This window comes from Spirosoma luteolum (genome assembly GCF_054778875.1).
The window spans coordinates 115,344-173,014 of record NZ_BAAGZE010000008.1 but is presented as its reverse complement, the minus strand read 5'-3'; the positions used below and the strand labels follow the sequence as shown (position 1 = coordinate 173,014).

General features: G+C 57.0%; 48 protein-coding genes (2 of these 48 cut by a window edge). 19 read left to right on the top strand and 29 right to left on the bottom strand.

The features are described 5' to 3' along the window. Nucleotides 1–428: the 5' end (the start) of a ThuA domain-containing protein gene (locus tag ACYVAC_RS14740; RefSeq protein ID WP_461098499.1), read on the bottom strand. Its footprint begins 3,001 nt before the window's first position; 428 of the gene's 3,429 nt are visible here — the first part of the coding sequence; it begins with the start codon at nt 426–428; its stop codon lies off the left edge, out of view. Between the two features lie 148 nt (nt 429–576). Then, on the bottom strand, nt 577–1,389 hold the full coding sequence (locus ACYVAC_RS14735) for an META domain-containing protein (protein ID WP_461098497.1): 813 nt from the start codon (nt 1,387–1,389) through the stop codon (nt 577–579). Between the two features lie 143 nt (nt 1,390–1,532). Between ACYVAC_RS14735 and ACYVAC_RS14730 the strand changes: the two genes are divergently transcribed. Next, nucleotides 1,533–2,444, top strand: a complete 912-nt coding sequence (locus tag ACYVAC_RS14730) for an LEA/WHy family protein (RefSeq protein ID WP_461098495.1) — start codon at nt 1,533–1,535, stop codon at nt 2,442–2,444. A 24-nt stretch (nt 2,445–2,468) separates the two neighbouring features. Then, nucleotides 2,469–3,923 carry a dihydrolipoyl dehydrogenase family protein gene (locus ACYVAC_RS14725; protein ID WP_461098493.1) on the top strand — a complete coding sequence of 485 codons (1,455 nt, stop codon included), beginning with the start codon at nt 2,469–2,471 and terminating at the stop codon, nt 3,921–3,923. Here ACYVAC_RS14725 and ACYVAC_RS14720 read toward each other — a convergent pair. Both ACYVAC_RS14720 and ACYVAC_RS14715 read right to left on the bottom strand, forming a co-directional pair. Continuing rightward, nucleotides 3,907–4,644, bottom strand: a complete 738-nt coding sequence (locus ACYVAC_RS14720) for a hypothetical protein (protein WP_461098491.1) — start codon at nt 4,642–4,644, stop codon at nt 3,907–3,909. The two genes, ACYVAC_RS14725 and ACYVAC_RS14720, sit on opposite strands and share 17 nt — an antisense overlap. Before the next feature lie 124 nt (nt 4,645–4,768). Then, nucleotides 4,769–6,010, bottom strand: a complete 1,242-nt coding sequence (locus ACYVAC_RS14715; protein WP_461098489.1) for an MFS transporter — start codon at nt 6,008–6,010, stop codon at nt 4,769–4,771. 296 nt (nt 6,011–6,306) lie between these two features. On the opposite strand from ACYVAC_RS14715, the gene ACYVAC_RS14710 reads away from it, so the two are divergent. The 8 genes from ACYVAC_RS14710 to ACYVAC_RS14675 all read left to right on the top strand — a co-directional run bounded on the left by ACYVAC_RS14710 (nt 6,307) and on the right by ACYVAC_RS14675 (nt 15,899). Continuing rightward, nucleotides 6,307–7,440 (top strand): Gfo/Idh/MocA family protein, encoded by a 1,134-nt coding sequence (locus tag ACYVAC_RS14710; protein WP_461098786.1) that lies wholly within the window; start codon nt 6,307–6,309, stop codon nt 7,438–7,440. Between the two features lie 217 nt (nt 7,441–7,657). Next, nucleotides 7,658–8,803, top strand: a complete 1,146-nt coding sequence (locus ACYVAC_RS14705; protein WP_461098488.1) for a Gfo/Idh/MocA family protein — start codon at nt 7,658–7,660, stop codon at nt 8,801–8,803. Between the two features lie 58 nt (nt 8,804–8,861). Beyond that, the gene (locus ACYVAC_RS14700; protein WP_461098486.1) at nt 8,862–9,242 is read left to right on the top strand and encodes a four helix bundle protein; all 381 of its coding nucleotides are present in this window, start codon (nt 8,862–8,864) and stop codon (nt 9,240–9,242) included. Between the two features lie 42 nt (nt 9,243–9,284). Further along, on the top strand, nt 9,285–10,337 hold the full coding sequence (locus ACYVAC_RS14695; protein WP_461098484.1) for a sugar phosphate isomerase/epimerase family protein: 1,053 nt from the start codon (nt 9,285–9,287) through the stop codon (nt 10,335–10,337). Between the two features lie 83 nt (nt 10,338–10,420). Next, on the top strand, nt 10,421–10,972 hold the full coding sequence (locus ACYVAC_RS14690; protein ID WP_461098482.1) for a hypothetical protein: 552 nt from the start codon (nt 10,421–10,423) through the stop codon (nt 10,970–10,972). Nucleotides 10,973–11,176: 204 nt separating this feature from the next. Next, nucleotides 11,177–12,187, top strand: a complete 1,011-nt coding sequence (locus tag ACYVAC_RS14685) for a phosphotransferase (RefSeq protein ID WP_461098480.1) — start codon at nt 11,177–11,179, stop codon at nt 12,185–12,187. A gap of 131 nt (nt 12,188–12,318) precedes the next feature. After that, nucleotides 12,319–13,734, top strand: coding sequence for a M16 family metallopeptidase (locus ACYVAC_RS14680; protein ID WP_461098478.1), 1,416 nt, complete (start codon nt 12,319–12,321; stop codon nt 13,732–13,734). A gap of 83 nt (nt 13,735–13,817) precedes the next feature. After that, the gene (locus ACYVAC_RS14675; protein WP_461098476.1) at nt 13,818–15,899 is read left to right on the top strand and encodes a M16 family metallopeptidase; all 2,082 of its coding nucleotides are present in this window, start codon (nt 13,818–13,820) and stop codon (nt 15,897–15,899) included. An 84-nt stretch (nt 15,900–15,983) separates the two neighbouring features. Here the strand turns inward: ACYVAC_RS14675 and ACYVAC_RS14670 are convergent, their stop codons facing one another. Next, nucleotides 15,984–17,672: a VRR-NUC domain-containing protein gene (locus tag ACYVAC_RS14670; protein ID WP_461098474.1), complete on the bottom strand. Its 1,689-nt coding sequence runs from the start codon at nt 17,670–17,672 to the stop codon at nt 15,984–15,986. Between the two features lie 110 nt (nt 17,673–17,782). Here ACYVAC_RS14670 and ACYVAC_RS14665 point away from each other — a divergent pair, with 110 nt between their 5' ends. The 3 genes from ACYVAC_RS14665 to ACYVAC_RS14655 all read left to right on the top strand — a co-directional run bounded on the left by ACYVAC_RS14665 (nt 17,783) and on the right by ACYVAC_RS14655 (nt 21,577). Next, nucleotides 17,783–18,787 carry a DUF2157 domain-containing protein gene (locus ACYVAC_RS14665; protein WP_461098472.1) on the top strand — a complete coding sequence of 335 codons (1,005 nt, stop codon included), beginning with the start codon at nt 17,783–17,785 and terminating at the stop codon, nt 18,785–18,787. Next, a complete protein-coding gene (locus tag ACYVAC_RS14660; RefSeq protein ID WP_461098470.1) occupies nt 18,784–19,995 on the top strand; it encodes a hypothetical protein in 1,212 nt (403 codons plus the stop codon). The genes ACYVAC_RS14665 and ACYVAC_RS14660 overlap by 4 nt, the downstream gene beginning before the upstream one ends. A gap of 316 nt (nt 19,996–20,311) precedes the next feature. Further along, nucleotides 20,312–21,577 (top strand): hypothetical protein, encoded by a 1,266-nt coding sequence (locus ACYVAC_RS14655; protein WP_461098468.1) that lies wholly within the window; start codon nt 20,312–20,314, stop codon nt 21,575–21,577. A 3-nt stretch (nt 21,578–21,580) separates the two neighbouring features. Here the strand turns inward: ACYVAC_RS14655 and ACYVAC_RS14650 are convergent, their stop codons facing one another. Together ACYVAC_RS14650 and ACYVAC_RS14645 are read right to left on the bottom strand one after the other, a co-directional pair. Beyond that, the gene (locus ACYVAC_RS14650) at nt 21,581–22,309 is read right to left on the bottom strand and encodes an esterase family protein (RefSeq protein ID WP_461098467.1); all 729 of its coding nucleotides are present in this window, start codon (nt 22,307–22,309) and stop codon (nt 21,581–21,583) included. A gap of 105 nt (nt 22,310–22,414) precedes the next feature. Further along, nucleotides 22,415–23,008, bottom strand: a complete 594-nt coding sequence (locus tag ACYVAC_RS14645) for a GDSL-type esterase/lipase family protein (protein ID WP_461098465.1) — start codon at nt 23,006–23,008, stop codon at nt 22,415–22,417. A gap of 248 nt (nt 23,009–23,256) precedes the next feature. On the opposite strand from ACYVAC_RS14645, the gene ACYVAC_RS14640 reads away from it, so the two are divergent. Next, nucleotides 23,257–24,447, top strand: a complete 1,191-nt coding sequence (locus tag ACYVAC_RS14640) for a phosphoglycerate kinase (protein ID WP_461098463.1) — start codon at nt 23,257–23,259, stop codon at nt 24,445–24,447. A 58-nt stretch (nt 24,448–24,505) separates the two neighbouring features. Here the strand turns inward: ACYVAC_RS14640 and ACYVAC_RS14635 are convergent, their stop codons facing one another. From ACYVAC_RS14635 to ACYVAC_RS14620, 4 genes are all read right to left on the bottom strand, one after another. Beyond that, nucleotides 24,506–26,035 carry a tetratricopeptide repeat protein gene (locus ACYVAC_RS14635; RefSeq protein ID WP_461098461.1) on the bottom strand — a complete coding sequence of 510 codons (1,530 nt, stop codon included), beginning with the start codon at nt 26,033–26,035 and terminating at the stop codon, nt 24,506–24,508. Nucleotides 26,036–26,048: 13 nt separating this feature from the next. Then, entirely contained in the window at nt 26,049–26,804 is a 756-nt protein-coding gene (locus tag ACYVAC_RS14630; RefSeq protein WP_461098459.1) for a zinc ribbon domain-containing protein, read from the bottom strand. Between the two features lie 129 nt (nt 26,805–26,933). Further along, the gene (locus tag ACYVAC_RS14625; RefSeq protein WP_461098457.1) at nt 26,934–28,034 is read right to left on the bottom strand and encodes a Nif3-like dinuclear metal center hexameric protein; all 1,101 of its coding nucleotides are present in this window, start codon (nt 28,032–28,034) and stop codon (nt 26,934–26,936) included. Between the two features lie 44 nt (nt 28,035–28,078). Beyond that, nucleotides 28,079–28,918: a fumarylacetoacetate hydrolase family protein gene (locus tag ACYVAC_RS14620; protein WP_461098455.1), complete on the bottom strand. Its 840-nt coding sequence runs from the start codon at nt 28,916–28,918 to the stop codon at nt 28,079–28,081. A gap of 115 nt (nt 28,919–29,033) precedes the next feature. Here ACYVAC_RS14620 and ACYVAC_RS14615 point away from each other — a divergent pair, with 115 nt between their 5' ends. Together ACYVAC_RS14615 and recO are read left to right on the top strand one after the other, a co-directional pair. Beyond that, the gene (locus ACYVAC_RS14615) at nt 29,034–29,450 is read left to right on the top strand and encodes an arsenate reductase ArsC (RefSeq protein ID WP_461098453.1); all 417 of its coding nucleotides are present in this window, start codon (nt 29,034–29,036) and stop codon (nt 29,448–29,450) included. 122 nt (nt 29,451–29,572) lie between these two features. Then, nucleotides 29,573–30,265 (top strand): DNA repair protein RecO, encoded by a 693-nt coding sequence (gene recO, locus ACYVAC_RS14610; protein WP_461098451.1) that lies wholly within the window; start codon nt 29,573–29,575, stop codon nt 30,263–30,265. A gap of 60 nt (nt 30,266–30,325) precedes the next feature. Here recO and lptB read toward each other — a convergent pair whose 3' ends face one another. Both lptB and recJ read right to left on the bottom strand, forming a co-directional pair. Then, nucleotides 30,326–31,057 carry an LPS export ABC transporter ATP-binding protein gene (gene lptB, locus ACYVAC_RS14605; RefSeq protein ID WP_461098449.1) on the bottom strand — a complete coding sequence of 244 codons (732 nt, stop codon included), beginning with the start codon at nt 31,055–31,057 and terminating at the stop codon, nt 30,326–30,328. Nucleotides 31,058–31,092: 35 nt separating this feature from the next. Then, nucleotides 31,093–32,856 (bottom strand): single-stranded-DNA-specific exonuclease RecJ, encoded by a 1,764-nt coding sequence (gene recJ, locus ACYVAC_RS14600; protein WP_461098448.1) that lies wholly within the window; start codon nt 32,854–32,856, stop codon nt 31,093–31,095. A gap of 39 nt (nt 32,857–32,895) precedes the next feature. On the opposite strand from recJ, the gene ACYVAC_RS14595 reads away from it, so the two are divergent. Continuing rightward, the gene (locus tag ACYVAC_RS14595) at nt 32,896–33,321 is read left to right on the top strand and encodes a DUF2141 domain-containing protein (RefSeq protein WP_461098446.1); all 426 of its coding nucleotides are present in this window, start codon (nt 32,896–32,898) and stop codon (nt 33,319–33,321) included. Between the two features lie 9 nt (nt 33,322–33,330). Here the strand turns inward: ACYVAC_RS14595 and ACYVAC_RS14590 are convergent, their stop codons facing one another. The 5 genes from ACYVAC_RS14590 to ACYVAC_RS14570 all read right to left on the bottom strand — a co-directional run bounded on the left by ACYVAC_RS14590 (nt 33,331) and on the right by ACYVAC_RS14570 (nt 41,474). Next, complete coding sequence (locus ACYVAC_RS14590; protein WP_461098444.1) at nt 33,331–35,406, bottom strand: BatA domain-containing protein; 2,076 nt, start codon at nt 35,404–35,406, stop codon at nt 33,331–33,333. A 75-nt stretch (nt 35,407–35,481) separates the two neighbouring features. Further along, nucleotides 35,482–36,180, bottom strand: coding sequence for a metallophosphoesterase (locus tag ACYVAC_RS14585; protein WP_461098442.1), 699 nt, complete (start codon nt 36,178–36,180; stop codon nt 35,482–35,484). An 87-nt stretch (nt 36,181–36,267) separates the two neighbouring features. Next, nucleotides 36,268–39,471: a translation initiation factor IF-2 gene (gene infB / locus ACYVAC_RS14580; RefSeq protein WP_461098440.1), complete on the bottom strand. Its 3,204-nt coding sequence runs from the start codon at nt 39,469–39,471 to the stop codon at nt 36,268–36,270. A 154-nt stretch (nt 39,472–39,625) separates the two neighbouring features. Beyond that, nucleotides 39,626–40,870, bottom strand: a complete 1,245-nt coding sequence (gene nusA, locus ACYVAC_RS14575; protein WP_461098438.1) for a transcription termination factor NusA — start codon at nt 40,868–40,870, stop codon at nt 39,626–39,628. A 94-nt stretch (nt 40,871–40,964) separates the two neighbouring features. Next, the gene (locus ACYVAC_RS14570; RefSeq protein WP_461098436.1) at nt 40,965–41,474 is read right to left on the bottom strand and encodes a ribosome maturation factor RimP; all 510 of its coding nucleotides are present in this window, start codon (nt 41,472–41,474) and stop codon (nt 40,965–40,967) included. A 191-nt stretch (nt 41,475–41,665) separates the two neighbouring features. On the opposite strand from ACYVAC_RS14570, the gene ACYVAC_RS14565 reads away from it, so the two are divergent. After that, nucleotides 41,666–42,793 (top strand): endonuclease/exonuclease/phosphatase family protein, encoded by a 1,128-nt coding sequence (locus ACYVAC_RS14565; RefSeq protein ID WP_461098434.1) that lies wholly within the window; start codon nt 41,666–41,668, stop codon nt 42,791–42,793. A 4-nt stretch (nt 42,794–42,797) separates the two neighbouring features. Here ACYVAC_RS14565 and ACYVAC_RS14560 read toward each other — a convergent pair whose 3' ends face one another. The 11 genes from ACYVAC_RS14560 to ACYVAC_RS14510 all read right to left on the bottom strand — a co-directional run bounded on the left by ACYVAC_RS14560 (nt 42,798) and on the right by ACYVAC_RS14510 (nt 56,896). After that, nucleotides 42,798–43,208 carry a molybdenum cofactor biosynthesis protein MoaE gene (locus tag ACYVAC_RS14560; RefSeq protein ID WP_461098432.1) on the bottom strand — a complete coding sequence of 137 codons (411 nt, stop codon included), beginning with the start codon at nt 43,206–43,208 and terminating at the stop codon, nt 42,798–42,800. 32 nt (nt 43,209–43,240) lie between these two features. Then, nucleotides 43,241–43,489 (bottom strand): MoaD/ThiS family protein, encoded by a 249-nt coding sequence (locus ACYVAC_RS14555; RefSeq protein WP_461098430.1) that lies wholly within the window; start codon nt 43,487–43,489, stop codon nt 43,241–43,243. 122 nt (nt 43,490–43,611) lie between these two features. Further along, nucleotides 43,612–43,959, bottom strand: coding sequence for a hypothetical protein (locus tag ACYVAC_RS14550; RefSeq protein WP_461098429.1), 348 nt, complete (start codon nt 43,957–43,959; stop codon nt 43,612–43,614). Between the two features lie 79 nt (nt 43,960–44,038). Further along, nucleotides 44,039–45,052 carry a S1C family serine protease gene (locus ACYVAC_RS14545; RefSeq protein ID WP_461098428.1) on the bottom strand — a complete coding sequence of 338 codons (1,014 nt, stop codon included), beginning with the start codon at nt 45,050–45,052 and terminating at the stop codon, nt 44,039–44,041. A gap of 16 nt (nt 45,053–45,068) precedes the next feature. Continuing rightward, nucleotides 45,069–45,635, bottom strand: a complete 567-nt coding sequence (locus tag ACYVAC_RS14540; protein ID WP_461098426.1) for an RNA polymerase sigma factor — start codon at nt 45,633–45,635, stop codon at nt 45,069–45,071. A 115-nt stretch (nt 45,636–45,750) separates the two neighbouring features. Further along, complete coding sequence (locus ACYVAC_RS14535) at nt 45,751–46,041, bottom strand: hypothetical protein (protein WP_461098424.1); 291 nt, start codon at nt 46,039–46,041, stop codon at nt 45,751–45,753. A 44-nt stretch (nt 46,042–46,085) separates the two neighbouring features. Beyond that, the gene (locus ACYVAC_RS14530; protein ID WP_461098422.1) at nt 46,086–46,268 is read right to left on the bottom strand and encodes a hypothetical protein; all 183 of its coding nucleotides are present in this window, start codon (nt 46,266–46,268) and stop codon (nt 46,086–46,088) included. A gap of 111 nt (nt 46,269–46,379) precedes the next feature. Continuing rightward, nucleotides 46,380–48,131 carry a RagB/SusD family nutrient uptake outer membrane protein gene (locus ACYVAC_RS14525; protein WP_461098421.1) on the bottom strand — a complete coding sequence of 584 codons (1,752 nt, stop codon included), beginning with the start codon at nt 48,129–48,131 and terminating at the stop codon, nt 46,380–46,382. Between the two features lie 76 nt (nt 48,132–48,207). Next, nucleotides 48,208–51,498: a SusC/RagA family TonB-linked outer membrane protein gene (locus tag ACYVAC_RS14520; RefSeq protein WP_461098419.1), complete on the bottom strand. Its 3,291-nt coding sequence runs from the start codon at nt 51,496–51,498 to the stop codon at nt 48,208–48,210. A gap of 351 nt (nt 51,499–51,849) precedes the next feature. Then, a complete protein-coding gene (locus ACYVAC_RS14515) occupies nt 51,850–53,544 on the bottom strand; it encodes a RagB/SusD family nutrient uptake outer membrane protein (RefSeq protein WP_461098785.1) in 1,695 nt (564 codons plus the stop codon). 106 nt (nt 53,545–53,650) lie between these two features. Further along, entirely contained in the window at nt 53,651–56,896 is a 3,246-nt protein-coding gene (locus ACYVAC_RS14510; protein WP_461098418.1) for a SusC/RagA family TonB-linked outer membrane protein, read from the bottom strand. 351 nt (nt 56,897–57,247) lie between these two features. Here ACYVAC_RS14510 and ACYVAC_RS14505 point away from each other — a divergent pair, with 351 nt between their 5' ends. Then, a protein-coding gene (locus ACYVAC_RS14505; protein WP_461098417.1) for an NFACT RNA binding domain-containing protein crosses the window boundary here: on the top strand, nt 57,248–57,671 show its 5' end (the start). 1,139 nt of this gene lie beyond the right edge of the window; 424 of the gene's 1,563 nt are visible here — the first part of the coding sequence; its start codon is at nt 57,248–57,250; its stop codon lies off the right edge, out of view.

The following is a 57,671-nucleotide window of genomic DNA, read 5'->3' as shown; positions in this document are numbered from 1 at the left end:
TATTCGGTGTCGGTAGCCGCGTGGATGCCTACGAAGCCACCGCCCGCCTGAATGTAGCGTTCGAAAGCGGCCTGCTGGGCATTGTCGAGCACATTGCCCGTGGTGCTGAGCCAGATCACAGCGCCGTATCGTTTCAGATTGGCTTCGGTAAACTGGCTTGCATCTTCGGTAGTGTCGACGGCAAACCCGTTTTCGGCACCCAGTTTCATGATGGCCCGCTTGCCGGCCGGGATAGACGCATGGCGGAAGCCCTTCGTTTTGGCAAAAACCAGCACTCGGTTCAACGAGACCGGGGCAGTGGCTTTGACCGTTTTGCTGGGGGCGGCCGGCTTTCTGGCCGACTGCGCCAGGGCCGTAGAGCCTACGACCGACGCTGACAGGAAGCCCGCCACCAGCATCATGCGGGAGGGGAGCAGAAGGTTTTTCATAAAGAACGCGGATTAAGGAAATAGATCAGAGGGTGCTTGACGGCCTGATGCGCCGGTTACAACAATCGGTTGCAATACCGTACAAAAGTAGGGAAAAACGGGTTTTTATTGATACAATTCTTTTAGACAGTCGGGCCATTCCATCACATTAGTCGACTTTTCTGAACGTGAGTATGGGGCGGCCCGACCGGCTCAGCGTCAGGGTGTTATTGGCGACGGTATGGGCCAGTGTGCCCGATAGCGCCTGCAGGAATCGATGCTCCAGGTTGGTAGTGTCGCCCAGGCAGGCCATGCGGGTGGTAATGATAGGCCCCAAACGCAAAAAGTTTGGGTCGGCCTGCAGCGGAGCGCTCAGGCGGTTGCACCCCGTGCTGCCCACAACAAGGCCGTCGCTCAGGTTGATTTCGATACGGGGGCGGTTGCTGCCGGGGCCACCACCGCCCTGCCGGACAGGCTCGCCATTCAGGCTGGTCAACACCCAGTTATCATGCAGCCGCAATAACGGCCGAAGTGACAGGCCCCGCCCGCGATAGGTCGTACCGTCCAGGCTGACCTGAACGATGTAGTCGAACGGTTGGCCAGTTACCGAGTCGGCGGTAAGGCTGGGCAGTAACTGAATCTGGTAAGGCGTAGTACCCGCCGGAGCGGCATACCGAATGGTGCCGTCGGCTGCCGTAGTGGGCGCTACCAGCGGCAGCTGGAGACTGTCGCCGGTAGCGGGGCGAAAGGTGAGCCGGTTGCGCTCCTGATTGAGCGTAAGGGTCCACCGGCCGGCGGGGTTGCTTTCGGCATATAGATCGTCGCCGGCCCGGACGGCCAGTCTGTAGTCGCCGAATGTGTTGGGTTCAGGCATCGAGTCGCGTTTAGTGATAGGCGTGAGGGTGGCCGCCAGCTGGCGGGATGGCCGATGGCAGCTCAGGAGCAGTGTCAGCGCGGTAAGCAACAACAGGGGTGATTTCATGGAGTCAGCGGGTTTGGGAACGAAGGGGCAGCGCGTGGTAATGTAGCTGTGCAGTGACAAAATCCGGGCGATTGGTGTATACCGGTAAACACTCCTGATTAGCCGTGGGTTATACCCGCTACGACACTACACAAAGCAATCGGATGAAAAAAGGGGTAATAATCGCGCTGGCGATCGCACTGATCGGCGCAGCGGGGGCACTGGTCTGGTACCTGCGGCTGAAAAACGAGCGGGCATCGACCGGCAAACCATACGACAATACGCTCAGCCCCCGGCTCGAGTTAAGTCGGTTCGATATTACCGATATCGACGAAGAGGCCATAAACCTGAATATGTGCCTGCTCATAGACAACCCGTTGCCGGTAGGGTTTAAAGCGCACCAGGTCGATTATACGGTTTACATTGCCAATACCCCCATTGTGGTCGATTCGTATAAAAAACCGATCGAAGTGCGCTCGGGCGACAGTACGGTTGTAGCGCTGCCCGCCAAACTGCTCTCGAAAAAACTCAACCGTGTGCTTGATTCGCTTTATGCCAAGCATGTCGATACAACGACCTACACCCTGCGCACCACGTTTGCGCTCGACCTGCCCATTCTGGGCAAGGAAACGTTTGCCGTCACTTCGTCGAAACGGGCCCCAACGTACTATGTCCCAACGTTCAAGGTGACCGATATTGATTTTGGTCCCCTCAACCTGAAAAGTCAGGATATTGCGGCCAGGGTGGCCATCACGAACCGAAATAAATTCCCCTACAACATCGTCGATACGCACTACTCGGTGACGATCAACGGCAAGCAGATTGCCGAGGGCGATCAGCCGGAACCCATTCTGGTGAAAGCCGATGCTACCACGCCGGTCGTGTTTCCGGTAACGGGCAAGCTCGGCAAAACGCTGAGCGTGCTGCCCAAAATGCTGTTCGATAAGAAAGACACGCCCTACGAAGTTGCGTTCCGCTGCAAGATTATCGATAAGAAGGGTAATCTGGCGTTTAAAAACAGCAAGGTTGTGACCACGATTCGGGGTACGCTCGACGATTTCAAAAAGAAAAAATAAGTTTGGCGCTGCCCCTACGACACTATGAAAGCACAGTACGATTTGATTGCGGTTGGAGCCGGTTCGGCCGGGCTGGGCGTAGCCATCGCCATGAAGCGCATCGGCTTCGACGTGCTGCTGATCGACCGAACCGATGCGCGTATCGGGGGCGATTGCCTGAACGATGGCTGTGTGCCGAGCAAGGCGCTGCTGCACGTAAGCCGGCTGGTGCAGAACGGCCGGCGGGCGAGTCCGTTCGGCTGGACCATGACGGGCCAAACCGATCTGAAAGCGGTGATGGACTACGTTCGGCAGCAGCAGGATGTGATTCGGTCGCATGAGAACGCGGCTTACCTGCGCGATACCGAGGGGCTCGATGTGGAGCTGGGCACGGCGCGTTTTGTTGATAAACAAACCATCGAGATCAACGGGCAGCGTACTACAGCCCGCAACATCGTCCTCTGTACGGGTTCCAGACCGCAGCCACTGAAAGCCGACGGGGCCGACCAGGTGCGGCTCTACACCCACCAGGATATTTTCTCGCTCGATGTGCTGCCCGAACGCCTGCTGGTGGTAGGGGCGGGGCCGATCGGCATCGAGCTGGGGCAGGCTTTCCAGCGGCTGGGTAGCCAGGTAACGGTGGTGGGGGGCGAAGGCCGCATTCTGAGCAAGGAACTCCCGGAGGTGTCGGACCTGCTGCAAAAGCGGCTGACCGATGAGGGAATGACCTTTAAGCTGAACCGGGAGGTAACGGCCTTTCGCGATGCGCATACCGCCGAGCTGAAAACGCCCGACGGGCTGCTGGAAGTTGTGTCGTTCGATACGGTGCTGGTCGCCATTGGCCGCACGTTCAACTACGACGACCTGAACCTGCCCGCGGCTGATATCGAACTCGACGAGAAAGGTCGGATCAGGCTGAACGACTACCTGCAAACGACCAACTCCCGGGTGTTTGCCGCCGGCGACGCGGCCGCGGGTGCACCGGCCGGGCAACGGTTTTTTTCACACGCGGCCGAGCTGCACGTGTCGATGCTGGTGACCAATTTTCTGACGCCGGGGCAGGTGCTCGACAAAAAGCTCAGTTACGACCATTTCTCGTGGGTTACTTTTACCGACCCCGAAGTCGCTACGTTCGGTTTGTCGGAAGAGCAGTTGAAAAAGCGAGGTACCAACTATGAGCGCATCGACTACGATTTTGTGCACGACGATCGGGCGGTGTCTGACGACTATACGTACGCCCGCATGATTCTCTTTACAGAACCAAAAGGGGTCAATCCATTCAGCACCAAATTGCTGGGGGGTACAGTCATTGCGCCCGGGGCGGGCGAGATTGCCCAGGAACTGATTCTGGCCATTCAACAGGGCCTCACCTCGGGCGACTTCTTCAACAAAATTTATCCGTACCCAACGGCCAGCCGGGTCAATAAGTCGGTTTGGGTCGATCAGGTGTCTGATAACCTGCCGGCCGTTCTTAAAAAAGCCGTCAAGTGGTTGTATTAGGCTTGGGGGCCAGGCCGCGCAGGAGTTGCCGCAGGGCGGCCAGATGACTCAGTAGCACCACGGGCACCACAAAACCGGGTAGCCAGACCAGCGGCCACTTCAGAACAGCCACGTTGGGCTGCCCGAATGCAAGCTGTTGTTGCGGCCCCGGTGCCGCGAAGATGGCTGTCAGCACGATGTTAGCCAGCAGTACCAGACAAAGCAGGTTCCAGCCAATAAGCCACCGTCGGTTGGCGATTGGGCCTTTTGTTAGATAATACCCGGCCAGGGGCGCCGTGAGACCCGCCAGTATATCGAAATTTCGACCCTCGAACGTCATGGCCAACGGAAGCTGGTGATGGGTATATAAACCAAAAAGCACCAGTTCGACAGGTATCCGCAGGGTGTGCAAGTAGGTAATCGGTGCCAGCGGGAGCGCATCGAGAAGCCGGCGCCCCGTCCGGGTCGGCCACAGGCCCATGATAGTGCCAATTGGTGGGAGCAGTAGCAGCGGCAGTCGGGGCGGAATAGCCCGCACATCCAGAAAAAAGCCGCTGGCCGCCAGGCCACTCAGTAAACCCAGCCAGCCTGCCAGTATAGCACACACCAGGGCAACGCGTTTAGGAACAGCTTTGCGCACGGCCCACAGCCAGATTGCCAGCGTGAACGCCGTCGTGAGCGCAAAGGCCAGCGCCAGTCCGAAGGGGATGGGCGTACAGAGATAACGGAGATTGGGCGTCATGAGCAATTGGTCGTTAGCCAAAACAAGTCATGTTCGAAGAATCGCGTATGGAACTACCAACAAAACAGGCCCGGCCATCGTCTTCGATAGCCGGGCCTGTCGACGAACCCAAAATTAGGAAGCCTTACAGTTGTGGCTGCTCGGTAGCCAGGATGTCGTTGGCGTGGTCGGGCTTGCGGTTACGCATCACAAAGAACAGCGCACCGAACGCAACGATCAGAATCAGCGGGAAAATAACCATGTGGCCCAGCGTAGCCTGCCCGGTGGCAAGGTCGGCTGTTTCGGCCGTCAGCCCCCGTTTGGCGGCTTCAGCATCGAGCCAGCCCCCAATCACGGGCTGGAAGATCGAGGTGGCGAACATACCCATGCCGCCCATGATCGATAGCCCGAATGCGCCCGAACGGGGAATGTATTCGGCCACAAAACCCAGCATGGTGGGCCAGAAGTAGCACACGCCAATGGCGAAGATGATGGCTGAGAAATAAACCATGCCGCCGGTGGCGTTGCTCATCAGGTAGATACCAATAGCCGCCATGATCGACGAGCCCCAGATAACCCCCGTTGGGTTCAGGCGGTGAACGATGGGGCCGGCAAAGTAGCGGCCAACGGCCATCAGACCCGTTACCAGTGCCAGAATAATCATGGGGTTGGCACCGGCATTCCGCATGATGGGGTCGATCCACTGTTCGGGACCGAACTCCGAAATAGCCGTCAGGGCCATGCAGGCGAGCATAAACAGGTACAGGGGCGACATCATCGCTTTCAGGTTCTCGCCCGTCGAGGCTGCCCCTTCGACCTTGCTGCTGGGGAACTCCTGACCCAAGAACAGACCGGCGTAGATAACGGCCGGAATCAGGATGGCCCCGATCTGGAGCTGCCAGCCCAGCCCGGCATCGGTCATGAATTTGGAGAGCAGGCTACCGATAACGATCCCGCCCGGAAACCACATGTGCAGCCGGTTGAGCATCTTGGTGGTCTGGTTGCCGCTGTAGAGCCCCGTAACCATAGGGTTGCAGGCCGCTTCGACCGTACCGTTGCCAAAGCCAACAAAAAAGGTCGAGAGCAGCAGCGACCAGAAGCCGGTGGCGAAAATCGTCATGACTAGCCCCAGCACGTGGGTAACGAAAGCGACCCAGGCAATGCGCTTCGGACCGAGAATGTTGTAGAGGGGGCCGCCGAAAATCATGGCAATCGGGAAGCCCAGAAATGCCATCTGGTTGACATAGCCCAGCTCTTTGGCCGACAGGTTAAATTCTTTACCCAACTGGGTCAGAACGCCTGCCCGGATGGCAAACGCCATAGCCGTGGTGATGATCGCAAAGCAACTGGCGTTGAACAGCCGCGAACGATTGATTGTCATGTTCATTTGGTCAGGAATAAGGGGTTTTTGGATGACGGAACTGCTGTTGAAACTAAAGGCGGTCGGCGGGGCAAACTCCCGTCGTTAAGGAGGTATTTAGGTAAATTTTCCGAAAAATAAGCTAAAACCGCTAATTTCCGGCGCTGGAAAGGGGCTTGCGTTTCCGCAATGCTGATTTGGTAACGGTGTTTGCCGGGCGTGGCCAGGCCCCCGTCCGGCCCCGCAGCCAGGCCAACCGGGCCAGGCCAGCTCCTTAACCCTCTTACTTTCAACGCTACATAGTGATGCAACGAAAATTGCGCATGGGTCAGATCGGGGGCAGCCTCGATGCTTTTATCGGCGCTGTTCACCGCCGGGCCGCCGTACTGGATAACGAAATTGAACTGGTGTGTGGTGTTTTCAGTCAGTCGGCCGAGAAATCGAAAGCCACCGGCAAAGCCCTGTATCTGCCCGACGACCGGGTTTATACGAGCTTCGAAGACATGATCCGGCGGGAGAAAGAACTACCCGAAGGCGAACGCATGGATTTTGTGTCGATCGTGACGCCAAACCACATGCACTTCCCGCCCGCCAAACTGGCGCTCGAAAATGGATTTCACGTCATCTGCGACAAGCCCATGACGCTGAACCTCCAACAGGCCAAAGAACTGGCCGAGATTGTAGCACAGACAGGGCTCGTTTTTGGCCTGACCCATAACTATACGGGCTACCCCATGGTGAAGGAAGCCCGGGATATGGTGCGTAACGGTAAACTTGGCAAGCTTCGGAAAGTAGTAGTCGAGTACCCGCAGGGCTGGCTGTCTCGTGCCGAAGAGCACAACGACTACAAACAGGCTATCTGGCGCACCGATCCCACCAAGTCGGGGGCGGCCGGTGCCATGGGCGACATTGGTACCCACGCCGAGAATCTAGCCGAATACGTAACGGGTCTCAAAATTACCGAGCTCTGTGCCGACCTAAGCACCTTCGTACCCGGCCGCCAGCTCGACGACGATGGCAACGTGCTCCTGCGGTTCGACGGGGGCGCCAAGGGCGTGCTGCACGCCAGCCAGGTCAGCAACGGCGAGGAAAACGCCCTTAAAATTTACGTGTATGGCGAACTGGGCGGTCTGGAATGGCACCAGATGGAACCCAATACGCTGATTCACAAAACGCAGGAGAGCCAACGGATCATCCGGCCCAACGTGGGCGAAATGTCGGCATCGGCCAAGGCACACATCCGCCTGCCGGCTGGCCACCCCGAAGGCTTCTTTGAAGCCTTTGCCAACGTGTATCGCAACTTTGCCTTTGCCGTGAAGGCGCACATGGCCGGGCAACCCGCCGATCCGCTGTACGACTTCCCCGGTGTAACCGATGGCGTACGCGGGCTGGCCTTCATCGACACCGTTATCGCGTCCAACCAGTCGTTGGAGAAGTGGACGGCCTTTATTGAGTGATCGGGCGGCATCGGGCATCGGCTCCGATCCGTTGTGTTCACGCTGTTGACCGGCCTTACCTGCCCCGGCGTAGGTAAGGCCGGTTCCTGACTGCCTTTATCAACAGCTAAAGACAAACGTTTGCCAGGCTGTCGGCTTCCTCACAGGGGGTCAGGCTGCACCGGGCAGGCTGCTGTCAGAACCAACCTCTCAATCTCAATTCGCTAATAAACCCCTTATGCAAAAGATCAACATCGGTGTCGTCGGCACCGGATTCATTGGCCCTGCCCACATCGAAGCTCTGCGTCGGCTGCCTAATACCAACGTGCTGGCGCTGTGTGAAGTAACCACCGAACTGGCCCGCCAGAAAGCCGATCAGCTGGGCATTGAGCGCGCCTGTACGTTCGACGAACTGCTGGCCATGGATGATATCCAGGCGGTCCATATCTGCACGCCCAACTTTCTGCACTATCAGCAGTCGAAGGCGGCTCTGCTGGCGGGCAAGCACGTCGTGTGCGAAAAACCCCTGGCCAAAGACCTGCACGAAGCCGAAGAACTGGTGCAGCTGGCGAAAGAAACCGGCCTGGTCAACGCGGTGCATTTCAACCTGCGCTATTACCCGCTCGTGCGGCAGATGAAAACCATGCGCGAAAAGGGCGATCTGGGCGATGTCTACAGCATCATTGGCTCGTACCTGCAGGACTGGCTGTTCTACGATACCGACTACAACTGGCGGCTCGAACCCGATAAGTCGGGCGATTCGCGGGCCATTGCCGACATCGGGTCGCATCTGATGGATAGCCTTGAGTATATCACGGGTCTGAAAACGGTGGCCGTTATGGCCGATTTCAACACGGTCCACAAGGTGCGCAAGAAGCCGCTCAAACCCGTTGAGACGTATTCGGGCAAGATGCTGCAGCCGGAAGATTACGCCGATGTGGCCATCAATACCGAAGACCATGCCAATGTGCTGCTGCGGTTCGACAACGGCAATCGGGGGGTTATTACGGTATCGCAGGTATCGGCGGGCCGCAAAAACCAGATGAAACTGGAGATTGCCGGCTCGAAGAAAACGTTTGCCTGGAACTCCGAAGCGCCCAACGAGATGTGGATTGGTAACCGTGATGGCTACAATGAAAGCCTCATGCGCGACCCCTCACTCGTGCACGCCGAAGCCCGGTCGGTCATCAGTTTCCCCGGTGGTCACAACGAAGGATTCCCCGACACGTCGAAACAGCTTTTCAAGGAGGTGTACGAAGCTGTTGCGGCCGGCAAAATGCCCGACAAGCCAACCTTCCCGACCTTCGCCGACGGCTACCGCGAACTCCTCATCTGCGAGCGCATCCTCGACAGCAACCGCCAGCAGGCCTGGGTGGAGGTATAAGGTATTCTTGAGCGATTGTGTGCATGTGTGATTGAGTGTATCCTGCGTCTTAAAAACTATGGAGCCAGTCAGATTGGATAAAGGCGATTTTGCCGATGGGGTGGAGCAGCGTCTGCGTACGTTTATGCTACGGTGCATTCAGGTATTCCGGGCCCTGCCTGCGACTTACGAAGCACAGCACTTTGGTAAACAACTGGTCCGGTCATCATCGTCGGCAGCCGCTAACTATCGGGCTGTTCGCCGGGCACGCAGTCAGAGCGAGTTTTTTGCCAAACTGAGCATAGTTGTCGAAGAACTCGACGAGTCGCTCTTTTGGCTGGAGATGTTGATTTTTACCGATATTCTATCAGAAACCCGATTGAGTGAGTTGATTGCCGAAGGATATCAACTCCTGAAGCTGCTGGCCAAAGCACGATCTACAACGAACCGGCACCCATAGTCACGCACACAATCGCTCAATCGCTAAATCACTCAATAGATAATGAAAACAATGAAAGGTCCGGCCATATTTCTGGCCCAATTTCTGGGCGATACCGCCCCCTTCAATTCGCTCGAGTCGATCGCCAGATACATGGCCGACCTGGGCTACAAAGGTGTGCAGATCCCGACCTGGGACCCGCGCATGATCGATCTGAAGCAAGCGTCGGAAAGCAAAACCTACTGCGACGAGTACAAGGGCAAGCTGGCCGAGATCGGCGTAGAAGTAACCGAACTGGCCACCCACCTGCAGGGACAGCTGGTAGCCGTGCACCCCGCCTATGGCCCCATGTTCGATGGCTTCGGCCCGGCCGAACTGGCGGGCAAGCCCAAAGACCAGCAGGCCTGGGCGGTCGATCAGCTGCTAATGACCGCCAAAGCCAGCCAGAATCTGGGGCTTAAAGCCAGCCCAACGTTCTCGGGCGCGTTGCTGTGGCCGTTTATCTATCCCTGGCCACAGCGGCCCGCCGGCTTGGTCGAAACGGGTTTTAAAGAGCTGGGCGAGCGCTGGTTGCCGATTCTGAACGCCTATGAAGACGCGGGTGTCGACCTAGCCTACGAATTGCACCCCGGCGAAGACCTGCACGATGGCGTTACGTTTGAGATGTTTCTGGAGCAGGTAGGCAACCACCCCCGCGCCGGTATCAACTACGATCCCAGCCACTTTGTGCTGCAGCAGCTCGACTACCTGCAGTTTATCGATTTCTACCACGAGCGGATTTTTGCCTACCACGTGAAAGATGCCGAGTTCAACCCGACGGGTAAACAGGGCGTATACGGTGGCTACCAGGGCTGGGTAGAGCGGGCTGGTCGTTTCCGATCGCTCGGCGACGGGCAGGTCGATTTCTCGGGCATCTTCTCCAAACTGGCGCAGTACGACTACGACCGGTGGGCGGTGCTGGAGTGGGAGTGTGCGCTGAAGCACCCCGAACAGGGGGCTGCCGAAGGAGCGCCTTTCATTGCCGACCACATTATCCGCGTTACCGAACGGGCTTTCGACGATTTCGCCGGCACCGGCTCCGACGAAGCCTTCAACAAAAAAGTGCTGGGGCTGTAGTAAATCTGAACATCAGTAATGCATTGCCCGGGTGTTGAGCATTTACTCAACACCCTTCTTTATGCCCTTTAAATTTGACACCGATGACAATCAATTTAATAGACATACAAAAAAGATTAATTAGCCATTTGCAGGACGCGATTGAGCAGGTTCGGTCAGCAGAATTGCCAATAAACGCTAAAACGTTCAGTCTTACCAGTGCCCAAATCAAAGACAAAGAGTCTGTGAAGAACCTTGCTCGGGAATTAATGGGTGAGGGTAGCCACATCTATTGGTTTGAAGTCGATAAACCAAAAGAATTAGTAGAGCGGTTTAATGCCCAACGCTCCGAAAAGCCTGCTGCGTACAAGATGGCGCGCGATAACAAGGGCACTGATAGTCGATTCATTTACGTGGGAAGTTGTACTCGAACGAAGCTGGGTGAGCGTTTTAAACAGCATTGTGGTTTCGGTAATGCACATACTTATTCGCTACAACTGGCAAGATGGATTGACGATAGTGACTTGACTATCACATTTTCACACATTAAGCTGGACGATAAAGACCTGGTGTCTCTGCTCGAAGAGCAACTACACCGGGAGCTTAAGCCGCTGTTTGGAAAGCCCGGGGCCAACAACAAATTGACAAAAAAATGATCGCATACTTCTCGCATAGTTACTGACCCTGCTTTAGCAACCTCCTGAAAAATCATGTCATCCTGTCGATAGCTAATTACACTGATGATCCTGGCAGGGCCGGTGAGAAAGACGGGTTGTGGTTTCCTGGCCAGCCACCTTAACGTGAATAGACGGCTCCTCCCCAAAAGCAAGTATATTTCGTGCCACCAACGAATCTGAACCTTGCCTGTCCCCGTCACCTCCTCCATTATCGCGCCCGATTTCCTGGCTCAATTCCTGCAACAGCGTTATGCACTGGGCGATGGCGTAACGTGCCGGCTGCTGAAAGCGGGCGTAAATCACTCCTACCGCGTGCAGGCCGGGGCCCAGGCCTACGTGTTCCGTATCTACAGCCTCAACTGGCGCATGGAAGTTGAGATCAGCGAAGAGATTCGGCTGCTCGACCACGTGCGGGCGGGGGGCATCCCGGTCTCGTATGCATTGCCCGACCCAACTGGCCAGTATCTGCAACCAATCGATGCGCCCGAGGGGTTGCGCTACGGCGTACTGTTTTCGTTTGCGCCCGGTCAAAAGATACTGACCTTCCCCGCCGAACAGCATGAGCAGCTGGGCCGCACGATGGCCCGTTTCCACCAGCTGACGGCGGGGTACACCCTCGAGCGAATTATGTACACGGCTGAACCACTGCTGGTTGAGTCACTCAACGTGGCACGCCCGTTTTTTGCCGGCGACTCGGCCGAGTGGCGCTTTCTGAACGGTGCCCAGACAACCCTGCTCGCGGCCTGGGCCACGGCCGACTGGTCTCAGCTGCCGGTAGGGGCCGTTCATCTCGATATCTGGTTCGATAACATGAGTTTCGATGCAGCCGGTCAGGCTACGCTATTCGACTTTGATTTCTGCGGCAATGGCCCGCTGGCGCTCGATGTGGGGTATTACCTCATGCAACTTCACAGCACCGAGGGTATAGAGGCCGATTTTCTGGCCAAGCGGGCGCGCTTTCTGGCGGGCTACGAGTCGGTACGACCGCTCACCGAGGAGGAGAAACGGCTGTTGCCGGTATTCAGCATGAGTATTTACCTGTACTACTTGGGCGTGCAGTGCCAGCGCTTTGACAATTGGTCCAACGTCTTTATCAATGAGGTATATCTGCAGCGGTTTGTGGAAATGCGTATCAAACGCTGGTTCGATTACAACGAGCTGAGAACCGCCGAACCAGCTGCCGAGGGGCAGTAAACCTTCCAGCCTGCCCATGCCCCGCTCGTGTATTTCCACTGTTTCGGGGCGCAGCGTATGGGGCGGGGCTGAGTATATTTGGCTACGCACGAATTGTGTATCCCAATTACTAACATCCCTTTCGTAAACCTATGAACAAACGACTCCTTTGGCTGGCCCTGGGTATGGGGGTGGTGCTGCAGGCACCGGCTCAGACCAAAAAGCCAGCGGTTAAACCTGCGTCGGCCAAAACATCCGCTCCGGCAACGTCTGCCGGGCAGGGGGCCATCAAATTCACCGAATACGACCTGCCCAACGGGCTGCACGTGATTCTGCACCAGGACAACAGCACCCCGCTGGTAGCGGTTACGATGATGTATCACGTGGGGTCGAAAAACGAGCAGCCCTCCCGGACGGGCTTCGCCCACTTCTTCGAGCACCTGCTGTTCGAAGGCTCCGACAACATCAAGCGGGGCGAGTACATGAAAATCGTGAAGGGCAACGGCGGACAGCTGAATGCCAACACCAGCCAGGACCGCACCTTCTACTACGAAGTGATGCCGGCCAACAAGCTCGAACTGGGACTCTATCTGGAATCGGAGCGGCTGCTGCACGCCAAAATCGACGAAACGGGCGTGGCTACTCAGCGCGAAGTGGTGAAGGAAGAGAAGCGGCAGCGCTACGACAACCAGCCCTACGGGACCATTCTGATCGAAGTGCTGAAGCGGGCTTACACCAAACACCCGTATCAGTGGGCGCCCATCGGCTCGCTCGACGACCTGAACGCGGCTAAAATCGACGAGTTCCGGCAGTTCTACAAGGATTTCTACGTGCCCAACAACGCCATTCTGTGCCTGGCCGGCGATCTGAACGTCGAGCAGGCCAAGCAACTGGTCGACAAATATTTCAGCGAGATTCCGAAAGGAACCAAGCCCATTTACCGGCCTACGGTGAAGGAGCCGGCGCAGACCAAAGAAATCCGCGACGTGGTGTATGATAACATTACCCTGCCCGCCGTGGTCCAGGCTTACCATACGGCCGCGCAGGGTACGCCCGACGCCTACGCGCTGGAGGTGCTGCAAACCCTGATGGCGGGGGGCGAGAGCTCACGGTTCAGCAAGGAGATTGTGGATAAGCAGCAGAAAGCGCTGCAGGCTGCGGCTTTCCCGTTTGCCAACGAAGACGCCGGGCTGCTGATTACCTACGCCATTGCCAATCAGGGCGTGAAGGCCGAAGACCTCGAATCGTCGGTCAACACCGAGGTTGAGCGGATGAAAACGGAACTGGTCTCGGAGGCCGAACTGACCAAGGTTAAAAACCAGATCGAAACGCAGTTCGTCAACCAGAATGCCCGCATCTTCGGCATCGCCGAAAACCTGGCTAACTACAAGATGTATTTCGGCGATGCGAACCTGATCAATACCGAGCTGGACCGCTACACGAAAGTAACCCGGGAAGATGTTCGTCGGGTGGCCCAGCAGTACCTCAAACCAGAAAACCGGGTGGTGCTGTATTACCTGCCCAAAGCGGCTGACACCAAAAAGGAAGGCGAGTCGAAAGGAAAGTAAGCCACGGATCTGGTAGCTGTCGTCCCATACGTCGGTATCGACGGGGAACCGCTGCCTGAACCCCAAAAAAACTAGCGAATAAAATGACTGTCAAACATATACTGCTTGGTACGGCGCTGCTCGGTATGACCACCGCTGGCCTGGCACAAACAAAACTCGACCGGAGCAAACTGCCTGCCGATGCGCCGGCTCCGCAAATCAAGATCGGCAAGCCCGAAACCTTCACGCTGCCCAACGGCCTGAAAGTGTTCGTCGTCGAAAACCACAAGCTGCCCCGCGTGGCGTTCAGCCTGGTGCTCGATCGCGAGCCCATTCTGGAGGGCGACAAAGCGGGGTACGTCGACCTGACGGGGCAACTGCTGCGGGCCGGCACCAAGACCCGCACCAAGGAACAGCTCGATCAGGAAATCGATTTCATTGGCGCTACGCTCAGCACCTCGCCGACGGGCCTATACGCCCTGTCGCTCAAAAAGCACACGCCCAAGCTGCTCGAGCTGATGTCGGACGTGCTGCTGAACCCTGCGTTTCCGCAGGCCGAACTCGACAAGCTGAAAAAACAAACCAAATCCGGTCTGGCCTCGTCGAAAGACAACCCCAACGCCATCTCGAGCCGGGTAGCCAACCTGGTGATGTTCGGCAAAGATCATCCCTATGGTGAGCTGACCACCGAAGCCACCGTCGACCGCGTTACCGTGGCCGACTGCCAGGCCATGTACAACACCTACTTCCGGCCAAACATCGGCTACCTGGCCGTAGTGGGCGACATTACACCGGCTGCCGCCAGAACCATGATCGAAAAGGCGCTGGGCAGCTGGCAGCGCGCCGACGTGCCAAAGCCGACCTTTCCGGTTCCGCAACCACCGGCCAAGACTAAAATCGCGCTGGTCGACCGGCCGAGCGCCGTTCAGTCGGTGATCAGCATCGTGTATCCAGTGGTGCTCAAACCCGGTACGGTCGAAACCATTCAGGCGGCCATTACCAACGATATTCTGGGTGGGTCGGAAGCGCGGCTGTTCAATAACCTGCGCGAGAAGCGGGGCTTTACCTATGGCGCCTACTCGAACCTGCAGAGCGACCGGCTGATGGGGCGTTTCCGGGCGTCGGCCAGCGTGCGCAATGCCGTCACCGACAGCGCCGTGGCTGAATTCATGAACGAACTGAAAGGCATCAGCGCCAGCCGCGTAACGGCCGATGAGCTGAACCGTACCCGTAACGCCCTGTCGGGCAACTTCGTATTTTCGCTCGAAGATCCGCAGACGGTGGCCAACTTCGCCATCAACACGGCCCGGTACAATCTGGCGCCTGATTTCTACAGCAACTACCTCAAATACGTGGCGGCCGTAACGGATGCTGAAGTGGAAAGCACCGCGAAGAAGTTTGTACAGCCCGACCACGCCTACATTGTGGTGGTGGGCAAAGCAAGCGAGATTGCCGAGAAGCTGAAGAAATACGGCGACATCGAGTATTACGATGCAAACGGCAACAAAGTCGAAGCACCCACGCCGGCCAAAGCCGTGCCGGCGGGCGTAACGGCCGAGCAGGTCATGGATAAATACGTGACGGCCATCGGCGGAAAAGACGCCCTGTCGAAAGTAAACGACGTGACCATGCAGATGAGCACCGAAGTACAGGGAACAACGATGATGATGACCCGGCGCCAGAAAGCCCCCAACAAGTTTTCGATGAGCATGAACGCCATGGGTATGGAAGTGTTCAAGCAAACGAGCGATGGCCAGAAAGTAAGCCGCACCGCCCGGGGCCAGTCGACCATGGTGGAGGGTAAGGAAGCCCGGCAGGCACTGCTTACGGGGGCTATGTTTCCCGAACTGCGGATGGCCGATATGGGCGTGAAAAGCACCCTGTCCGGTATCGAGAAGGTAGATGGTAAAGACGCCTATAAGGTGGTGCATACCAGCAGCGATGGCATCAGCTGGAGCGATTTCTACGATACGCAGACGGGGCTGAAAGTCCAGACGGTGAGCACAACAAAAGGGCCGCAGGGCGATGTGCAGAGCGCCGTTAGCTACGCCGATTACAAAGACGTGAACGGCATCAAATACCCCATGACCATCAGTCAGAACATGGGCCCCATGGTGCTGAAGTTAACGGTCGATAAGGTCGAAATAAACAAAGGGCTGAAAGACGCTGACTTCTCCGTGCAGTAAAGCCCGCTCTCGTTGCCATAAAAAAAGCCCACTGGTGTCAGTGGGCTTTTTTTGTGAATCGTTTGGTCGGCCGCCGGTCCGGCATCAGGCTTCCCAGACCACCCGCATGACCTTACCCTGCACGCCAATACCCTGAAAAAACTCCAGCCAGTGCAGCTGCTGGGGGCCGAGGTGGTCGGTGGGTGATTTTACTTCTACAAACGAATACTGCCCGTCGGGTGTCCAGACCAGCAGATCGGGAAAGCCGCGCGTGTGCTCCCGCACGTTGCGGGCCATTTCGAGCAGGATGAGCCGCAACTGGTCGATATCCAGCAGGTCGATCAGGCGCTGGCTCAGCGCAAGCAGCTCGTCTGACCAGTCGACCAACCGGTTGGCAATGCCGTATTTGGCGTTGAACGTACGCCCGACATGCCGGCGCCAGGCCTCCCTGGTATCCAGCTCGGCCAGCCGTTTCTTCAGCAGCTCTTCGCGCCGGCGGTAAAACTCCGGCAAATAGAAGTCGGAGGGGGCGCGTTGCAGCGGGTTATGAATGGCCGACACGGTGGTGTCGTGGATAATGTCCCAGAACACCAGGCCGAACAGCCCCCGCCAGGGGTAGTTTTCGGTAAAGGCTGCGTCGTGCCCCCGCTCGAGGTAATAGTTCATCACCCCCGCTTCTACGTGGTGCCGGTAAGCCACCGGAATAGCAAGGCTTTCGGCATCCGACAAGAAGCGGGTTGTCGCCTTTCGGGTACGCTTCTTCTCGCTCAGGCCCAGAATTTTTTCGCGAAAATCGTTGGCGAAGTACCGCTCGTCGGCGTTGAGTGGAGCCAGGGCAATCTCGTCGCAGAGGGCCAGTGCCTCCTCGGTCGAGCCGTTTTTGAACAGCAGCCGCACCCGGCGCTCGCGGGCCGGCACCTGATCCGACAGTTCATAAACCGCCAGCGCCTGTTCGGGGCATTTCTGCCGTTCGAGATAAGCCCCCACCCGGCACACCAGTTTCTGATAGCCCGGCACAGCAATGGCCGACAGTTCCGGGCGGGTTTCATTCCAGTTCAGAAACCAGTTGTAGATATCGTCGGCCGGCAGTTCGGCTTCTTTCTGTTCGTAGAAAGCCTCCGCCGTAAGCGAGATCAGCAACTTGTCTTCCACTTCCTTGCGGGTATGGAAACGAGCCGTCATTTTGCTCTCGTCATACTGTTCGAAGTTCACCATGCCCAGGTCGCGTATCACAAACTCGGTCATGTTGCCGCCCCGGTTGCCGAAAAAGAGGTATTTGATAAGCTGGTCCTCGGCTTCGAACTGCACCCGGACCACCGATTCGCGCGTGGTCAGCGACGTTACGATTTCGCCAAAGTCGAGTTCATCGAGGGCATACTGCACCACGGTTTCTTTCTTTTCCTTGCTCAGTTGCCGGCGCTCGTCGGGCTCCAGCGGCAGCAGATCGAGCAGTTCGGGTTTGGTGAAAACGCTCAGCGCCTGCACGCCATCGTCGAGATGCCGGGCCGACAGGCGGGTGATGAAACCGGCCGCCAACAGGTCGTCGATAGCCGCCGGTAAGTCGGTTATTTCGGTATAGTTTAGTTTATTGAGCCGGAAAAAGAAACCTTTGCGGTTGCTGAACCGCACGTAGAGACACTGGGCATCGAGGCTCAGCTGCTCAAACCGATGGATAAAATCCCACTCGGATTCGGTCAGCAGGCCCCCGTACAACCGCTTCACGAACGCCAGTAGGTAGCGGAAATTGTCGAGGTAATACCGGGGGCTCAGGATAACGTTCGGACGTCCGACCATGCAGGGCAAAGAAACCGGTTACCCACCCCCGGATTTGGCTAAATAGCGTGCGTTGAGCGGGCCAGACGTGGGTGTTTGGCCTTATCTATAGAACACTAAAACCGCTGAATATGTCCCCAGACAGCATTGTGAGTGAATTGGGTCGGCAGGGCATTCTCACGCCTGAGCAGCAGTCGGTTATTACCACAGCCGAACGGCAGAAACCGGTGTCGCTCCATGGAGAGCTGCGGTCGCTGCTGTACCTCGGTATCACGGCGCTGAGCGCGGGGCTGGGACTGCTGATCTACGACAATTTCGAGCAGATCGGGCACCTGTCGCTGCTGGGTGGTATGGCCGTTGGCTGCGGGGCGTGTCTGCTCTATGCCTGGCTCCACCGCCCCGCCTGGTCGACGGGGCCGGTCAGCGAACGGAGTGCCTTTACCGATTATGCCCTGCTGCTGTTCTGTCTGCTGTTTCTGACCCTCGAAGGCTACGCGCAGTACCAGTACACGGTATTCGGCACCCGCTATGGCCTGGCAACGTTGCTGCCCGCGCTGCTGTTTCTGCCATTGGCGTATCGCTTCGACCACCGTGGGGTGCTGGGCATGGCCCTGGCGGCACTGGTATCGTGGGTCGGCGTTACGGTGCGACCACTGCAGCTATACCTGAAAACAAACTTTTTTGCCCAGTCAATCGTCCTGTCGTCGATTGCGCTGGCGCTGGTGCTGATCGGGGGGGCACTGCTGCTCGAGCGTCGGGCTGTCAAACCCCATTTTACGTATACCTACCTGACCATCGCCGGCAACCTGTTGCTGATTGCCCTGCTGGGGGGGCTGTTCAATTTCACGGAGCAGCGGCTGCTTTATGCGCTGGCGCTGGGCGTTGGCTGTGTCGCGTTCGACCTGTATGCCCGGCGCGAACGGCGCATCAGCGCGGGCCGGGCCGGGGGCTCGTTTCTGTTTCTGCTGATGAGCGCCGTTTACGGTTACATCGGCCTGACCTACCTGTTTTTTACGTACCTGCATCCAACCCGCTGGGGCGACGGGGTATACTACTGGTACTTTATCCTGACGGGTATCGGACTGGTATACTACCTGATGAGTCAGCTGCCCCGCGGAAACCGCACTACCGCATGAGGGCCTACAACCAAACCTGGATCCACAACCGCGCCATTGTCCGGCAGGCTGTTAGCTGGCAGCGACAGGGGTTGCTCAGTCCGGCGCAGCTAACGGCGGTCGAAGCGGCCTATCCGGTAGGCTTTCGGCAAACCAACGGTTTTGTCGAGGTCGGTTTGTTTCTGTTTACCACCATCGTGATTCTGGCTGTTTACCTGTTGCTGCTGCCACTTTCTTCGCAACTCGAAGACGACCGGGTCGCTTACGGACTCATCAATGCCGGGTTTGGCCTCGGTGCCGGGCTGGTGGGCAACTGGCTTATTCGCCGGCGGCTGCTCTACCGAAACGGCATCGACAACGCCTTCGTTGTGCTGGCCACGGGCTTCCTGGCCTTCGGTGTCAACCAGTTTATTCCTGAGCAGGTATCGCTCAGTACCCACTGCCTGCTCACCCTGCCGCTGTTGCTGCTGGCTTTCTGGTATTACGGCGACACACTCATCGCGTTTTTGACGGTGTCGGTCTTTTACGCCATGCTCTTCGACTGGCTGATTCGGTTCAGCTGGGGGCGCGATGCGCTGCCGTTTGCGCTGATGGGCGTATCGACGGGGCTGTATAGTCTGAGCCGGACACCCGGCCGCCTGTTTCGCGATACACCGTATTATGCCGACGGTATCAACCTGGTGCAGTGGTTTACACTGATCGTGCTGCTGCTGTGCAGCAACTATTACGTGGTCGAAGAGCTAAACGGAATTCTGGCCGATTCGGCCCGGGCGCTCAACGAGGTGCCGGGCCAGGGCGAGCCGATTCAGGCCCCGTCGACGCTGGGGCTGCCGGCGCTGTTCTGGCTGCTGACGTTTGCCCTGCCCCTGGTGTTGCTCTGGCAGGGCGTTGCCAAGCGTGATCGCATGTTTCTGATTCTGGGCATGCTGGGCGTGATCGGCACGGTGGCCACGCTGCACCATTACCTGCACTGGGTGCCGGGCAACGTGGCCCTGACCATAGGGGGCGCCCTGCTGACGGGACTGGCCGTGATCGGTATCCGCTACCTGCGTATAAACCGAAGCGGCTTTACCGACACGCCCGACGATGATACACCGGCCAGCCTGCTCGATAACGCAGCCGTTGTTGCTGCCATGCAGGCCAGCGCATCGGCCAGTACGCCCCACCGCCCCGGTATGCGCTTCGGCGATGGTTCATTTGGCGGGGGCGGTAGCGGTGACAGCTATTAGACGAAGCCCCGGAAGGCCTTCAGCCCGATGCCTGGTCCAGCGGAGCAGGGCAGTCTGGAAGCCAGGTAGCGCAAAAGCAGAATCTTAGCCAGCGGCTAGGAACGAACCGAAACAGGGGTTTGTTATTTTTTTGCACGTCCGCCTGAACGATACCGGAAAAGCCAGAATAAACGCTTAATTTTCGTACCGGATTCACGCCATGTGCCCCCTGAGGTGGGTGTCTCAGCCTCATTGTTACCTCCCAATTCTGTATCGTCAAACACCCCCGGCCGCTTCGCCGTGGGTATTCATCAACCTGTAGCCGTACGTCTGCCCAATGCCGGACAGTGCCTTCGCCGTTTATGTTACCCTGGCTCAGCAGCTGAGCCTCAGTTTACTGACTCCGGTCGGAACCGATATACTGCCTGCCACCATCAGCCCCCAACTCGAACGGATGGGCTGTTCGCGCGAGCAGGCCGAAACGGCCAATCAGGCATTCGACGAAGTGGTGCGGCAGTTTCTGCGGCACTGGATCGAGCAGGGCACCGGTGCGCCGGTCGATCGGCAGCACGAAAACGAGCTTGAAACCGACCTGTTTGTTGAGCAGGGCGCTCTGCGGAGCTTCGTCAAACACCACGACGATGCCTTCGAGCAGCTCCTGCAGGAGCCCGCCATTGCGCGGCATCTGCTGCGGCCTGGCAGTGAGGTGTTTTTTCAGCCCGATGCCTACGAGCCCCTGCTGGCTAAATTCGAACGCCGGATTTATAATCTGGCCGCTCACCGCGAACACCGCGAAGTGCCGTTTCGCTACAGCCCCGCCAGCCGGCAGGGCGACTATGGCGATTCGGTAATGCCGTCGGACTTACCCCCCGGTGAGGGTCGCGAAGATATTGGTGTGTACTTCGGTACCCGGCGTTCCGACCCTACAGCCCTCGGTATCATGGGGCAGCAACTTAGCAGCCAGGCTGCGCTGGGTGGTGGTCTGCCCGTACAGGTGCTGACCGGGCGTTACATGACGGAGGCCCTGCTGGACATCCGGACGCAAACCGAAGCCCTCGCCCAGGCGGGTGTAACGGGCCTCCACGCCTTCATCATTCAGGGGCGCCATGCGGCCGACGATCGGCACCTTGGGGCTGCGCTGCTCCTGATGGACCCGGCTCAACCCGATCGCCCGTACCGGATTGTATTCTGCGATACGCTCAACCCCAACGGTACTCCGCCGTGGTGGCACTCGTTTCAGCACAAAGTCGATCAGGTGTTTCCGCAGCCCGAAGGTGCAGCGCCGGTATCGGCGGGTCTGGAAGACGGCGGGGTGAAATTGCAGCGGCTGCACGATGGGGTGCCCGTACGACATCAGGATATCGACTGTGCGTTCTATTCACACGGCATGGCCAGCGCCCTGATCGAACTGGCCCAGCAACAGCCCGACCTGCTTACCCACGGGGCCATTGCCGAGCTGGTGAGCGCCATGACCGCCCGGATGCCCGATTATTTCCTACAGGCCGATCTGGCGCGTTCGCCCGAAGTGGTGCGCGAAGTCAATGTCATTCGTCGCTGGAATACGGGCCGCGACGCACTGCTGGCCCTGGTGCGGTCGGTGTAGCCGCTACAGATACAGCTTTACCATTTTCTGCCAGTCCTCGGCCCGGTGGGCGCGGCCGTCCCAGTAATGCAGTTCGTGCTCGACCTGTTTGGCGCTCAGGGCTTTGCTCAGCGCCTTGTTACTGCCAATAAACGGGTCGTCGGTGCCCACGGTCAACACCAGCTGAAGTCGACGCAGGGCGGCCAGCAGTTCGCCTTCGGGCAAATTGGGCAGGAAGTGGTTGGGCGTGTGGAAGTAAATGGTTTCGTCGTAGTAGCCATCGAACAGGCCGCGAAACTCAGCTACCGGCGCCGACAGATCGTACCGGCCACTCAGCGCCACCACTTTGTTGAATCGGTTGGGGTGACGCAGGGCGATGTTGACCGCGTGAAAGGCCCCGAAGCTGCACCCATGCACCATGCGGTAGGGGGCCGGATTCTTAGCCGCCATCAGCGGAATCACTTCCGCCAGAATATATCGCTCATACTGACCATGCCGCTGAATGCGCTCCTGGGGCGGAATATGACGGCTGTAGAGGCCATGCGCATCGATACTGTCGACGCAGAAGAGCTGGAGCCAGCCCTGCTCGATCTTGTCGGCTACGGCATCCACCAGCCCCCAGTCTTCGTAATCGTAAAAGCGGCCGCGCCGGGCCGGAAACACCAGTACCGGTGTGCCGCCATGCCCAAAGATCAACAGCTCCATGTCGCGCTGGAGGTGAGGGCTAAACCACTTCTGGTACTCGCGTAGCATATCCGTTCGGGGAAAGATGTAGCGAAAATGCGCATTTTCCCGACCCGGAAGGTTACCACAGTGTAAAGAAATGGAAACTGGCTGTTGCCCGAAGGCCCCTGTTGGTCAGCGAATCAGCGCCGGTACCCGTGTCGACAGTTCACGCTGCCAGATCAGATAGCCCTGCCGGTTCATGTGCAGGCCATCGGCTTCGTATAGTTCCCGGCGGGGGCCGCCATCGGGCGCCAGCATCACCGGCGTCAGGTCGATAAACGAAAACCGGGGCAGCCGCTCGATTTCCCGTTCGATGAGGGCGTTGGTGGTGCGTATCTGATTGATCAGATTCCAGCGGGCCGGGCTGGGCTTGATCGATACGAACGAGACATCGGTGTCGGGCAGGGTACGCCCGATTTTATCGGCCAGCGCGCAGAAAAACAGGTATACCTCTTCGGGGTGCCGGTTATCGCCCAGATCGTTGTCGCCGGCGTACAGAATCAGGTGAGCGGGGCGGGCCGGCGCTACCAGCCGATCGAAAAACCAGGCGCAGGCCGCCAGGGTAGAACCGCCAAAACCGGCATTGACCGTGTTAACCGTTGGGAAATCGGCAGCCAGGTCGGTCCAGAGTCGTATGGATGAACTGCCGTAAAAAAAAGTGCTGTCGGGCTGGGCTGCGTTGGTTTTCTGTTCAAGCTGCCTGACCTCGTCTTCGTACCAAGTCATGCGTAAAAATACGGCCAAATGCCCAGATTTGAGCAGTATTTGCCCAGTTTAAGGGGGTGTATTCGTGAACGCTTAACCCAGGCGGGCCGCTTACCCGACAGCCTCAGCCGCGATGCTGTGTAGATCGCCACCCATACATCCGGACAACGACACCGGCAGCCGGGCCCGTGAATCGAAACCCTACCGCATGGGTCTGCCGAAAAACCGCTAAGTTTGACCCGCAAATCAACCTGACGATACGTCCTCGCATGAAAACCGTAGATACCTACAATTTTGCGGGCAAAAAAGCCCTGGTTCGGGTCGACTTCAACGTCCCCCTCGACAAAGCGTACAACATCACCGACGATACGCGCATTAAAGCCACGATTCCAACGGTTATGAAAATCGTGAACGACGGTGGATCGGCCATTCTGATGTCGCACCTGGGTCGGCCCAAGGGTGGTCCCGAAGAAAAATATTCGCTTAAACACCTGCTGCCGGCGTTGAAAGAAGCGTTTGGCCGGGAGGTAAAATTTGCGGACGACTGCATCGGTGCGTCGGCGGCCGAGCAGGCAGCTGCCCTGCAACCCGGCGAAATTCTGTTGCTCGAAAACCTTCGTTTCTACAAGGAAGAAGAAAAAGGCGATAAAGACTTCGCCGAAAAGCTCGCTAAACTGGGCGATGTATGGGTAAACGATGCCTTCGGTACGGCCCACCGTGCCCACGCCAGCACGGCTGTTATGGGGCAGTTTTTCACCGACCGCGTGAGCGGCTACGTGATGCAGGCCGAACTCGAGAACGCCAAAAAAGTACTTGGCGAAGGCGAACGGCCGTTTACGGCGATCATGGGCGGGGCCAAAATCTCCGATAAAATCCTGATTATCGAAAAACTGCTCGACCGGGTCGACAACCTCATTATCGGGGGCGGTATGACCTATACCTTCACCAAGGCGCAGGGCGGCAAGATCGGTAAGTCGCTGCTCGAAGCCGACAAGCAGGAGCTGGCCCTCGAGCTGCTCGAGAAAGCCAAGGCCAAGGGTGTAACAATCTACATGCCCGTCGACAACGTTTGCGCCGACGATTTCTCGAATGACGCCAACCGGCAGACGGTGGCTACGGGCGAAATTCCTGATGGCTGGGAAGGCCTCGATATCGGACCTGAAACGGCGAAACTGTTTACCGATGTTATTCTGAAGTCGAAAACCATTCTGTGGAATGGCCCCATGGGTGTATTCGAATTCGAAAACTTCGCCCACGGTACCAACGCCATTGCCGAAGCTGTGGTGAAAGCGACCGAAGAAAACGGCGCGTTTTCGCTTATCGGCGGAGGTGACTCGGCCTCGGCTGTCAACCAGGCGGGTTACGGCGACCGCGTCAGCTACGTCTCGACCGGTGGTGGTGCCCTCCTCGAATACATGGAAGGTAAAACGCTCCCCGGCGTTGCCGCCCTGGAAGCCTAAGGAGCAGCTCGTGGTTTGTCGCGACTGACTGTGACAACAAACCACAAACCACGAACAGCTATAGCCCGCTCAGGCCCGCCCGGGCTTTGTTGTCGATGCTGTTTTTGTATTCGTGATTTTTCTGGGCGAGTGCCCGCTCAAAGAACGACCGCGCCCGGGTGCGGTCGTTCTTTTGTTTATAGATATACCCCAGTTGCAGCGCCGATGTGGCTCCGAACGACAGGGGGGCACCGTCGTAGGCATCGCTCAGAGCCAGTGCCCGCACAAAGTAGGGAATAGCGGCATCGGGGGCGTTCCGGCGCTGCTGAATGCGGCCCATGCGGTAGTTGAATTCTGCCTGTTCGGGTAAGCCGCTGAACCGGGCCTCGCTGTAGGGGCGCAGGTAGCCCAGCGCCTGGTCGGTAAAACCGCCGTCGCAGGCCAGCCGGGCCCGCATCAGCAGCGCCTGATTGGGGGTGGGCCCCCGTTTCAGGTAGCCTTCGGCAAAGCGCTGAGCCGCCTTGTCCGATTCGACCGTGGTACGCCCGGTCTGCAGCACCCGCGCCAGCAACGGCCGGCCCGCACTGTCGGGCTGACCCGCCAGCCAGTGACACAAAAACCGCTTGTAGTACGAATCTTTCAGGAAATTCTGCCCCCGGTAGTTGGCCAGAAATCGCCCGAAACAGGCGTCGGCGGTGGCGTACTGCCCTTTCTGCAGGTAAATGTCGCCCAGAATATTGTCGACGATAGGAAGCGGGCGGTAGGCCGGGCCCGTGGGGCGCCTGCTGAGGTAAGCCAGCGCCTGTTCGCCATGCCCGTTTTTCTGCGCAATCGTGGCCCCGAAGAAATGCAGCAGCAGGTTATCGGGGTGGTCGGCAACAAGTTGCTGCAGCGCCCGTTCGTCGCTTTCGCCGAACGACAGCACATAGGCCCGTATCATCAGGTCGATCAGCCGGGCTTCGAGGCCAAAAACGGGGTCTTGCCGGGCACGCAGGAGCAACTGCTGTCCCTGCGCTATGCTGCCGCGCAGCCCCAGCAGCCGGGCCACCCATGCGTAGGCATCGGGTACCGAGCCAATCATGATCTGCAGCGTACCCAGCGATTTATACGTGGGCGTAAACGCCGGAAACAATTGCTGATTTTCCGTCAGCAGCCGGTATGCCCGGATCACATCCCAGCTGGCACTTAGTTCCTTGCCGAACTTAAGCTTGCAGAAGGCCCAGTGCAGGCGCACCTCGGCCTGGAGCACGCGCTGCCAGGGCGAGCGTTCGTCCAGCGCGCTGAGTTGCCGGATGCGGTCGTCTTCGCGTCGGCTAAGGCTGGCAAACAGCCGGTCGTCGTCCGAGGTGGTCAGCATCAGCATATCGGCATAATCGGCAAGAAAGATCGCCACGCCGTTGCTCGGTTCGCCTGGGGGGGTAGGGGCCGGCAGCCGCAGCGTCTGGAGGTCGGCGTAGGTGCGCAGCTGGGATGCCGACCAGACAATGTCCTGCGCCGGCGCCAGGCCCGGATGCAGCCAGCCTAACAGCCCCAGCAACAGCAGAGCCATCCGAAACGGCAGAAGGTCGCCCACCGGGGCGACCTTCTGTTTGTTGTCTGGGGCAGCCATGAAAGCAGGCAGCCTACCGGCCACGGCCCGTGGGCGCTGGCTCGGGAACACCTTCGACATCGGCGAAAATCCGGCCGCAGTGTTCGCAGACGATGATTTTCTTTTTGTCTTTGATGTCGGCCTGCCGCTGGGGCGGCACCACGTTGAAGCAGCCACCGCAGGCACCCCGCTTCACCATAACCACGGCCAGGCCGTTGAGGGCGTTGCCGCGGATTTTTTTGTACGAGTTAAGCAGACGGGGTTCGATGGTCGTAGCCTGCTCGTCGCGCTGCCGGATGATTTCTTTCTCCTCGTCCTGGCTCTCCGACGTGATCTGATCGAGTTCCTGTTTTTTGGCTTTCAGGTCTTCTTTCCGTTCGTTGAGGGCAGCCTGCGTCGTTTTGATTTCTTCGTCTTTGCCGCGCACCCGGAACTGCGCTTCGTTGATGCGTTTGTCGGCCAGTTCGATTTCCAGCGACTGCAGTTCGATTTCTTTCGAGATGGCGTCAAACTCGCGGTTATTGCGGACGTTCATCTGCTGATCCTTGTATTTAACGATCAGCTTTTCGGCGTCTTTTTTAGCCACGCGATTGCGCTCAATCTCCTCCTCCAGCGTCTTGATCTCGCTCTGGAACTTGCCAATCCGGGTTTCGAAGCCAGCGATGTCATCTTCAAGGTCGCGTACTTCTTCGGGCAGGCCACCCCGGATTTTGATCAGTTCGTCAAGTTGAGAATCAAGAGATTGCAGGTGCAGCAGAGCGTCTAGTTTTTGCGCAATCGTAAGTTCCATTCGGAGATTGTGTTAGATTGTATGTTGACTAATGCCGTACGTGACCAGCAACAAAAAAACTGGCGGTTTAACGCCCGAAGACGGTAGGCCGGATAGGTTTTGTTGGTTCTACACGGGTTTCGTACCGCATCACTTAAAGTACCGTACGGGGTTTGTGTCCGTTTCGGAAAAAATTACCGCAAAAGTAGTGAATTTTTCGGCTAAATGCCGGACAATTAAGTCTTTCGTAAAGACCTCACTCTCATAGTGGCCAATGTCACAGATGATGATTCGACCATCGGCGTCGAAATACTCGTGGTATTTATAATCGGCGGTAACAAAAACAGCCGCGGCTGCCCGAATGGCGTCGTTGAGCAGAAAGCCGCCGGCACCACCACATACGGCCACCCGGTGTACGGGCCGACCCAGCAGGGGGGTATGCCGTATCAGAGGCAGGTTCATGCGGTTTTTGAGGTAATGCAGCCAGTCGGTTTCGCTGATGGGTTCGGGCAACTCGCCCACAATGCCCGACCCAACGGTGTGGTTGGTAGTTTCGAGGGCAAAAATATCGTAGGCAATCTCTTCGTAGGGGTGGGCCCGGCGCAGGGCTGCCAGCACCGGGGCCTGCAGATGCTTCGGAAACACCACCTCAATGCGGTGTTCGGGTTCCTGGTGGTACTCGCCAATGCTACCCATCGCCGGGTTAGCGTGCTCGTTGGCCATATATGATCCCATCCCTTCATTCCGGTAGCTGACCCGGCTGTAGTTGCCGATGTTGCCCGCGCCGGCATCGTGCAGGGCATCGAGAACGGTTTGGGTATAACTGAGCGGCACAAACGTGACGAGCTTGGCCGTTGTCTGGGATTTGAGGGTCAGGATGCGGACGTTTTGCAGACCCAGCTGCTCGGCAATGCGAAAATTGACGCCACCCGTCACACTGTCGAGGTTCGTATGCGATGCGTAGATCGCTACATCGTGTCTGATGGCACTGATCACCGTTCGCTCGATGTAGGTACTGCCCGTCAGTTTCTTCAGGCCCCGGAACACGATCGGGTGATGGGCCACGATAAGGTTACACCCGTTGGCGACGGCCTCGGCCACTACGGCTTCGGTACAGTCGAGGGTCACCAGCACGCCCGTGATCGGGGTATCGGGATTGCCCACAAGGAGCCCGGCATTATCGTACGATTCCTGGTAGGCCAGAGGGGCCAGTGTTTCGAGGTAGGCCGTAAGCTGACGGATGGTCTGCATGCGTAAATGAGTTGGTAGGCTGCAAAAATGCGAAATAGGCGTGGTTACTGCCCTACCGGATTGCTGAGCGTACCGATTCCGCCGATGCTGATGTGTATCACATCGCCGGGTGCCAGCGTAAACGAGTCGGGGGGCACCAGGCCCGTACCAGTCATCAGAAAGCAGCCATCGGGAAATGAGCACTCGCGGAACAGGAACCCAACCAGTTCGGTATGCTGCCGCTTCATCTGATCGATCGACAGGCTGCCCGCAAATACCGTTTCGCCTGCCCGGTCAATAGTGAGCTGCATGGTGGTGTCGGGCGCGATCGGGCTGGCGGGTACGTAGAGACAGGGACCCAGGGCACAGGCGCCGTCGTAGGTTTTGGCCTGGGGCAGGTAGAGCGGGTTTTCGCCCTCGATGCTCCGCGAACTCATGTCGTTGCCGCAGGTATAGCCAATGATGCGGCCACTGGTCGTGACGAACAGGGTCAGTTCGGGTTCGGGCACATTCCAGGTGGAGTCGCGCCGAATCCGGACGCTGGCATCCGGGCCCACCACCCGGCCCGGTGTCGATTTAAAGAACAGTTCGGGCCGTTCGGCATCATACACCCGGTCGTAGAAATCACCGCCCCCCGCTTTTTTCGACTCTTCCATGCGGGCATTGCGGCTGCGCAGATACGTTACCCCGGCGGCCCATACTTCCTGCCGGCCAATGGGTGCCAGCAGGGATGCCGAGTCCACCGCATTGGTGTCGGCGAGCGGTTCAAGGGTGTCGATCAGGGCCTGAAGCCGGGCAGGCAAATCGTCCTGATTGATAAGCCCGTCCCAGTCGGTCGTTGGGAGCTGATAGGTGCGGTCTTCGGTCTGAAGCAGAATGCCGGTAGGAGTTTTGTAGAGTTTCATGAGCGCGGGATACGTGCAGGGTAAAAAGAAAATTTGCAGACGCTTATACTTCATCGTATTATTGCGATGAATATCAGGGCGGCTAGCTGGCCGACTGTTTCAACGCGCAAAACACATGAAGCGAATTCTGGTACTGTGTACCGGCAACTCAACCCGCAGCCAGATGGCCCACGGGTATCTGCAACAGTTTGCCGGCGATCGAGCCGAAGTGCTCAGCGCCGGGGTCGAAACCCACGGACTCAATCCCAAAGCGGTGCAGGTCATGGCCGAAGATGGCGTCGATATAGGCCATCATACCTCTGATCTGGTCGATACCTACGCCCATCTGCCCATCGATCACGTCATTACGGTCTGCGACAGTGCCAGCGAGCGCTGCCCGGTCTGGATTGGCCGTACGCACCGGCTGCACCACAACTTTGAAGATCCGTCGAAGGGGACGGGCACACCCGAGGAGGTGATGGCGAACTACCGCCGTATCCGCGATCAAATCCGGCAGTTCAGCCAGGAATTCGTGGAAAAATACGTATCTTAGTGAATAGACAGAGCCTGGGATTGGGCAGGCCGGTCCGGCTTTGAATACGGGTCCGGCCGGGCTGCAGGGCGCTCCTGAGGGGCCCGATACACCCATCCGTTGTGTAGGTCTGTTGCCTTCTGATGCTGCAAAAAACCCGGGGTATTGCCCTTAGTTACATTCGTTATCGCGAAACGTCGATTATCGCCCGCGTTTATACCGAGGAGTTCGGGCTGCAAAGCTACATTGTCAACAGCGTTCGGACGGCGCGGAGCAGGAACAACCGCATTGCGCTGTTTCAGCCCCTGACGCTGCTCGATATGGTGGTTTACTACAAGGAAGACCGTGACCTGAGCCGCCTGTCGGAAGTGAAAACGAGCCAGCCGTTTCAGAGTCTGCCTTTCGAGGTGGCCAAATCGACCATTGCCCTCTTTGTGACCGAGATACTCAACAAGGTGCTGAAGGAGGAAGCGAGCAGTCCGATGCTGTTTCGGTTTCTGGTCGATTCGGTGCTGTTCCTGGAAGAGGCCCGCACCAATTACGAAAACTTCCACCTGATTTTCCTGCTCAAGCTGTCGTTTTTTCTGGGTTTTGGGCCTGAGTCGGCCCGTGAGTTCGAAGCCCAGCTCCGTGAAAATTCGGTGCCGTTTCTGCCCGATGAAGCCATGGATGCCGCCCTCAACGCCATGCTGCGCCAGCCCTACGGTACGCCCATTCCGCTTGCGCGGGGCGCCCGCAACGAACTGCTCGATGCCCTGGTGGCCTATTACCAGATTCACATCGACTCGCTGGGGGAGGTAAAGTCGCTGCCCGTACTGCGCGAAGTACTGGGGTAGGCTCCTGCTAAAAAGAGAAAGCCTGTTAACCGAAAAGGCCCCGTCCGGGGCCTTTTCAAATTAGATCTTACGTTTCAGTTCGAAGTGCTGACCCAGGTACAGCCGACGGACCTGTTCGTCGCTGGCGAGCTCTTCGGCCGTTCCCTGTTTCAGGATTTTGCCTTCGAAGAGCAGGTAAGCCCGGTCGGTAATGGAGAGGGTTTCGTTTACGTTGTGGTCGGTGATCAGAATACCGATGTTGCGGTGTTTGAGCTTGGCCACAATGCTCTGGATATCTTCGACGGCAATTGGGTCGACCCCGGCAAAGGGTTCATCGAGCAGAATAAATTTGGGATCGACCGCCAGGGCACGGGCAATTTCGGTACGTCGTCGCTCACCCCCCGACAGCACTTTGCCCTTGTTTTTCCGGACGTGCGTCAGACTGAATTCTTCCAGCAGCTCTTCGACTTTGGCGCGCTGATCGCGTTTGGGCAGGTCGGTCATCTGCAATACTGCCAGTACGTTTTCCTCAACGGTCAGATCGCGGAAAACCGATGCTTCCTGTGCCAGGTAGCCGAGCCCAAGCCGGGCCCGCTTATACATGGGCAGGTCGGTTACATCGGTAGTGTCGATAAACACTTTACCCGAATTCGGTTTCACCAGCCCCACCGCCATGTAGAACGACGTGGTTTTGCCGGCCCCGTTGGGCCCCAGAAGGCCAACGATTTCGCCCTGCGCTACCTGATACGATACGTCGTTGTTGACCAGGCGGGAGCCGTATTTTTTAACAAGATGTTCGGTTCTGAGAATCATGAGTGAGCCCTGCGGGCAGTGTATCGGCGCAGCCGTCAGGCTTTCACGTCTTTCAGCATCAACTGCAGCGTGGTCTGGCCGTTAAAATGATTTTGGTCGATCTGGTAACAGACCGAAACGGGTTTGCGGGTGGTAAGGCTCGAGGCCAGGTGTCCCAGGCCGAAGCCAATAGCCGTGAGCATCTGTCCCGTACCGCGGTGTTTCAGAAATAGTTTCAGGTGTTTTTCCTTCATCACAATCGGTTCATAGGCCAGATACACATCGTCGGTCATAAACGTAGGCTGCGGATTCTGCGGTCCGAATGGTCCCATCTGCCGGATAATCCGAAACAGCTTATCGTTGATCTCGCTGAAATCGAGCGGCAGATCGATATCGACCAATGGCGTCAGATGTTCATCCCGAATTCGGGCGGCCACCACCGACTCGAATTTCTGCCGGAACGCATCGACTTTATCGACCGACAGCGTCATGCCGGCCGCAAAGGTATGACCGCCAAACTGCTCGAGTAGTTCGGCACATTCTTCAATGGCCTCGTACACGTCGAAACCCGGCACCGACCGCGCCGAACCAGCTGCCTTTCCGTTCGACTCGGTCAGGATAATGGTGGGGCGGTGAAACTGCTCGATGCACCGCGACGCCACAATGCCGATCACGCCTTTATGCCAGCCCGCATCGAACAGCACCGTCGACTTGGCCTGCAGCAGCGTATCGTTGCTGCGGATCATAGACAGTGCCTGATCGGTAATCGAGCTATCGAACGCGCGCCGGTCTTCGTTGTGCTTGTTGATCACCGCAGCAAAGGCATTGGCCTCGGCCTCGGCTTCGGCCAGCAGCAGCTGCACGGCGGCTTTCGCATGTTTGATTCGACCGGCCGCGTTGATGCGTGGCCCGAGCCCGAACACCACGTTGGTAATGTCGAGATCCGTTTCAGCACCAACCGCGTTGGGCGCAGGTTTGAAGCCAGCCCCCCTGATTAACGCTTTCAGACCCGTTCTGGGTTGGTGATTAAGATATTTTAACCCATAATAGGCCAGTACCCGGTTTTCGCCCGTAATCGGCACGATGTCGGAGGCAATACTGACCACCACCAGATCGAGGTATGGGTAAAGCTGGTCGAGGTCGATACTTTTATGGCAGCAGAAGGCCTGCAGCAGTTTAAAGCCGACCCCACAGCCGCTCAGCTCTTTGTAGGGGTAGCCACAGTCGGTGCGTTTCGGGTCGAGTACAGCAGCGGCTGCGGGCAGTTCGTCGCCGGGGCGGTGGTGGTCGCAAATAATGAAATCGACACCTAGGGCACTGGCTTCGGCCACCCGATCGACCGATTTGATGCCACAGTCGAGGGCAATGATAAGCGAAAAGCCCTGTTCGGCAGCCCACTCGATTCCCTGCTTCGAAATGCCGTAGCCCTCCTTGTAGCGGTCGGGTATGTAATAATCGATGTGGGGGTGGTACTGCTTCAGAAAGCTGTAGACCAGGGCCACCGAGGTTGTTCCGTCGACATCGTAGTCGCCGTAAACCAGGATTTTTTCCTGCCGCACGAGCGCCATTTCGAGCCGCATAATGGCGCGATCCATATCTTTCATCAGAAAGGGATCGTGCAGGTGATCGATGGCCGGGCGGAAGAAGATGCGGGCATCGTCATACGTGAAAATGCCGCGCTGTACCAGCAGACTGGCCAGAAAAGGGCTTACTCCCAGCGAGGCAGTCAACGAAGCAATGGCCGACTGCTGCGCCGGCGACTGGGGCTGCGGCTGGACAATCCATCGTTTGACGGGTGGGGGAGGAAGCTGGCTTATCATAATTGCAAGATAAATCCGTTTTGATAAAAAAAGTTGCTCATGGTTCGATTGATTCCCCTGCTCCACTGGCTAGGTGCCAGCCTGATCACACCCCCGGATGCCCCCGCCAAAATCAACCTCAAAGTTGAAGTGCAGAATATTCAGGCCCAGCAGGGCGATATCTACGTGGCCCTGTTCAAACCAGGTAAAGAATTTCCGGAGGGGCGGCCTTATGAGGGCCGTAAGGTGTACGTAACCGGGCGAACCATGCTCATCACCTTTGCCGTTGAGCCCGGCGACTATGCCGTTGCCATATACCACGATGAAAACAGCAATGGCAAAATGGACAAGCGGCTGTTTGGTATTCCCAAAGAACCCTACGGATTCAGTAATAATTTCCGCCCGGTTGTTTCGGTGCCCAAATTTCAGGATTGCCGCTTTAGTATCGGCGAAAGCGGTAAAACAATCAGTATTAAACTGATTTGATGGCTGCGGTCAGCTTTTCATAAACCGTACCAGCAGAATTTCGAGCAATAACCAGCCCAGTGCTGCCAGCAGAAAATATTTCCAGAGGCTGGTGCCCAGGTTTTCCTGTTCCAGCACCTGCACAAAATCGCCGTCCTGTATGCTGTCGAATACGTCGATATTCGGCTGGCTGGCAAACGTAGCGCGCAGCTGGGCCGGCGTATAGAAGTCGAGCGACGACTCGTCGGCACCGGGGTTAAAGGCCAGCAATTGCTCGGTTTGCCCCTGGGCGTTCTGAAGTTCATAGTACCCCGCTTCGATCGTCTGTCCTGCCGAGAGGTCGTTACTGCGGGGTAGTTCGAGCTGGAGCTGACTACCCACCAGCCGCTGTACCGGAATGAACACAAACTTGTCGTGTTTCAGCTTGTAAACGGCCCGTTCTCCCGTCGCTCGTACCGGCACCGAGATCAAACCTTCGTCGAACGAATAGGCCGTGCGCTGTCCGCGTACGCTCAGGGCGGCCATCTTGTACATGACCGGTACAAACAGGGCGTGTTCGGCCAGATTGCCGTAACCACCCGTCAGCGGGGCAGCCAGCACGTACACCTGCCCGGCACCCACCCGCGACTGGGTCAGCATAGGACTTCCATCGCGCAGACTCAGCAGCCGGTTGCCTGCACTCCAGCGCCAGACGGGAGCGGCCGATGGCATGTTGAGTGGTTCAGACTGGTAGCTTTGCTGGAATACATCACGGAAGAAGGGGCTCTGCCGGTTGGGTTCGGCAATGGGAATGCTTACCGGCGGTGCCGTTGCGGGGGCACTGGCCGTTTGCAGGCCACCTACGCCCAGGCTGCTCAGGAAAGGGCCGTAGACGGCTCCGTTGGGTGTGGCCGGCGGAATGATGGCCAGACTGCCACCCTGCCGGACAAAGCGCTCCAGTTCGGTGCGCAGTGTGCCGCTTACATCATCGACACCTTCCAGAACAATCAGGTCGGTCTGCTTAAACTGTCCTACATCGACATTCTGGGCACCAACGCTGCGTCTGACAAACAGGCTGTCGTTGCTATAAACCGCGTCGACGTAGTCGCGCCCGGCCGCCGTACCCGACAGGTGCAGTACCCGCACCGCTGGTGAGGCTTCGAGCACGAAGAAATACTGATTATCGAAAGTGATCGGGTAGTCTTCAAACACAATCCGGCCCCGGTGGTAGCCTTTGGTGGCCACGTTGAAGTTGAGCGAGATGGTTGCCGACCCACCCGGGGGAAGGGTAGCCGATGCCGTTGAGGTTTGGGTATTGTCGAGGTAAAGCCGCACCGGCAGGTTTTTAACGGCCTCGCGTCCGCCGTTACGCAACGTCACGTTGAGGCTGTTGTTCTGCATTTCGCGGATGAAGGGTGTACTGAGCCACACCGAATCGACGTACACATTCCGGGTTGGCTGGGCGTCGAGCGGCACAATGAAGAGCCGGTCGGCGGTATCGATTTTCAGACGGGTCAGATCGCCGGCGGTGCTTTTCTGAAAATCGGAAAACCAGAACAGCTGATTGCGCCCGCTGGGGTTGAGACTGCTGAGCAGGTTGCGCTGCCGCCGGTACACGGCCTCGAGGGTACGGGGCGTATGGGCAAACCGGATGGCCGTAACCCGATCGCGAACCGATTCGGCCGACCCTGCCTGTTGCTCAGCGGCCGAAAAGTCGTTGGTCAGCAATTGCAGAGAGGTCGCGTTGCGGAACAGCGTCAGCAGTTCGTCGAGCTTGCCAATGGCAATGTCGAGGTAACGCTTTTCGCTGCGCTCGTTCTGCATGCTGTAGGAGTTGTCGATGTAAAGGCTCGTAACGCCCTGCCGCGACAGGCCCAGCTTATTTTTGCTCGGGATAAAAGGCTGGGCAAAAGCCAGCACCAGGCAACTGATGAACAGACAGCGGCAGGCCAGAATGAGCCAGTGCTTGAGCCGCCGAAACGACTTGGTTTCAGTCTGAACGGTTTGCAGCAGCGCTACATTGGTGAAGAATACCCGGCGGGTCCGGCGAAAATTGAACAGGTGGATGGCGATGGGAATAGCCACCGCCAGCAGACCAGCCAGGAAAGTAGGATACAGGAAATTCATTCAGGATGTTGGCGGCAGAGGGACACTCCAATACTAACGACGCAGGTCGCAACTTTGGTTTCTCCAACGGGTAAGTTAGGCCGGAATCGTCAGTTCATAAAATTCAGTTTGGGTCCGTAGCACATCGGTATACGTAATCGAACCCGACTCATCGCCCACAGTCGTAAATGAACTGACGGGCGTATGTGCCACTACCTGATGAAAGCCGGGCAGGAAGTCGGCGCTGGTTTCCTGCTGGTCGGCCCATACGGGGCCACCACCGGGCGCGTACCCCCCACGGGCTGGCCCCACGTCGAACAGAATCGACCGGCGTTGTGGCTGAATATGGACTAGGTTCAGTCGTTGGGCAACGTCGTGCCGGGGCAGCAGCATATTGAGATGGCTGGTCTGGAGCAGCAGGCGGCTAAACCAGGCAGTGGTTACGCCCGCATGGGAAAACAGATAGGCCCCGCGCTGGTGGGCAATATTGAACAAACTGTCGTACCGCCGGAATAACCGGGTCAGCTGGGGCTGGGCAGTGGCGTTGAAACCCGTGCAGATATAGTTGGGGTAGTGCAGATACTGCACGTCATGATTACCAAGCAGCAGACGGATGGTGTCGGGTTTGCGCTGCTTGAGCTGGATGATGGCGTAGAGGTTGTCGTAGATCGTGTCGTCGTCGACGCTGGGACTGTCGACGTAATCACCCAGAAAAACAATTTCGTCGAAGCGGGATAGAGGAGCATCGCGCCACACGGTTTTACCGTGCAGGTCGCTGATAAAAAGAATTTTCATGTGCGTATAGCTGACCCCTAAGTAACAAAAAAAGCCCCGACTGTAAACACAGTCGGGGCGAAAGGAGCCTATTGTTTATCCGGCGGACTAAAGGGTCCGTTTTACTTCCTTGAGTTCGAAGCTTTCGATCACGTCGCCCACTTCGATGTCGTTGAAGTTTTTGATGCTCAGACCACATTCGTAGCCAAACTTCACTTCGTTTACATCGTCTTTGAAGCGTTTCAGCGCACTGATTTCGCCCGTATGGATAACGATGAAGTCGCGGATGATCCGGATTTTATTGTTCCGCTTGATGTTGCCTTCCGTAACATAACAGCCGGCAACCGTACCGATCTTGCTGATCTTGAAGACATCGCGTACTTCGATGTTCCCCACGATCACTTCTTCCACGGTTGGAGCCAGCAGGCCTTCCATGGCGTCTTTTACCTCGTTGATCGCGTCGTAAATAATCGAGTAAAGACGGATTTCGATTTGTTCCTGTTCGGCCAGTTTCCGGGCGCTGGCCGATGGCCGTACCTGGAAGCCCACAATGACAGCGTCGGATGCCGAAGCCAGCAGAATGTCGGATTCTGAAATCTGACCAACCGCTTTGTGGATAATGTTGACCTGAACTTCTTCCGTCGAGAGTTGCAGCAGCGAATCCGAAAGGGCTTCGACCGAACCATCTACGTCACCTTTCACAATCACGTTCAGCTCTTTGAAGGTACCGATTGCTTTCCGGCGACCGATTTCTTCGAGCGTAATGTGTTTGCGGGTACGCAGCGTCTGTTCGCGCAGGAGTTGCTCACGTTTGTTCGCGATTTCACGGGCTTCGCGCTCCGTTTCCATCACATTGAACTTATCGCCCGCCTGCGGTGCACCGGGCAGACCCAGAATCTGAACCGGTTTGGCCGGGCCAGCTTCCTTTATCCGTTCGCCCCGGTCGTTGGTCATGGCCCGGATGCGGCCGTAGTGAGCTCCTACCAGCATAATATCGCCCTGGCGGAGTGTACCGTTTTCGACCAGTACAGTCGAGACATAACCCCGGCCTTTGTCGAGCGAGGCTTCGATAACCGTACCAAACGCCCGACGTTCGGGGTTGGCTTTCAGTTCGAGCAGTTCGGCTTCGAGCAGGACTTTTTCGAGCAGTTCGTCGACACCCATACCCGATTTCGACGAAATCTCCTGGGCCTGGTATTTACCGCCCCACTCTTCAACGAGCAGGTTCATCGACGCCAGTTCGGTCCGGATTTTCTCCGCATCGGCACCGGGCTTGTCAACTTTCGAGAAGGCAAACACGATGGGAACACCAGCCACCTGAGCGTGGTTGATCGCTTCCCGCGTCTGCGGCATCACGCTATCGTCGGCCGCAATCACAATGATAACGACGTCGGTTACTTTCGCACCCCGTGCCCGCATGGCCGTAAAGGCTTCGTGACCCGGTGTATCGAGGAAAGTGATCATCCGGTCATCGGCGGTCTTCACGCTGTAGGCACCAATGTGCTGCGTGATACCACCGGCTTCACCAGCGGCCACTTTGGCGCGCCGGATATAATCCAGCAGCGACGTTTTACCGTGGTCGACGTGACCCATGATCGTGACGATCGGCGCACGAGGCTGCAGATCTTCGGGGGCATCGGCTTCTACGTCGACACCGGCCTCTGTTTCATCTTCGGCCGATATAAACTGAACGTCGAACCCAAACTCATCGGCGATAACTGTGATCGCTTCGGCATCCAAGCGCTGGTTGATCGAAACGAACATACCCAGGCTGAGGCAGACCGAAATTACCTCGTTGATCGACACGTCCATGAGCGATGCCAGGTCGTTGGCCGATACAAACTCAGTTACTTTGAGTGTTTTTGCTTCCAGCTCCTCCTGTTCGGTCATCAGACGGCGATCTTCCTCGCGCTGGCTCCGACGGTCGCGCCGGCGATCGGCACCCCGGTTAGGCTGGTTGCCCTGCATCCGGGCGTTCGTTTGCTGAATCGACTTCCGAACGTCGGCCTGGGTAGGGGCTTCCCGGCGACCACCGCGGTTGGCATTGTTACCGCCACCCGCCCGGTTGCCGCCCCGGTTCGCATTGTTGCCCGTGTTGCCACCGGGTCGATTGGTGTTGTTGCCACCCTGACCACCGCGGTTGGCGTTAGGACCGCTCTGACCGGCAGCCGGCGCCGTTGTCGACGTGCCGTTTTGCTGGCCCGGCCGGTTACCGTCGCGGGGTGGCCGATCGCCACCCTGCCCATCCCGGGCAGGACGATCGGTACGGGCGGTTACGCTGCCCGCGCCTGTCGACTGACCGCCCGTTGCCGGCGCACTGCCACCAACGACGCCATCCCGACCGCGGATTCGTTTCCGTTTCTTTTTATCGGCATTACTGCCACCGCCCTGCCGGGGGTTGTTGACCGGCAGTTCGATTTTACCCAGAATTTTAAGACCACCCAGCTGGTGACTACCGGCTGCCCGGATCGTTTCCGTTTCGCCGGTGGCAGCTGGTTCTGTCGTTTCAGCCGCGGGTGCAGCGGCAGGCCTTGGTGCTTCGACCGCCGGTATTGCTGGCTTCTCAGCAACAGGAGCGGCTGGTTTCGGCGCTGCCGCCGGCTGGGCCGGAGCTGCCTGCGCTGCTACCGATTGGGGAGCAGGCGCCGGGGCCGGTTTTGCCGGTTCGGCTGCCTGGGGCTGAGCCGGAGCCGCCTGAACGGGGGCTGGTTTAGCTTCGACAGGCGCCGGTTTGGGCACGTCCACAACGGGCTTGGGCGCTTCAACAGCCGGGGTCGGCTGAACGGGCGCTGCTTTCGGCGTTTCGACAGCCAGTTTAGGGGCTTCAGGGGCCGGTTGTGGTGTGGCTACTGGTTCGACCGGGGCTTTAGCGGCAGGTGCCGGCTGAGGAGCCGTCGGACGGGGAGCATTCAGGTCAATCTTACCCAGCACCGTCAGACCAGGTAGGCCGGTGGGCGCTACTTCAGGCGTGGCTGGCTTGGGTTGGGGTGCCGGAGCCGCGGTAGGGGCTTCGACTTTGGTGTCCGTTGCCGGACGGCGCACGTCATCACGACGGTACAAAACGACATCTTCCTCCTGACGACGGGGCGCATCGGCTACCGGAGCAGGGGCTTCGGTACGACGGGCTCCGTTCAGGAGTTCCGTAGATTTATACTCTTTCGCTAACACCTCCAACTGTTCCATGTTGATTTTGGTGTTAGGATTACTATCAACCTTAAACCCTTTGGCAGACAGACGTTCTACAACTCGGGCGGCTGCCTGGTTGAGAACTTTTGCCACTTGGCTTAGGCGCATTGACTTATCTTCTGCCATGTTATCGGTCTATATTCGGCAAATTTAATGGTTGCTGGTATGGTATGAACACGAGTTAGTGGAATAAAAATCCCATACGTTCAATAATGAGCGCTGATCCGACCAGTTTAATCGGTCTGACCAACCGATCGGATCAACTTTTGCGCTGGAGCGACTATTCAAATTCCTGCTTCAGGATATTCAGAATTTCCGTGACGGTATCTTCTTCCAGATCAGTTCGGCGGATGAGCTCTTCGGGGCTCAGGGCCAGCACACTCTTGGCTGTATCGAGCCCTACTTTCCGCAGTTCCTGGATCATCCAGTCGTCGATCTCGTCGGAGAATTCCATCAGGTCAACGTCTTCGTCATCTTCCTGCCCTTCATTCTCGCGGAATACATCGATCTCCATGTCGACCAGCCGGCCGGCCAGCTTGATGTTTTGCCCCCCTTTGCCGATAGCAAGCGACACCTGGTCGGGCTTCAGGAACACTGATACCCGTTTGTTGTCGCGGTCGATGGTCATGGAGCTGACCTTGGCCGGGCTCAACGCCCGGGTAATGAGCAGTTCGAGGTTTTCGGTGTAGTTGATTACGTCGATATTCTCGTTGCCCAGTTCACGCACAATGCCATGGATACGTGAGCCTTTCATGCCGACGCAGGCGCCAACCGGATCGATGCGATCGTCGTACGACTCAACGGCTACCTTAGCCCGTTCGCCCGGCTCCCGTACGATCTTGCGGATCGAGATGAGACCGTCGTAAATTTCGGGTACTTCGATTTCGAAGAGCCGCTCGAGAAAGACAGGTGAGGTGCGCGACAAAACAATTTTAGGCGTACCGTTGAGCATATCGACCCGGCTGATAACCGCTTTGACGGCATCGCCCTTGCGGTAGCGATCTTTCGGGATCTGCTCGGTACGGGGTAAACTCAGTTCGTTGCCTTCCGGGTCGACCAGAATAATTTCGTGTTTCAGCATCTGATACACTTCGGCCCCCACCAGGTCGCCCACCTGATCTTTGTATTTCTGATACAGGAGTTCTTTCTCCATGTCCTTGATCCGCTGGATCAGGGTCTGGCGCGCGGTCTGCACCACCCGACGACCAAAGTCTTCGAGCTTTACTTCTTCGGCCACCTGCTCACCGACCTCAAAGTCGTCCTGAATTTTGCGGGCTTCGGCGAGCGGAATTTTATCGTAATCCCAGATATCTTCCGACTCATCATCGACAATCTCCCGGGTACGCCACATCTCGAGGTCACCGCTCTCGGCGTTGATGATAACGTCGAAATTTTCATCGGTGCCGTACTTCTTGCGAATCATCGTCCGGAAGACTTCTTCCAGGATGGCAATCATAGTTGGCCGGTCAATATTTTTCGACCGGGCGAAATCGGCAAACGATTCGATCAATAATCCACTGGTCATCGCTCTTGTTGGCAGTTTATGGTTTGCGTCGGTGCGCTGGCGGGCAGCCAACCTTAGGGTCGCTGCCGGCTATCGGAAACCGGAACGGGCAAACTTACTTGAATACTATTTCTACGTGCGCTTTCTTGATTTGTCCGTACGCGAACGGAGTAGGGCCGCTCAGCGGAACGATACCCGCTTCGGCATCTTTCTTCTGACGGGTTTTCGACCGGACTTCGGGCACAATGTCGAGCACGATGCCGGCATCGTCGGCCGAGACCAGCGTTCCGCGCTGCAGACTGTCGTCGGTCAGGGTCACCGCCAGCTGTCGTCCCACATTACGAACGTACTGGCGGGCAAACGTGAGCGGGAAATCGACGCCCGGAGACGATACTTCGAGCGTAAAGGGAGCGTCGCCAAAGAAGTTTTGCTCATCCATCTGGGTACCCAGCCGGCGGCTGATGTCGGCACATTCGTCGATGCTGATGCCTTCGTCGCTGTCGAGCAGTAACGTTACTTTTAGTCGGCCACCCCGGCGGCCAGCTACCTGAATATCAACGATGTAGAATTGATCGTTGTTCAGGTAAGGGTGCAATAATTCGGTGATGCGTGCTTTGTCGTCCATAATGTAGGGCTAACAAAAAAGGGAGTCCGACTCCCTTTTTTTACTCATTGCCATACGGTATTTGCGTGGCAAAGATACGTTGCTTTTCAGCGATCTGCAAGTGCTGTTTTCAGACGCCTGAGCGGGTATGTGGGCCCGAAGCCTTATTTTTGGCCTCGTGCGCAGGGGCGCACAGTCTGCTGGTTGCTATCATGTCGAAGGGTTTCGGGATTGTTCAGTTTTTTGCCTTCTGGGTTCGGTCGCTGTTTTGGTCGGTCAACATGCTGCTGGCGTTCTACACGCTGCTGGCCTACTGGCTGCTGCGCTCGCTCTTCATCGAGCACTGGCTGGCTGGTATGATTATGATTTCGATTCCGGTCGTATGGGTGTTCAACCTGCTGTGCAGCATCGTCTGGTTGTTTTACCGGCCCTGGCGTGCCCTGCTGTCGGGACTGGTCGTGCTGGTCGGGGTGGTGATGCTCCAGAACCGGACCTTTGTCTGGCATACGCCAACGGTAGCCGCCGGCCCAACGGTTAAACTGTTTAGTTATAATGTACAGTCGTTCAACGTCGATTCGCGTTACGACGATGCCACCCGCCTGCCCCTGGTAAAAGACGCCGTCGATTATGTGATCGGCTACGACGCGCCCATCAAATGCCTGCAGGAAGTGGTCAATATTACCGACGGGCCGGGAAATGACTTTGTGGGTCGTATGAAGGCCGCAGGCTATACCTACTCCATTGTTTTATTTCCGGAAGGCACCCGGAAACCCAACGGGAATGTGGGCATGGCTATTTACTCCCGATACCCGATCATTAACTCCGATCACGCCCATTTCTCGGGCGACAACGGCATACTCTGGGCCAACATCAAGGTAGGGAACGATACCATTCGGGTCATTAATGTGCACCTGCACTCGATGGGTATCCGGGTAGGGAAGGTGCTGAAACAGCAGGAAATAACGGGCGTAAAGCATGAAACCCGGGGCGTGTTGAGTGCGCTGCGGCAGGGCTTCATTATGCGGGCTGAGCAGGTACGCCAGGTAGAACGGCACGTAATGGAAAGCGAGTTTCCGGTGCTGGTAACCGGCGATCATAACGATACGCCCTACAGTGTCGTCTACGAGCACATGCGTCGGCTGCTTCCCAACAGTTTCGAAGGTGAAGGGCGGGGCTTTGGTTTTACCTATAACCGGGCGCCGGGCTTTATTCGGATCGACCACCAGTTTCACGATCCCCGCCTGCCGGTACTCAATTTCGAGACGCTGAATACGGTCCGCTATTCCGACCATTACCCAATTGCTGGCACCTATCAACTGCCCGGCAAGCGTGTCCGGTAAGCCCTCACGGATGGGCGTTCACCCAGACTTCGCCATCGGTAAAGATTTCTTTTTTCCAGATCGGCACCGTTTGCTTGATGGTATCGATAATATACCGGCAGGCATCGAACGAATCGGCGCGGTGAGCTGTGGCAACGCCAATCAGGACGGCAATGTCGCCAATGGCCAGGGTACCCTTGCGGTGGATAATGGTGTATTTCAGCACTGGCCAGCGGGTACAGGCCTCATCGGCAATTTTCTGCATTTCGCTGATCGCCATGCGGTCGTAGGCTTCGTATTCGAGGTGGTCGACAGCGCGGGTCTGGGTATTGTCGCGCACGACGCCCAGAAAAAAATCAAGGGCACCTGCCTGGCCGGTTTGCAGATGCGTAAGGGCCGAGGCCACATCAATGGGCTCGTCGGTGAGGGTAATCATACAAAAGCGGATAAGACGGTAAGAAAAGCAGATTAGCCCCCACTGACGGGCGGGATGAGCGCGATTTCGTCGGTCTGATTCAATACCTGATCGGCTTCGGCATAGGCACCATTGACGGCTACCATCATGGCGCGGATGCGGCCCAAGTCGGGGTACTGCTGGTTGACCAGCTGCAGCAGATCGCTCACGCGGGCCCCGGCCGGCAGTGGTACCGTCAGAACCGACTGTCCCGTCAGATCGCGGGCAATACCAAACAGCAGGATGGAAGCGGGTAGATTCATCTGTCAAAAATAAGCGATTGCCGCTTGCTATACCAGCCAGAGCCGGCGTGGGGAAGGGGTACTAACAGCAAAGCCACCATCGGTCGATTGTGGCTTTACCTGAAAGGGGTATCTAAAAACGACTACCGCGAGTTGTCCAGCTTACGTTCGGCCTTTTTCATACCGCGATCGGCTTTGTTAAGGGCCCTGTTCGTGCCGTCTTTTACGTCTTCCTTGGTGTTTTTAGCGGCCGTCGATACCTTGCGGGCTGCTTTTTTCGAGCCAGCTTTAACGTCATCAGCGGTGTTTTCGGCGGCATTGGCCACTTTACGACCGGCTTTCTTGGTTTCGCGACCGGCCTTATCGACGGCAGCACCGGCCGTGCGGCCTGCCTGTTTGGCGGTTTCTTTGGCGTTCTGTCCGGTACTCTGAGCCGAAGCACCGGCTACAGTAGCGGCCACCAGCATGGCCAGCATCATTAACTTTTTCATTGCGTCTGTGATTTCAGGGATTATCTACTCCAGAAACCACCGTCCGCCCAGAATGTTTACCCACTATACGCAATGGGCGTTACCGATGCTTGAACACGCTGACCTGATACACGCAGGCCATGGTTTTTTTGATCTGTTGCTTGCGGGGCAAATTCGACAGCGTACTCCGGCGATTGAGTCGCAGGGGCTGGCCTTTCAACGAATCAGTCGGGATCGCACCAACGGCCTGCAGCAGGTAGTTTGTCTTAATGGCAAAGGTCACGCCCTCGGCCGTTGTCTGCTTACCGCTGATGATGCCGATGATGTTGCCTTTCTCATCCAGCAGCGGACCGCCTGAGTTGCCGGGATTTACTCCAATGGCCACCTGGTAGGCTGTCGAATCGCCCTGATAGCCCGTTGCCGAACTCAGATAGCCTTCGCCATACACGATTTCGTCGCGGGGGTACCCCAGGGTGTATACTCGCTCGCCCAGGTCGGATGCCCTGACATCGAAACTATAGGGAATCGTAGCCGATGGCCGAAACGAACTGTCATCGCACAGTTGCAGGATTGCCAGGTCATGTGCCTGATCGTTGTGTACCACCCGCGCTTTATAGACGTTGCCCCGCTGACTCTGTACGTAGACCGAATCGGCATCGCGCACGATGTGGTTGCTGGTTACGAGGTAGCCATCGTTGGTGAGCAGAAAACCGGTACCGGCCACCTGCGCCGACGACACGCTGCGCATACGCCCATCGAGATCGCTCTGAAGTTTGCGCTGCGAGGATTTAACAGCCTGAATTTCCTTACTCAGCAGGCTGTATTGTTGCTGCTGCTGCTGATGGCTTTGCTGATACGAGCGGTACAGGAAAATCGAACTGAAGGTTGTAACCACGGCTACCGACGCGGCCACGGCCAGCGTGGTGCGGTAAGTATGCCACAGCGATCGCATCTGACCCCACTGCGCAGCGTCGCGCTGGTAGTTGGCAGCTTCCTGCCGGACCTGATTCATGTCGATCGACAACTGAGCGCGGGCCAGCTTACGGCGCATGTTGACCCGGTCGCCGTAGGCGCGCAGCAACTGTTCTATTTCCTGTTCCTCGTTATTTTCCATCGTCGTATGGTGGATACTATGGTTTGTATTCGGCAAAAAACAAGCGTTTCAGCCGCATCAGGCACTTATACTTCTGGGTCTTGGCATTGTCGGCGTTGGTGTACCCGAACTTGTCGGTTATGGCCTGCATCGACAGATGCCGGATGTAAAAATCTTCGAGCAGCGTTCGGCAGGGTTCCCCCAGTCGATCCAGCGAATCGCCCATCAGGTCGAACTGCCGGTCGCGCTCTTCGTGTTCGGCCAGGTCGCTATCGACAGCGACCGGCTGTTCGGTGTCGCTGATCATAAAGCGGCCCTGATAAGCCAGTTGCTTGAGCCACAGCCGTCGCCCCACCGAGTAGAGGTAGGTCTTGAGCTGGCAATGCAGGTCGAGCGAACCCGCCCGCAATTTCTCATATACAACAATCAGGGCTTCCTGATAAATATCCTTGGCGTCGTCTTCGCTGCCGCTGTTGCTGGTGACGAAGTGAAGCACCATCGGAAAATAGTGCCGGTAGAGCTGTTCGAGCGCCGTATCAGACCCCTCGGCCAAGCCCGCCAGCAACTCTTCGTCGGTCAACCCGGCCCGTCTGCTTTCCTTCATTCTGTTGCGTATTGGTTAATACGGCAGCTGGTAAAACGTAACCCAAAAAAAAGTTAAAAAATGTTGGGTTACCTTTTCGGCTCCGCCGTATTAACAGCGACATTGAATCTTTCACTTAAACAAAATACCCCGTCAAAACTATGAAAGCAATCACGAAATCTGCCTTCTTTTTCATGGCCATGATCGCCCTGACGACCGCTTGTTCGAAAAAGACCGAAACCACCGAAACGACCACCACGACCACGATGAGCGCTGATTCGGCCTCGACGATGGCTACGGATTCGGCTTCGACGATGGCTACGGATTCGGCTTCGACGATGATGTCGGCTGATAGCGCGAAGTAATCGACTAAGGCACAACTGCCGGTACTTTTACCGACAACGCTATACACGTAAAAAAGGCTCACTGACGCGTCAGTGAGCCTTTTGTTTTTCGGCCGACTGCGTCGGTCTATTCGTCGTCTTTGTCGACCGAGCCCGTTGCATCGTGCTCATCTTCCGTGCTCTGCTTGCTCTTGTGCTTGCCGCGGGCTGTTTTACCCTGATTTTCGTCGGGCAGGTTTGTATTCAGCTCGTGCTTTTTGGTATCGTCGGCGGTATCGCGGACAGTGGGCTGGGGGGCTCCTTTGCTCATGGTTATCCAGGGTTTTATCTGTATCAACAACGTCAGGAATCGGGGTTTGTTCAGACACAACGAAGCCCGGTACGCAGGCGCACCGGGCTTCGTTACAGAGAATAGGGTTTCTTAGTAGCCGGGGTTCTGGGTCAGAACCGACTTACCCTGATAATCGATCTGGGTTTGCGGAATTGGCATGTATTCATCCTTGCCGGCCGTAAACTTGGCACCACTATAGCCACCTGGCAGTTTCTGCGATTCGTAGGCCAGGAACTTGGTCAGCTCGGCCGAGGCCGTGCCCCAGCGAACCAGGTCGTAGAAGCGGTGCCCTTCGCCCGATAGCTCGAGTTTACGTTCGAAACGAACGGCCGCCCGGGCTTCATCCTTACCGGCGAAGGCAGTTCCGTAGGTTTTGATCACGTAGTTGGCGGCCAGCTTACCATCCGTCGTTTTCACGAATGCGTTGGCGTTGGCTGCCCGGGTCCGCACGCGGTTGATGTAGGTGCGGGCGGTTTCGAGACTACCCACTTCGATCTCGGCTTCGGCCGCCATCAGCAGCACATCAGCAAAGCGAATGATGTTGTAGTTGATGGCCGAATAGCCATCCGTCCACGAACTGCCGTCGGTGAGCGTTTTGTCCTGCGACTTGTAAAAGATAAACTTTTTGGGCGAGTAAGGGCCGGCAAAGCTCTGGTCGCGAATCCAGTCGAGGCCGGGGTGAACCTGCCAGTCGAGGTAGGGGATACCCCGGCGACCAATCGACCAGTCGAGCCGTGGATCAACCGGGCCAGCGTCGGGCGTGAAAGCCGCGTTGGAGGCAATACCCTGGTCGTTTTTCAGTTCGTTGGCTGCGCTGTTATACGAACCATCGAGCAGGGGCAGCCCATTGGCGTTGGTGCGGAACGAGTTGGCCAGTTCGAAGCTGGGCGCGAAGAAACCGCAGCAGCCAGCCGGACCGTTCGAACCCGTGTTGTAGGGGAAGTTGAGGTCCAGCTCCTGCGCCGAGTTTGCCACGTCGCCCGTGTTTACGGCCGCCTGAATCGCAAAAACCGTTTCCTCGCTGTTGTCTTTGGCCGCGTTGAACACATCGGTATAGTCGGCCGCCAGCCCGTATTTCTTACCGCCGGTTGTTACACCATTGGCAATAACCTGATCGAACAGGGCTTTCGCTTCAGCATACTTTTTCTCGTACATGTAGGTCTTAGCCAGATAAGCCGCTGCGGCCCATTTGTTGGCCCGACCTACGGATGCCTGCGTTTCGGGCAGGTTGTCCTGGGCGTATTTGAAATCGGCTTCGATCTTCGGCCAGATATCAACGTTGTTCGGGATTTTCTCGATCCCTGTACCGTAGTCGACGGTTTCATCGACGTATGGTACCATGTTGAATGAGCGCTTCAGTTCGAAATAGTAGTGGGCACGCAGGAAACGAGCTTCGGCCGAGATGCGCTTCTTATCGGCGTCCGATACGTCGGCAGAGGCCGTAGGCAGCGTACGCAGCACGGCATTGGCCCGGCTGATCCCTTCGTACATACCGTTCCATTTGTCGTTCACGTCGCCGTTGGTTGGCAGTAGTTCGAAGCGCTGGAACGTGGTGAAGTTACTGTTACCGCCCGCATCGCCCGAGTTGGAGCCTTTGTTGGCATCGCCCCCCGACACGCTACCCCGCACCCAGTTATACGAACTGGTAGCCCGCGAGAAGCCACGGCCGTTGAGCTGTGCGTAGGACGAGAGCAGTACGCCCTCCAGACCTGCTTTGGATGTCAGCTGGTTGCTGGCCAGCTGGCCCGTTGCCGGTACATCCAGAAATTTGTCTTTACAGGCCAGCGTAGCCAGCGTTACAAACGCCGTTACTGCTACGCCTTTCAGCAAATGATTGTTCATAATGAAGTTTTCTAAAAGTATAGAATACAGAGTATTGGTTCCGGCAGGACGAATACGCCCTGCCGGGTTGAAAGCATTAGAAACCGAAGCTCAGACCAACGTTGTAGCCACGGGTAACGGGGTAGTTACCGATGTCGATACCAAAGTTGGAGTCAGCCGAACCACCAACGGCCGGATCGAGACCCGAGTATTTGGTGATGGTGAACAGGTTGGTAGCCGACAGTGACAGGCGCAGCCGGTTCAGGTTGACCCGGTTCAGCATGGCCGACGGGAAGGTATAGCCCAGCGTCAGGTACTGCATCCGGCCGAACGAACCATTTTCAACGTAATAGGAGTTGGCCTGCGTGTTGGTGCTGAAGTTCGATGCGTTTTCGAAAATGGGGACCGACGTATTCGTATTGGTCGGCAACCACGAGTTTTTCACCCGTGCGCTGACGGCTGCTCCTGGGAACGAAGGATAGAAGTCGGTGTACCACTTCGAGTTGTTGAAGATCTTGTTGCCCAGCGACGCGTACAGGTTGGTGTTCAGATCGAATCCTTTGTACTTCAGCGTCAGCGTGATGCTACCGGTGAACTTCGGAATGGGGCTACCCAGGAACGTACGATCGTCGTCATTGATCTGTCCATCGTTGTTCAGGTCGGCGTAGCGGAAGCGGCCCGGAGCGGCACCACTCTGGGTGGGAGCACCGGCTACTTCTTCCTTCGAGTTGAACAGGCCGATTACTTTGTAGCCGTAGAACGACGAGAGGTCATGGCCGGGCTGGTTCCGGATAACGGGCGTGCTCAGCCGTTGGCCGTTGGCCTGGAAGTAAGGCACCGAGGGGGCAATGGCCGTGATTTTGTTGTCGAGCACGCTACCGATTGCCGTTACTTCGTAGTCCAGATCGCCCGTTACTTTACCCCGGGTCGTGACCAGCAGGTCGACACCTTTGTTGCGCATGCTGGCAACGTTCACGTAAGGCGCATTGGCCCGTACGCCCACTACGCCGGGCAGTGCCAGCGGGTAGAGCAGATCTTTGGTGTTTTTCTGCCAGAAATCGAGTACTACCTCCAGTCGGTTGTTGAAGAAGGCACCGTCGATACCGATGTTCGAGGTAACGCTGGTTTCCCACTTGGCATCGGGGTTACCAATCTGCGAGCGGTAGTAACCGGCCTGTACCGAGGTGTTTGCGCCGGCGATATCGTAGCTGTTTGCCGCGTTCGATCCGAAGAGGTTGAACTGGTTGGTCGAGCTCAAATAGTTGGAGTTACCCATGGTACCGTAGCCACCGCGGATTTTGAGGTCCGACACCCAGGGCAGATTCTTCATGAACTCTTCCGACGACAGGCGCCAGGCAGCCGAGAAGGCCGGGAACACCCCGTAGCGGTTGTTGGCACCGAACTGCGACGAACCGTCGCGCCGAACCACACCCGTCACGATGTACTTGTCGAGCAGGGTATAACGTGCCTGACCAAATACCGAGAAGAAGTTATTGCCCAGGCCGTAGTAGCTGTTTACCTGCCGTGTCGAACCGGGCGTTGTCGTACCGATTGTTACGTAGTTCGGGTCGGTCGTGAACGGATTCAGACCCGAACCGCTGATACCACGGCCGCTGCCGGTATTGAGTGCTTCGATACCCGCCAGTACGCTGATGTCGTGGATGCCAAACTTGCGCTTGTACTGCGCCGTGTTGGTAAACGTCCAGGCCAGACCAACGTTGGCGCCTTCGTTGTACACGAAGTTCGTGTTGTTCTCCGAGTTCTCGTACTGCGACCGGTTGTAGGCGTTGTTGTAGTTGGCGAAGTACGTACCGCCCAGGCTGCTGCGAAGCGTCAGGTCTGGAATTACATCGTACTCCAGATACGCGTTGCCAAACACATACAGATTGTAGTTGAGGTTATTGGCTGCTCCCTGCCGGTTAGCAACCGGGTTCCGGGCATTGTTGAAGCCTGGTGCCGCGGTGCCTGCATACCCACCAAAGGAGTTGTAAACGGGTACGATGGGGGCCATCCGGAACGCCAGCAGGATGTCGTTCTCGTCGAACGCAACGCTGGAGTTGTTGTTGGTGCCGTTCCCCAGTGCGTTACCGGTACTGCCCTGCAAGCCGGTTGTTGATACATAAGCCAGCTGAATGTTCTCTCCGAAGCGCAGTTTCTTGGTAATGTCGAACTCCGTATTAGCCCGCAGGGTATACCGCGAGAAGTTGTTGTTGGTGATGATACCGGCCTGCTGCTGCATACCCAGACTCAGGTAATACCGGCTCGATTCGGTACCGCCCGAGAAACCCAGCGTATGCCGCATCAGGGGCGCTACGCGGGTGATTGCGCCGTACCAGTCGGTGCCCTGCTTGTTGGCCGGAATCACGTTGTAGATAGCGCCGTTAGCCGGGTTGATGTTGTACTTGAGTCGTTCGGCGGCCAGGTCAACTGACGAGGCTGAAACGCCCGAGCGCGTGCCTACCAGCAGGTAGTCGGGTAATACAGGTGTTTGGCCCGAGCCATACTGACCACCGGCAATCCCGGTGAAGCTGTCGGGGCCAACCGTGCCACCCGCCTGATAGATGTCGTTCCGACGTGCCTGCCAGGTCCAGTCGGCCTGCTCCTGCGGATTCAGGATTTTTTGGCCTTTTCCCGGATCGGTCACACCATACAGGCCATCGTAGGTAATGCTCAGTTTCTGAGCCCGACGCTGTCCTTTTTTGGTGGTCAGAACAATCACACCCGATGCCGCCCGCGCACCGTAGACCGAAGCCGCTGCGGCATCTTTCAGTACCGTGGTGGTTTCGATGTCGTCGGGGGCAATGTACTGGATGCTTTGGGTCGGTACGCCATCGACCACGTAGAGGGGTTGGTTACCCCCAAACGAACCGAAGCCGCGTACCCGAACTTGGCTCGAGGTGCCGGGCTGGCCGTTGGTGATAACCGTTACGCCCGAAACGCGGCCCTGCAGCTGCTGCTCCACGTTGGTCGACGGAACGGCCTTAAGCTGGGCTGGTTTCACGGTCGAAACGGCGCCGGTGGTTTCCCGACGGTTTTCCGTCGAATAACCCGTAACGACTACTTCGCTGAGTGCGGTGGCGTCTTCGGCCATGTTGACCGTCACGGTCGACTGATTGCCAATCGCCTGCTCCTGGGTCTTGTACCCAATAGCGGAGATTACAATGATCGGGTTCGTACCACGCAGCGGTAAGCTAAAATTACCGTCGGCATCAGTCGATGTACCCGTCTGTGTACCTTTCAAAACGACGTTGGCGCCGGGTACCGGCCCATCGGTGCTGGTAACTTTCCCCGTCAGTCGACGGTCCTGAGCAGAAGCAGCAAGGCTCCATAACAGAATAACTGCCGACAGCAAACCTGTCTGCAGTGACCTGTAGAAAGATGTTCCCATAAAGGTTGTAGAAAAGGATTTAGAAAATGTAGAAGTAAACAATGAAAATCATTATTTCTGCAAATATTATATCTGTTTTGTTATATACCAATGCGTGATTTGGATTAAAATTCAAGGGTTAAACTTTAATAAGTACAATTATTGAGTATAAATACCAAATTTTACTTATGGTAATGGGTCTGATTATCAGCTATTTCCTATATGATTAGTAGGTATTTATTGGTTCACTTTTTTTGACTGTATTGTGCGTCATTTTGACACTTTATTGACTAACTGGTAAGGGGAGCAGCAAAAAGGGGGAGCCGGCTGGCTCCCCCTTCGGGTAATTTTTACACTAAAAGGCCGATTCAGCTAGTAGCCCGGGTTCTGTACCAGTACGTTTTTACCCTGCAGGTCGATCTGTGCCTGCGGAATGGGCAGGTACTCATCGCGATTTGGTTTGAACGTAGCGCCACCCAGCGTGGTTGGCAGCTTGGTTCCCTCATACTTCAGGTAGTCGTTGAGGGTTGTGGCGGCCGTACCCCAGCGAACCAGGTCGAAGAAGCGGTGCCCCTCATCGCCCAGTTCAAGCCGGCGCTCGAACCGCACAGCCGTACGGGCCGACTCTTTCGACGCAAATACCGAAGCCGGATATTCGCTGATCACGTAGTTGGCAGCAGGCTTGCCATCTTTCTGCACAAAACCGCTGGGGTTGGCAGCCCGTTTCCGAACCATATTGGTGTATTCCAGTGCTTTGCTCAGCGAACCCACTTCGATCTCGGCCTCTGCAGCCATCAGCAGTACGTCGGCGAAACGAACGATCGGGAAGTTGAGGGCGGTGTAGCCCGGCGTCCAGGAGCTGTTGTCCTGAAGCGAACCGCGATCTGATTTGTAGTAGATAAACTTCTTGGGCGCATAGGGGCCACCGTTAGGCTGGTTCCGAATCCAGTCGGCACCGGGGAAATCCTGCCAGTCGAGGTACGGAATGCCCCGCCGTCCAACGGCATGGTCGAGCCGTGGGTCGAGGTTGCCGCCATCGGGTGTAAAGGCATCTTTCGACAGAATGCCCATGTCATTTTTCACCTGATTGCTGCCCGTATTGTACGAGCCATCGAGCAGGGGCAGCCCGTTGGCGTTGGTGCGGAATGCGTTTACGTACTCGAAGCTAGGCTGGTTGAAACCGCAGCAGTTTCCCGGACCGTTCGGGCCGGTGTTGTACGGATAGTTCAGGTCGAACTCGGGGTTGGCGTTGTTCACGCTACCCGTGTTCGCAGCTGCCTGGATCGCAAATACCGATTCTTCGTTGTTGTCGTTCGACGCCCGGAAGATGTCGGCATATTTGGGGACCAGCCCGTATTTTTTGCCCCCAGCGGTTTTACCGTTGGCGATGATCAGATCGAAGAGCCCCTTGGCTTCGGAATACTTCTTCTGGTACATATACACCTTGGCCAGCATGGCTGCAGCTGCCCATTTGTTGACCCGGCCTACCGAGCTCTGAGTTTCGGGCAGTGCATCGTAAGCCGCCTTTATGTCGGCTTCAATTTTTGGGTACAGGTCAACATTGTTTCCTACTTTTTCGATACCCGTGCCGTAATCAACAGTCTCGTCAACGTAAGGCGTGTTGTTGTACAGGCGCTTCAGTTCGAAATAATAATAGCCACGCAGGAAACGGGCTTCAGCACCGATCCGGGCTTTGTCGCTAGCCGACACGTCGGAGCCGGCCGTAGCCAGCAGGCGCAGCGTGGCGTTGGCCCGGCTGATGCCTTCGTACTTTCGTTGCCAGGTTCCACCCACGTCGCCCGTCGAAATTGTCTCGAAACGCTGAATGGGGTTGATCGTCGAGAAGTCACCGGGGTCCGTGCCTTTGTTGGCGTCGCCCCCGCGAATGCCGCCCCACACCCAGTTCGACGACGAAGCCAGCCGGTCGCCCCGGCCGTTCAGGATCGAATAGGCCGAGATAAGGGAGCCTTCGATCCCCGCTTTCGATGAGAGTTGGAGACCACTCAACTGACCCGTTACGGGTACTTCCAGAAACTTGTCCTGGCAGGAGAATGCCGCCAGCGTCATGGCTACGCTGGCACTGGTAAACAGAAATTTATTCAGGGTTTTCATAAAACGATCTAAGGGTAAGGAGCCGGGGAAGCCGAAACTTGCCCCGACTCATCAGAACAGATTAGAAACCAATGCTAAGACCACCGGTGAAGCTGCGCGTAATAGGGTAGTTACCCACGTCGATACCGAAGTTGGTATCAGCCGAACCACCTACGCTTGGGTCGAGACCCTGGTATTTGGTGATCGTGAACAGGTTGTTCGTCGAAACAAATACCCGCACCCGCTGCAGTTTGAGCCGGTTGATAACGGGTGTGGGGACGTTGTAACCGATCGACAGGTTCTGCAGCCGGAAGTACGACCCGTCTTCTACGTAGTACGAGTTCGACTGGGTGTTGGTGCTGAAGTTCGAGGCCGCTTCGAAAATGGGGACACTGCCACCGGGATTTTCGGGCGTCCAGGAGTTACGCACCCGGGAGCTGATAGCTGCCCCGGCGAACGAGGGATAGAAATCGGTGAACCACTTCGACATGTTGAAAATTTTGTTGCCAACCGACGCGTAGGCGTAGGTATTGATGTCGAAGCCTTTGTAGGTGAACTGCAGGTTCAGACCACCCGTGAATTTCGGTACCGGGCTACCCAGGTATGTCCGGTCGTCGGCCGTGATCTTGCCATCGCCATTGATGTCGGCAAACCGGAAACGACCCGGTGCGGCACCGTCCTGCTTGGGAGCCGCGTCGACTTCCGCTTTGTTCTGGAACAGACCCAGCGTCTGGTAACCGTAGAACGAGGAGATCGAGTAGCCCAACTGGTTGCGGATCGGGTTGATGCCACGGAAGGCCGGGTTCACCGTGGTGAGGTACGTCAGGTTTGGCGCCAGATACACGATTTCGTTTTTCAGCAGGCTACCCGTGATCGTTGCATCATAGCCAACCTCACTGCCGATTTTGCCCCGCGTGCCAATCTGCAGGTCGATCCCCTGGTTGCGCATCTTACCGATGTTTACCGACGGAGCGGCTGCATAGGTACCAATTACGTCGGCAACGGGTACGGCAAACAGCAGGTCTTTGGTGTCTTTGCGCCAGATGTCCAGAATAACGTCCAGGCGGCCGTTGAAGAACGAGCCATCGAAACCGATGTTTGAGGTAACGCTGGTTTCCCATTTGGCATCGGGGTTACCGATCCGCGAGCGGTAGTAGCCATCGACGGTGCTGGAGTTGGTGCCGTTGATGTCGTAAGCCGAGTTGCCCAGGCTGGCCGCGTAGAGGCTGAACTGGTTGTTGGGGTCAACGTTGTTGGAGTTACCCATGATCCCGTAGCCACCACGGATTTTCAGATCCGTAACCCAGGGCAGGTTTTTCATGAAGTTTTCCGACGAGATGCGCCAGGCAGCCGAACCGGCGGGGAATACCCCGTAGCGGTTGTTGGCCCCGAAGCGGCTCGAACCGTCGCGCCGGATTACCCCTGTCACGATGTACTTATCGTTGAAAACGTAGTTGACCCGGCCGAACAGCGAGTAGAAGTTAACCCCTTTGAAGTTGCCGCTGCCTACGACCCGACCCGTTGGCGATACCGTCGAGAGGTTGATGTAGTTGGGGTCGGTCGAGAAGGGGTTCAGACCCGAGCCGTTCATGTTGCGGCCAAAGCCCGTGTTGAGCGCTTCCTGACCAACCAGTACGTCTACATTGTGCAGACCGAACCGGCGCTTGTAGTTCGCCGTGTTGGTCAGCACCCAGCCGAACTGATAGCCGCTGTACTCGTTGAAGCCGAAGCTGGAGTTGTTTTCCGAGTTCTCGTACTGCAGGCGGCTGTAACCCACACCGTAGTAGTTGTTGTACTGCCCACCCAGGCTGCTGCGCAGCGTCAGGTTGTCGATGGGGTCATACTCCAGATAAATGTTACCGAAGCCGTTGACGTTGAAATCCTGGTTGTTGCGCAGGTTATCGCGTTCAGCCACCGGGTTGCGGGGGTTATTGAAGCCTTTGGCGGCCGTACCGGCGTATCCACCGAATTCGTCGTAGATCGGGATGATCGACGGCATCCGGAAGGCACCCAGAATCGAGTTCTCATCGGCGGCTACACCCGAACCACCGCTGGCACCACCCTGACCGAGAACCGACCGGTAGGTGAACTGCAGGTTCTGGCCAAAACGAACGCGTTTCGACAGATCGAACTCCGAGTTAGCCCGGAAGGTGTACCGCTTGAAGTCGTTATACTTCAGGATGCCCGCCTGATTCTGTGCGCTGAAGCTGATGTAGTAACGGCTCGATTCGGTACCGCCCGAGAAGCTCAGCGAGTGCCGCTGCAACAGGGCGTTGCGGGTAATGGCTTTGTACCAGTCTGTGCCTTCTTTGTTGGCCCGAACGACTTGATAGATGGAGCCAAGGGTAGGGTCGACGTTATACTTGGCCCGTTCAGCGGCCAGGTCAACCGTACCAACCACGCCAGACCGACCACCTACGTTAATGTAATCGGGAATGACCGGCGTTGACCCCGTACCAAATTGTGGGTGGCTGAAGGTTGGCGCCGTGCCGTTCTGGAACGCCGTGTTGCGGAACTGCTGCCAGGTCCACTGTGCAAATTCGGTAGGATTCAGCATTTCCTGACCCCGGCCCGGATCCGTTACGCCCAGTTGCCCATCGTAGGCTACCGATAGCCGGCGGTTGCCCCGCGAGCCTTTCTTGGTCGTATAAACGATAACGCCACTGGCGGCCCGGGCTCCGTAGATCGAAGCCGAAGCTGCGTCTTTCAGTACCGTCGTCGTGGCAATGTCGTCGGGAGCCAGGAAGTCGGTCGAGGCAACCGGTACGCCATCCACTACATAGAGAGGTGCGTTACCACCAAACGCGCCAAAACCCCGTACCCGCACCTGGCTGGTGGTGCCGGGCTGCCCGTTCGAAATAACGGTAAGCCCCGATACCCGGCCCTGTAGCTGCTGCTCTACGTTACCCGAGGGAGTAATCTGCAGGGCTTTGGCGTTCACGGTCGAGACGGCGCCCGTCGTGGTTCGGCGATCATCTGTGGTATAACCCGTTACAACAACTTCGTTCAGGGCGGTGGCATCGTCTTCCATCTGAATGGTCAGGCTGGTCTGACCATTCACCGGCATTTCACGCGTTTTGAAACCAATGGCTGAGATAACCAGCACCGGATTGTTACCGCGCAGCGGTAAGCTGAAATTACCGTCGGCATCGGTTGAGGTACCCGTCTGCGTACCCTTCAGTACTACGTTGGCACCCGGCACAGGTCCATCGACACCCGTAATTTTACCGGTTATACGACGGTCCTGCGCCTGAGTAATAAGCGAACCAAGCAGCATAAACATACCAACCAGAAAAACTGGTGTGAGGCTGCGTAATGCGTGTTTCATACAATAAGGATTGGTTTAGGAACAAGTAATCAAGTCAAAATTAACTAGGAATGATGATAAATCAAGGGCGGATAATTATATATTACTTCTACAAAAACTATAGAGTTACAATAAATATTTGATTATTTATAAATACATATTGAGCTTCTCTGACTGTATTTTAATAACGCTGGCTTTATTTTAACTGAATGGTGATTCTGTGACTGGTTTCGTGGATAAATGAGTATATATACGCATTCTCGTCATGTGGTCATAAAAGCCGTACTTTTGGGGTCTATGATGCACACGAATTATTATTTTCTCCGGCAGCTTGCGCCAGTACTTGCCAAAAAAATTAAGGGTCTGCGTTTTATGGCTTGTTTTAGCCAGGATAGGGACGAAGTGGTACTGGTGTTTGCGGAGGCTCGTGGCCCATTGAGTTACTATAAACCCTTTTACCTGAAAGCAACGCTTCGGCCCGACTTCTCCGGGTTGTTTTTTCCGGAATCGGTGCATCGCGCCCGTACTAACAGTGTCGATCTGTTTACGGAACTGACCGAGATTGACCCGGAACTGGCCGGCGACACGGCTGCCCCTGCGGCCAACCGCCCCGGCCGGCTCGTGACGGGGGTGCGTTCGTTTCTGAACGAGCGCTGCCTGGCCATCTCTCTGGACGATGACCTGACGCTGGTTTTCAAATTTTTCGGCAACCGGCCTAATCTGCTGGCCTTTTCCGGCAATACCGTGGCCGATGTCTTTAACCATCGGCTCGAAGCCGACTGGCAGTTGCGGCTCG

What these genes read in the sequence shown, in the direction of transcription:
- ACYVAC_RS14665 (WP_461098472.1), top strand. Translation starts at nt 17,783, where the DNA reads ATGTCCCCAGACAGCATTGTGAGTGAATTGGGTCGGCAGGGCATTCTC.
- ACYVAC_RS14700 (WP_461098486.1), top strand. Translation starts at nt 8,862, where the DNA reads ATGGAGCCAGTCAGATTGGATAAAGGCGATTTTGCCGATGGGGTGGAG.
- ACYVAC_RS14560 (WP_461098432.1), bottom strand. Translation starts at nt 43,208, where the DNA reads ATGATTACCCTCACCGACGAGCCCATTGATGTGGCCTCGGCCCTTACG.
- ACYVAC_RS14680 (WP_461098478.1), top strand. Translation starts at nt 12,319, where the DNA reads ATGAACAAACGACTCCTTTGGCTGGCCCTGGGTATGGGGGTGGTGCTG.
- ACYVAC_RS14510 (WP_461098418.1), bottom strand. Translation starts at nt 56,896, where the DNA reads ATGAAACACGCATTACGCAGCCTCACACCAGTTTTTCTGGTTGGTATG.
- ACYVAC_RS14585 (WP_461098442.1), bottom strand. Translation starts at nt 36,180, where the DNA reads ATGAAAATTCTTTTTATCAGCGACCTGCACGGTAAAACCGTGTGGCGC.
- ACYVAC_RS14660 (WP_461098470.1), top strand. Translation starts at nt 18,784, where the DNA reads ATGAGGGCCTACAACCAAACCTGGATCCACAACCGCGCCATTGTCCGG.
- ACYVAC_RS14525 (WP_461098421.1), bottom strand. Translation starts at nt 48,131, where the DNA reads ATGAACAATCATTTGCTGAAAGGCGTAGCAGTAACGGCGTTTGTAACG.
- ACYVAC_RS14590 (WP_461098444.1), bottom strand. Translation starts at nt 35,406, where the DNA reads ATGAATTTCCTGTATCCTACTTTCCTGGCTGGTCTGCTGGCGGTGGCT.
- ACYVAC_RS14670 (WP_461098474.1), bottom strand. Translation starts at nt 17,672, where the DNA reads ATGGTCGGACGTCCGAACGTTATCCTGAGCCCCCGGTATTACCTCGAC.
- ACYVAC_RS14730 (WP_461098495.1), top strand. Translation starts at nt 1,533, where the DNA reads ATGAAAAAAGGGGTAATAATCGCGCTGGCGATCGCACTGATCGGCGCA.
- ACYVAC_RS14630 (WP_461098459.1), bottom strand. Translation starts at nt 26,804, where the DNA reads ATGGAACTTACGATTGCGCAAAAACTAGACGCTCTGCTGCACCTGCAA.
- ACYVAC_RS14520 (WP_461098419.1), bottom strand. Translation starts at nt 51,498, where the DNA reads ATGGGAACATCTTTCTACAGGTCACTGCAGACAGGTTTGCTGTCGGCA.
- ACYVAC_RS14570 (WP_461098436.1), bottom strand. Translation starts at nt 41,474, where the DNA reads ATGGACGACAAAGCACGCATCACCGAATTATTGCACCCTTACCTGAAC.
- ACYVAC_RS14640 (WP_461098463.1), top strand. Translation starts at nt 23,257, where the DNA reads ATGAAAACCGTAGATACCTACAATTTTGCGGGCAAAAAAGCCCTGGTT.
- ACYVAC_RS14515 (WP_461098785.1), bottom strand. Translation starts at nt 53,544, where the DNA reads ATGACGCTGGCGGCATTCTCCTGCCAGGACAAGTTTCTGGAAGTACCC.
- lptB (WP_461098449.1), bottom strand. Translation starts at nt 31,057, where the DNA reads ATGATTCTCAGAACCGAACATCTTGTTAAAAAATACGGCTCCCGCCTG.
- infB (WP_461098440.1), bottom strand. Translation starts at nt 39,471, where the DNA reads ATGGCAGAAGATAAGTCAATGCGCCTAAGCCAAGTGGCAAAAGTTCTC.
- recJ (WP_461098448.1), bottom strand. Translation starts at nt 32,856, where the DNA reads ATGATAAGCCAGCTTCCTCCCCCACCCGTCAAACGATGGATTGTCCAG.
- ACYVAC_RS14615 (WP_461098453.1), top strand. Translation starts at nt 29,034, where the DNA reads ATGAAGCGAATTCTGGTACTGTGTACCGGCAACTCAACCCGCAGCCAG.
- ACYVAC_RS14555 (WP_461098430.1), bottom strand. Translation starts at nt 43,489, where the DNA reads ATGAATCTACCCGCTTCCATCCTGCTGTTTGGTATTGCCCGCGATCTG.
- ACYVAC_RS14595 (WP_461098446.1), top strand. Translation starts at nt 32,896, where the DNA reads ATGGTTCGATTGATTCCCCTGCTCCACTGGCTAGGTGCCAGCCTGATC.
- ACYVAC_RS14530 (WP_461098422.1), bottom strand. Translation starts at nt 46,268, where the DNA reads ATGAGCAAAGGAGCCCCCCAGCCCACTGTCCGCGATACCGCCGACGAT.
- nusA (WP_461098438.1), bottom strand. Translation starts at nt 40,870, where the DNA reads ATGACCAGTGGATTATTGATCGAATCGTTTGCCGATTTCGCCCGGTCG.
- ACYVAC_RS14705 (WP_461098488.1), top strand. Translation starts at nt 7,658, where the DNA reads ATGCAAAAGATCAACATCGGTGTCGTCGGCACCGGATTCATTGGCCCT.
- ACYVAC_RS14715 (WP_461098489.1), bottom strand. Translation starts at nt 6,010, where the DNA reads ATGAACATGACAATCAATCGTTCGCGGCTGTTCAACGCCAGTTGCTTT.
- ACYVAC_RS14675 (WP_461098476.1), top strand. Translation starts at nt 13,818, where the DNA reads ATGACTGTCAAACATATACTGCTTGGTACGGCGCTGCTCGGTATGACC.
- ACYVAC_RS14735 (WP_461098497.1), bottom strand. Translation starts at nt 1,389, where the DNA reads ATGAAATCACCCCTGTTGTTGCTTACCGCGCTGACACTGCTCCTGAGC.
- ACYVAC_RS14725 (WP_461098493.1), top strand. Translation starts at nt 2,469, where the DNA reads ATGAAAGCACAGTACGATTTGATTGCGGTTGGAGCCGGTTCGGCCGGG.
- ACYVAC_RS14545 (WP_461098428.1), bottom strand. Translation starts at nt 45,052, where the DNA reads ATGGAAAATAACGAGGAACAGGAAATAGAACAGTTGCTGCGCGCCTAC.
- ACYVAC_RS14655 (WP_461098468.1), top strand. Translation starts at nt 20,312, where the DNA reads ATGCCGGACAGTGCCTTCGCCGTTTATGTTACCCTGGCTCAGCAGCTG.
- ACYVAC_RS14710 (WP_461098786.1), top strand. Translation starts at nt 6,307, where the DNA reads ATGGGTCAGATCGGGGGCAGCCTCGATGCTTTTATCGGCGCTGTTCAC.
- ACYVAC_RS14720 (WP_461098491.1), bottom strand. Translation starts at nt 4,644, where the DNA reads ATGACGCCCAATCTCCGTTATCTCTGTACGCCCATCCCCTTCGGACTG.
- ACYVAC_RS14540 (WP_461098426.1), bottom strand. Translation starts at nt 45,635, where the DNA reads ATGAAGGAAAGCAGACGGGCCGGGTTGACCGACGAAGAGTTGCTGGCG.
- ACYVAC_RS14645 (WP_461098465.1), bottom strand. Translation starts at nt 23,008, where the DNA reads ATGACTTGGTACGAAGACGAGGTCAGGCAGCTTGAACAGAAAACCAAC.
- recO (WP_461098451.1), top strand. Translation starts at nt 29,573, where the DNA reads ATGCTGCAAAAAACCCGGGGTATTGCCCTTAGTTACATTCGTTATCGC.
- ACYVAC_RS14695 (WP_461098484.1), top strand. Translation starts at nt 9,285, where the DNA reads ATGAAAACAATGAAAGGTCCGGCCATATTTCTGGCCCAATTTCTGGGC.
- ACYVAC_RS14620 (WP_461098455.1), bottom strand. Translation starts at nt 28,918, where the DNA reads ATGAAACTCTACAAAACTCCTACCGGCATTCTGCTTCAGACCGAAGAC.
- ACYVAC_RS14625 (WP_461098457.1), bottom strand. Translation starts at nt 28,034, where the DNA reads ATGCAGACCATCCGTCAGCTTACGGCCTACCTCGAAACACTGGCCCCT.
- ACYVAC_RS14635 (WP_461098461.1), bottom strand. Translation starts at nt 26,035, where the DNA reads ATGGCTGCCCCAGACAACAAACAGAAGGTCGCCCCGGTGGGCGACCTT.
- ACYVAC_RS14690 (WP_461098482.1), top strand. Translation starts at nt 10,421, where the DNA reads ATGACAATCAATTTAATAGACATACAAAAAAGATTAATTAGCCATTTG.
- ACYVAC_RS14550 (WP_461098429.1), bottom strand. Translation starts at nt 43,959, where the DNA reads ATGAAAAAGTTAATGATGCTGGCCATGCTGGTGGCCGCTACTGTAGCC.
- ACYVAC_RS14565 (WP_461098434.1), top strand. Translation starts at nt 41,666, where the DNA reads ATGTCGAAGGGTTTCGGGATTGTTCAGTTTTTTGCCTTCTGGGTTCGG.
- ACYVAC_RS14650 (WP_461098467.1), bottom strand. Translation starts at nt 22,309, where the DNA reads ATGCTACGCGAGTACCAGAAGTGGTTTAGCCCTCACCTCCAGCGCGAC.